Genomic DNA, 57,671 nt, shown 5'->3' with positions numbered 1-57,671 from the left:
CGACGGGATCAGCACCGCGCCCGGGATCTTCTTCTCACCGCATTCGATCAGCGCCGCAGCCACGAACTTCGCGGGGATCGCGAACACGGCGGTGTCGATCACACCCGGTACGTCCTTGACGCTCTTGTAGGCCTTGTAGCCGAGGATCTCGGTGGCCTTGGGATGGATCGGATAGATGTCGCCCTTGTAGCCGCCGTTGATGAGGTTCTTCATCACAGAGTTGCCGATCTTGCCGTCTTCGGCTGAGGCGCCGACCACGGCGACCGCCTTCGGCTGCATGATGCGGCTCATGGCCGCGACGATCTCTTCGGTCGGGCGCGGCTTCGGCTTCGGCTTGTAGGCGAAGTCGACGACGATGCGCACGTCGGCCGCGATCGCGTCCTTCGCCGTCGCAAACACCGGATTGAGGTCGAGCTCGACGATCTCAGGGAAATCGGTGACGAGCTGCGAGACCTTGACGATGACGTCGGCCAGCGCCGTGCGGTTAACGGGCTCGCCGCCGCGCACACCCTTCAGAATCTCATGCGCCTGGATGCCGTCGAGCATCGAAAGCGCGTCTTCCTTGGTCGCGGGCGCGAGGCGGAAGGTGATGTCCTTCAAGACTTCGACCAGCACGCCGCCGAGGCCGAAGGCGACCAGCTTGCCGAACGAACCGTCGGTGATCGAGCCGACGATCACTTCGGTGCCACCGGCCAGCATCTGCTGGACCTGGATGCCCTCGATCTTGGCATCGGCCTTGTACTTCCTGGCGTTCCCGAGAATGGTCTCGTAGGCCTTCTCGGCATCCAGCGCCGTCTTGACGCCGACGATGACGCCGCCGGCCTCGGTCTTGTGGAGAATGTCCGGCGAGACGATCTTCATCACCACCGGGAAGCCCATCGAAGACGCCATCTTGCCGGCCTCGCCCGCCGACTTCGCCACGCCCTCCTTCGGCACCGGAATGCCGTAGGCGTCGCAGACCAGCTTGCCTTCCGGGGCGGTCAGGCTGGCGCGGTTGTCGGCCTTGACCCGGTCAAGGACCTTGCGGACGACGTCTTTCGAATTGGACATTATGGCTTCTCCCTTGACCTTCAGTTCTTGCTTTGCAAGGCGCGCGTGATGCGGCTGCCCGTGATACTCGCCATCGCCGCCCTCTGTTCCGTGCGGCGGAATGCAGCGGCAGAAATGCCTGGACTACACCGCCGGTTTGGATCAAAAATGGCTAGCGATGGCATTTGGTATGCCAGAAGCCAACTTGTCAAGTCAGAGAGCACCTTAGAACGCCGCAAAAAATAGGCAGCTTGACATTCTGGCATATGGTATGCCAAAAACTTTCCGGTAATATTCCTGTAAAAGACGACTCCCACTGGAGGAGAATCGTCGTGTCACTGCGGAAACCAACCAAGGCGTTGCCGAACATGGCCGAGGCAGACATCGCAATCGTTCGTATTGCCCCGGAGAGCAGCTTCAAGAACAAGGCGTATGATGCCTTGAAGGAAGCCATCCTCAAGATGGACATCTACTCGACACCCGAGCCGGTGATGCTGGACGAGCGCGCATTGTCCGAACGCCTCGGTGTCAGCCGTACGCCGATCCGCGAAGCCATCGCGATGCTCGAGCAGGACGGTTTCGTGAAGACCGTTCCGCGCCGCGGCATCATGGTGGTGCGCCGGACCAAGAGCGAGATCGTCGACATGATCCGCGCCTGGGCGGCGCTGGAGAGCATGGCCGCGCGCCTCATCACGACGACCGCGCGCAAGAAGGACATCACTGCGCTGCGCGACTACTTCAAGGACTTTGGCAAAGACCGCCTGCCCCAGGATCACGTCGAGGAATATTCGCGCGCCAACATCGCGTTCCATCAGGCGCTGATCTCGTTGTCGGAATCCCCGGTGCTGGTCGATCTCACCAACGATCTTCTGCTGCACGTGCGCGGCTACCGGCAGCTCACGATCGGACGCAAGGACCGCACCGCGACGTCGCTGCCCGAGCATCTCGGCATGATCGAAGCGCTCGAGGCACGTGACACCGAGCTCGCCGAGAAGCGCGCCCGCGATCACACCCTTGGTCTAGCCGCTTACGTCGAAGCGCACGGCCAGGAACTATTCACGTAGCTCTTCACCTGACAACATTCACCAGAAGGGCGAAAAATTCGCCCCGTTATCTTGAGACCAGGGAGACAAGGCCCATGCTGAACACCGCGACCAAGTCCGAAGCACCGGGCACCGAGCAGGAACTGACGGATGGCTTCCATCTCGTCATCGACGCGCTCAAGCTGAACGGCATCAACACCATCTATAATGTGCCGGGCATCCCGATCACGGATTTGGGCCGCATGGCGCAGGCCGCCGGCCTTCGCGTGATCTCCTTCCGCCACGAGCAGAACGCCGGCTACGCCGCCGGCATCGCCGGCTACCTCACCAAGAAGCCCGGCGTCTGCCTGACGGTGTCCGCGCCCGGCTTCCTCAACGGCCTCACCGCGCTCGCGCACGCCACCACCAACTGCTACCCGATGATCCTGGTCTCGGGCTCCTCCGAGCGCGAGATCGTCGACCTCCAGCAGGGCGACTACGAAGAGATGGACCAGCTCGCGATCGCAAAACCGCTGTGCAAGGCGGCCTATCGCGTGCTGCACGCTCAGGATATCGGCATCGGTTTTGCCCGCGCCATCCGCGCGGCGGTCTCGGGCCGTCCGGGCGGCGTCTATCTCGACCTGCCGGCAAAGCTGTTCGGCCAGGTGATGAACGCCGAGGCCGGTCAGAAGTCGCTGGTCAAGGTGATCGACGCTGCGCCCGCGCAGATCCCCTCGCCTGCTTCGGTCAAGCGCGCGCTCGACGTGCTGAAGGCCGCAAAGCGTCCCCTCATCATCCTCGGCAAGGGCGCGGCCTACGCGCAGGCCGATGAGGAGATCAAGAACTTCGTCGAGAAGAGCGGCGTGCCGTTCCTGCCGATGAGCATGGCCAAGGGCCTGCTCCCCGACACGCATCCGCAATGCGCCGGTGCCGCGCGTTCGACGGTGCTGAAGGACTCCGACGTCGTCATGCTGATCGGCGCGCGGCTGAACTGGCTGCTGTCGCACGGCAAGGGCAAGAGCTGGGGCGAATCCCCGAAGAAGTTCATCCAGGTCGACATCGAGCCGAGGGAAATGGACTCCAACGTCGAGATCGTCGCGCCCGTCGTCGGCGACATCGGCTCGGTCGTGTCCGCCTTCAACCAGGCGCTTGCGTCGGGCTGGACCGCCCCGCCGGCGGAATGGACCAAGGCCATCGCATCCAAGCGCGACGAGAACGTCGCCAAGATGGCGCCGAAGCTGATGAACAACAAGTCGCCGATGGACTATCACGGCGCGCTCGGCGTGCTGAAGAACGTCATCAAGGATCACCCCGAGGCGATCCTGGTCAACGAAGGCGCCAACACGCTCGACCTCGCCCGCGGCGTCATCGACATGTACCGCCCACGCAAGCGTCTCGACGTCGGCACCTGGGGCGTGATGGGCATCGGCATGGGCCAGGCGATCGCCGCCGCGCTCGAGACCGGCCACCCCGTGCTGGCGGTTGAAGGCGACTCGGCCTTCGGCTTCTCCGGCATGGAGGTCGAGACCATCTGCCGCTACGACCTTCCGATCTGCGTCGTCATCTTCAACAATGACGGCATCTATCGCGGCACCGACGTCAACAGCGTCAACGCCGATCCGGCGACAACCGTGTTCGTCAAGGGCGCGCGCTACGACAAGATGATGGAAGCCTTCGGCGGCGTCGGCGTGAACGCGACCTCGCCCGACGAGCTCAAGCGCGCCGTCAACGAGGCGATGGCTTCACGCAAGCCGACACTCATCAACGCGGTGATCGATCCGGCCGCGGGCTCGGAGAGCGGCCGCATCGGCAACCTCAATCCGCAGAGCGTTCTGCAGAAGAAGAAGTAATGGACCGCCGGGTCATTCCCCGCGCAGGCGGGGAATCCAGTAATCGCCGAACCATCCTTGAGGCGAGCACTGAGGCCCAATTGAACCTTCAGCGAATACTGGATGCCCGCTTTCGCGGGCATGACGGAAACAGAATAGTAACAGGAGCAACACGATGACCAAAGCGCTCGAGGGCGTTCGCATTCTCGACTTCACCCACGTCCAGTCCGGACCGACCTGCACGCAGCTGCTCGCATGGTTCGGCGCCGACGTGATCAAGGTGGAGCGCCCGGGCGTGGGTGACATCACCCGCGGCCAGCTGCAGGACATCCCGAACGTGGACAGTCTGTATTTCACCATGCTCAACCACAACAAGCGCTCGATCACGCTCGACACCAAGAACCCCAAGGGCAAGGAAGTCCTCACCGAGCTGATCAAGAAGTGCGACGTGCTGGTCGAGAACTTCGGCCCCGGCGTGCTCGACCGCATGGGCTTCCCCTGGGAGAAGATCCAGGCGATCAACCCGAAGATGATCGTCGCCTCGATCAAGGGTTTTGGTCCCGGACCGTACGAGGACTGCAAGGTCTATGAGAACGTCGCGCAGTGCACCGGCGGCGCCGCCTCCACCACCGGCTTCCGCGACGGCCTGCCGCTCGTCACCGGCGCGCAGATCGGCGACAGCGGCACCGGCCTGCATCTGGCGCTCGGCATCGTCACCGCGCTCTATCACCGCACCCATTCCGGCAAGGGCCAGCGCGTCACCGCCGCGATGCAGGATGGTGTCCTGAATCTCGCGCGCGTAAAACTGCGCGACCAGCAGCGCCTCGCCCACGGCCCGCTTAGGGAATACAGCCAGTTCGGCGAAGGCATTCCGTTCGGCGATGCCGTGCCGCGCGCCGGCAACGATTCCGGCGGCGGCCAGCCCGGCCGCATCCTGAAGTGCAAGGGCTTTGAGACCGATCCCAACGCCTACATCTACTTCATCACCCAGGCGCCGGTCTGGGAGAAGATCTGCGACGTGATCGGCGAGCCAACCTGGAAGACCGATCCGAACTACGCCAAGCCGGCGGCCCGCCTGCCGCGCCTGAACGAGATCTTCGGCCGCATCGAGCAGTGGACGATGACCAAGACCAAGTTCGAGGCGATGGAGATCCTCAACAAGGATGACATCCCCTGCGGCCCGATCCTGTCGATGAAGGAGATCGCGGAAGACCAGTCGCTGCGCGCGACCGGCACCGTGGTCGAGGTCGACCACCCGACCCGCGGCAAGTACATCTCGGTCGGCAACCCGATCAAGCTGTCGGACTCCCCGAGCGACGTGCAGCGCTCGCCGCTGCTCGGCGAGCACACCGACGAGATCCTGCGCAGCGTGCTCGGCTTCAGCGACCACCAGGTCGCCGATATCCACAAGTCCGGCGCGCTCGACCCGCCGCAGAAGCAGGCCGCCGAGTAAGCGGCACCACAACGCTTCAGACGAAAGGGCCGCCCTTCGAGGCGGCCTTTTTGCGTCAGACGCGCCGTACGGCCGCAAGCCCAAAGTAAAAACAAAAAACAACCCCATGCACAGTAGCGAACCCCTTGGCGGGTATAGGGAACTTCGTATTTTACGAATTTCCTTTGACGCGTCGGGCAAAACAGGGGTAGGATGTCATCATGCGAAAAGTGAGGCTCGGCCCATCGAAGGGCGTCTCGACGCAGAGGCTCGCCACTGCCGCGCGCCGATTTTTCGAGGAACCAACGCGGTGGCCGTCAGTTGCTTATCCAGACCCGACTTCTCCGCTCCAAGGACAACGCACCGTTCACCAGCCCGCGAACGCGGACAGGACGTCGGCGCGTTCGCGGATCATACACGTCCAGACAAAATCGAGATCGACATGCTGAAAGATCAAACCTCCGATCGCGCCAAGCGTGAGGCCAACAAGGCGTTCAAGCCTGCCACAACGCAGAAGCCGATGAATGACTACGCGAAGGACCAGCACTCCCTGCACGAGAACCGTGAGCGGCTGAAAGCGGAACGATTGGCCCGTGAGGCTCAGCCGAAAACACGCGAAGACTAGGACGTGGACAGGAGTTTTCCGGCAAATCGGATGTCCTGTGCCTCACCGGGGCTTAGCACCAACTGTGCCGGCAGTCTTTTCCATCGACATTGGACCTGAACGGATATCAACCTGCGCCGCACCCTCCCGGTGAGTCCCAGCGGACCTTGCGGCACTTAGGCCAGAACGGCTTCTACGACGCTGACCGGTGATTGTGTTGCCACGACGCGACTGAGGCGGAAACCAGCCTTGTCCAGTAGACTGGCGTACTCGGTTTCCGTGCGCTCCTGCCCACCGATCAACGCCAGCATCACCATATCCAGTATCTTCCCCGGATGTGGAGCGTCACCGGGAGGCAGGACCATCTCGACAATGAGCAGTCGTCCATCCGGCTTCACGGCTCTGCGACAATGACCCAAAATTGTCAGGCACTGGTCATCGGTCCAATCGTGCAAGATATGCGACAAGATGTAAGCGTCGCCGCCCGAAGGCACGGACAGGAAAAAATCTCCAGCCTCGACGGTCACACGACCCGTAACGCCGTTCGCTTTGAGCGTTTTTTCAGCATCGATCACAACGTGCGGCTGATCGAACAACAAGCCCCGGGGCTCTGGGTATCGTCCAAGTATAGCACCGAGCATATTGCCAGATGCCCCTCCAACATCGACGACGGTCTGGAACATAGAAAAATCGTAGGCCGCCGCGACCGCCGGAGGTTCTCCTCCATGAAGCCCAACCATTGCTTCACTAAACACTGAAGCGTCTTCGGGATGTTGAGCAAGATAGTCGAAGAACGGCACCCCGTGTGCTTTTTCGAAGCCTGTACGGCCTGTTTCCAAGGAATGAAGTAGATTGGCGAAGCCACTTCCGACCCAACTACTTCCCGTCATGAGCAACGTCGATCTTGCCGAGCCCGGAGCATCCGACTTTAATGCCTCGCCGAGCTTCGTTAACGAAAATCGCAGTCGTTCGCCTTCCGTGAGAAGCCCCAGACTGGCCATCGTTCTCATCAATCTGTGCAAGGAGGGGGCATGCAGAGCTGATGGGCCGGCCAGCTCCACAGCACTCTTCGGTCCATCAGCAAGTTTATCAGCCAACCCAAGCTTCGCCGCGATGTGCACGACATTAGCGACCGCCCCGCCTGTCCCCATCTGTATCAGCTGAGCATGCGGCGGGAGGCACGGAGTAGCCGCCTGAATCGATTCCGACATAACCTGCTCCAAGTTCGAGCGTCTCTTCCGGGGGTATTTTCACTCAGACGAGAGTGCCAAGGCATGCGCGGGTACGCCTGACCTACGGCTTACTTTTTCCTTACCGGCGGCTTATTCTTGCGGGTGCGATCGGTGCTGGCGTCTCGACGATCGGCGGCCACCTGGGGGAACGGCAAGTTGCGCTATTTGTTCGAGAATTGCGTATTCGACACGGACCGCCGCGAGTTGCATCGCGACGCGGGAATCGTCGCCATCGCGCCCAAGGTTTTCGACCTGCTCGATTATCTGATCCGCAACCGGGAGCGCGTCGTCAGCAAGGACGACCTCATCAATGCCGTTTGGAACGGGCGCAGCGTGTCCGACGAAGCGCTGACAACTCGCCTTAATGCCGCGCGAAATGCGATCGGCGATTCCGGCCAGGAACAGCGCCTGATCAAGACACTGCCGCGAAAGGGCTTCCGTTTCGTCGGACCCATTCTGCAAGCGCAAGGACCAGCCGGCGCGCCGATCGCCAACGACCGTCCGATGGAACACCCGAGACCCGTCCTTGCGCTTCCCGACAAACCTTCCATCGCGGTGCTTCCCTTCCAGAATCTAAGCGACGATCCGGAGCAGGAATATTTTGCCGACGGCATGGTCGAGGATATCATCACGGGGCTGTCGCGATCGAAATTGCTGTTCGTCATCTCGCGAAATTCGAGTTTCACCTACAAGGGCGAAGCCGTCGACATCAAGCGGATCAGTCGTGAGCTTGGTGTTCGCTACGTACTGGAAGGCAGCGTACGCAAGGCCGGACGACGGGTTCGGGTGACCGGGCAATTGATCGATGCGTCCACGGACACGCACATCTGGGCGGACAGGTTCGATGGCGAGCTCGAAGACATCTTCGATTTGCAGGACCGCCTGACGAGCGGCGTGATAGGCGCGATGTCTCCGCAGCTTGAGCGGGCCGAGATAGAGCGCGCACGGCGCAAACCGACCGAAAGCCTCCAGGCCTATGACTATTATCTGCGCTCTAAATTCAGCATCTACCAGTGGACGCGGGAGGGCAGCGTTGAAGCTCTCAGAATGACTAAGCTTGCCATTTCGCTCGATCCTGCATTTGCCGTCGCCTACGCCTCTGGAGCAAACATTTTCGGTCAGAAGAAAGGGTTCGGATGGATCGAGGACGCGGCAAAGGAGCGGGCCGAAAGCCGACAACTGGTCGAACGAGCGGTGCAGCTCGACCAGGACGATCCTCTGGTGCTTGCGCACGCAGCACATGTCTATTCCTACATGCTCGGAGAGCCGGAGACCGGCTCGGCTCTTGCCGCAAGGGCCATTGCACTCGATCCCAATCTGGCCATGGCGCGCCTTTGGGCAGGCTGGGCACAGGTTTTTCTCGGCAACCACGATGCAGCGATCGAGCAATTCTCGGCAGCAATTCGCTTGAGTCCGGTCGATCCCCACCTGTTCATTCCGCAAACCGGGATGGCCTTCGCTCATTTCTTTGCCGAGCGGTATGAGGAAGCTCTGTCCTGCGCCACGAGCGCCATCCAGCGCCAGCCGAATTTTCTGGGCGCGCAGCGAATACTGATGTCGAGCCTTGCGATGGCCGGGCGCACCGCCGAAGCCCGTCGCGCCTGCGACGCAATCCTGCAAAGCGATCCTGCTTTGCGGATTTCCGGCATCAAAAGCTCGCCGTTTCGCCGGCTCGAAGATGTCGAGAAATTGGGACAAGCCTGGCGAATAGCTGGCGTGCCGGATGACTGCTTTTGACGCATACTGCGCTGCGCACGAATTTGGTCGCGATAGCGGCAAAGCCGGCGCAGGCATCTTCGCATCACGCCGTCGGGTTTATGGGTAAACGGCCTAGGGTAGAGTCACCTAGAGCATCGACAGCACAACGACGCCGTCTTCGAGCTCTCCCGAATCCAGCCGCGTCCGTGCGATGCGCTCGAACTCCGTGCGGTATTTTTGAAGGTAGCTGAAAGCCTGCTTCTGGGTCGCAAAGGTGGTCGCAAGCCGGCAGAGCTGCCGCCCGGCGCCGTGCGCGAGAAAGAAGGTGATGGTGCCACCGCCGTCCGGCTTGATCCTAGGCACGATCCGCACTCCCTGGCATGTGACCGGCCCTGTCGCATCGTTCGGCAGCGATATTGACGTCGGCTATTGCGGCGGCTTTCTCTTGCGCTTCGTCGGGGTCGGGGCCGGCAACGATGCCTGAAGGGTGGCATCGGCTGCTTCCCTGGCCTCACGCAACTGGCGAAGCCGCGCCATGTTCTTGCGCAGGTCGACAGCCTGCTTTTCGGCGTCCAGCATCGCTTGCGCGCCTTCTTGAGCAGCCAAGCGTTGGCGGTTGGAGCGCGCGATGCTTTCGGGTGACGGTTCGGCCGATTTCCTGGCGCTCATCTTTCACCCTTTCGGCAACAGACAAAACCCGCTCAATCCAGGGATCGAGCGGGTCGCATGGCCGTTTCAGTACATCCGTGAAACGGCACTGATGGACTTAAGCCAGCGAGAGATTCTCAGCGCTGACCTTGCCCCGCATCTTGTCGGTCTTGGCCTCGAAGTTGACCTTTTGGCCCTCGGCGAGACCACCAAGACCAGCCCGCTCGACCGCGCTGATGTGAACGAACACATCGTTGCCGCCGTCGTCGGGCTGAATGAATCCAAAACCCTTCTGGCCGTTAAACCACTTCACAGTACCTGTTGCCATTTTTCTTCTCCAAAGAGCACAAATGTGCGTTCCGCGTGATACTCACGCAGAACCGTTTCAATTCGTCGATGTCGATGGAAAAGGAGCCCGCGGGCGCATTCAACAAGGCACAGCGGCTGAACGAACACCCCTAAGGTATACCTTGCCGTCGAAATTAGCAAGGCTTTGGCCGGATTTAATCGCGCCCCCCGGTATGGGGGCGCGTAATATCGCCAACGCTCCCAACCGAGTAACGCGGAACTGCACCAGACAGCGTTGGGATATGGTGACGCCAAGACTCTAACCGGGCGCCAGCGCCTGCCCAACCGCATAGAGCGAGCATTCCTTCCAGGCGGCCGCGCATTGGTGCATCGCCTCGCTCTTCGCATCTTCGATCGTCCGCTGCGTGGAGGTCACTGATGAACAATGGCCTTCGCGATTCCAGGCATAGGCTTTGAGGTCGGTCCACGCCTTTACATAAGAATCGAAATAGCCCGCGCACGCCGCGTTGAGCGGCATCGGCGCCGGGATAGCCGCAGGCGGCGGCAATTCGACCAGTACTGACGTCGGCAGGCGCAGTTGATTCAGGAAACTCTCGACAGCCGGCCACCAAAAGTCGGCGGGCCCCATCGGCACCATGGCATGCCCGTCGACACCGAAGGGCGGCAGCACTCGCAATTGCGCAGGCGCGCCGGAAGCGACGTAAGCATCGAACATGCGACGGCCCAATGCCGGCGGCGCACTGCGATCGTTCTCCGAATAAGCCCACAGCGCTGGAATTCGCGCCGTACGGCCAAAGATGCCGGCGTCCGCCACAAGATGATCCGGACTGCACGTGCGCCCCGGGACAGAACCGTGAGCCCCCTCGAAGTTGAGAACACCGATGACGCCCGCAGGATTGTCCGCCGCCGCGGCGATCACCGCAATGCCTCCGGTCGAATGCCCCATCAGCACGACCTGACCGGGCTCGACCCAGGGCTCGCTGCGGAGCGCGGCAAGTGCGCCGGTCACATCCTCGGCTGCGATCCGCGCAACGGCGAGATAGTCCCTGTTATCGCATGGTCCGGACAGCGTCTCGGCGAATGGTCCGTCTGAATGGCCAAAGCCCCGCCGCATGATCGATGCGACGGCATAACCGCGCTGAGCAAACGCGACAGCCGGATTGAGCAGACTGGCCGGCGTTTCTCGCGCCAGTGCGGCGCGAAGGGCTTCCCCGGTCCCTGGAATTGTCCCGTGAACCAGCAGAACCAGCGGAAAGCGTCCGGGACGATCCGGCCGGAGGATCATGGTCTCGAGCCTGACCTGGCTGCCATCGGCAAGCGTGATCGGCAGCATCGGATCCTGCCGAACGAGGCCCGGCAGCGCGGGATCGGCCGCGGCCGGCGACAGCAGAAGCACAAGCAAGCCGATCACGCAGCCCAGTCGCCTCATCCTCGCCTCCTCTCGAACGCGATGCTCACTGATCGCCGCCAGCGAGCTGCTCGCGAAAAAACTTCACCACCGCCGCGTCGAACTCGCGGTGAAAGCCGCGCAAGGATACCAGATCGCGCCCGACAGTGCCGGATCGGATTGGAGAAGTTGAATGCCTACGGCCTCGGCAAATGAGCCAAGGCAGCAGAGTGCGACACGTGCCGCTCGCAGAAGAATGGACGAAGCGGCGAACGAAAAAATCTGACGCCGTCATGTCGGATCGGCGCAACTGCGTTCGTCCTCAGGCCATGATTGGGCAATAGACCTCACCGTCGAGCCCAGCATCTCAAAGGGAGTAACGACCATGCCCAGCACCGTACGCCTGCACCGCGTTCTCACGACCAGCCCGGACAAAATCTATCGCGCCTTCCTGGAGGCCGATGCGCTGGCAAAATGGCTTCCGCCCAACGGATTTGCCTGCACCGTGCATCATCTGGAGCCGAAGGTCGGAGGCACCTTCAGAATGTCGTTCCGGAATTTCACGACGGGCAACGGCCACGCCTTCGGCGGCGAATTCCTGGAGCTCGTCCCCGGCGAACGTCTGCGCTACACCGACAAGTTCGAGGATCCGAACCTGCCCGGCGAGATCGAGGTGACGGTGACGCTGAAGAAAGTCCTTGTCGGCACCGAGCTCGACATCACGCAGGCCGGCATTCCCGACGCGATCCCGCCGGAGGCCTGCTATCTCGGCTGGCAGGAATCGCTGCGCAACCTCGCGCGCCTCGTCGAGCCCGAGATCAAGCAGTAGCTTAAAGCCGGATCGCACCCTCGAGAGGCGATCCGGATGAAAGCGGTTATCCGCGGGTCAATCCGTTCGATCGGATGCGCGGATCCACCCACGTCATTGCGAGCGTAGCGAAGCAATCCAGAGTCCCTCCGCAGAACGATTCTGGATTGCTTCGCTGCGCTCGCAATGACGGAGAATGAGGGACTTTCCGAGTGAACAACTCACATCGAGTCTGTGGAATTCTGCAGAGCCCATTGAACTGCTGCCAGCGAAGCAGGTCCGGCTGATTGCGAAGGATTGTTACGTGCCCTTCGACTTGAGCCCGCCGTCCGCGGTCCAGCGATCCGGCTCGGGGCTGTGTCCGATCAGCGCGAGGCCGTAGGCGATCGACTCGAACTGATCGCCCGACATCAGCCGCTCGTTGCCGAACCGGTCTGCGAACAGTTTTCGCACAGCCGGCACGAACGAGGTGCCGCCGGTCAAGAACACCTTCTCGACCTCGCGCGCGGTGATGCCGGCTTCGCCCAGCACCTTGTCGACCGTGGCACCCAGCCGGGCGATGTCGTCGGCCATCCAGGCATCGAAGTTTTTCCGCGTGATGGTCGAGCCGATCTCGACACCGCCGCCCCTGAAGCGAAAGTCGACCTCGTCCTTGGCCGAGAGCGCGATCTTGGCGTCCGACACCGCCCGGTACAGCGAGAAGCCGAGATCGAGATCGACGATGGTGATGAAATCCTCGAGCAGCGCCGGCTTCAGCGCGGTGCGCGACAATTCCCTGAGCTCGCGCAGATCGCCGTTGCTCTTCATCAGCGCGAGCTGATGCCAGCGCGCGAGGTTGGTGTAGTGGCCGCTCGGGATCGGCAGCACCTTGTCGAACGAGCGAAAGCTCGAGCCTTTGCCGAGCCGCGGCGAGACGACGTGATCGACGATGCGATAATCGAACGTGTCGCCCGCAATGCCGATACCGGCATGGCCAAGCGGCTCGGCGCGCAAGACGCCGCCCGCGCGCGAGAAACGCATCACCGAAAAATCGCTGGTGCCGCCGCCGAAATCCGCAACCAGCACGGTGGCATCGCGCTCCAGCCGGCGGGCGAAGGAGAACGCCGCGCCCACGGGCTCATAGACATAGCGCGCGTGGCCGGCGCCGAGGCGTTCGAACGCGGCACGATAGCGCTGCATGGCCAGATCGTCGTCGGGATTGCCGCCGGCAAAGCGCACGGGCCGGCCGACCGTGATGTTGGCCACCTCGAAGCCGAACCTGTCGCCGCCATGGCGCGCCAGCGTCCGCAGGAACGCCGCCAAAATATCCTCGAACTTGAAGCGCTGCCGGAACACCTGCGTGGTGTTGAAGCTGGAGCTCGCCGCAAAGGTCTTGAACGACTGCAGGAAGCGGTGGACGTGGCGGCCTTCGAGAAACTGCTCGATCGCCCACGGACCGCCTTCGGCCTGGGCACCGGCGCCCGGCCGGTCCTCCCAGAAGCACAGCGCCGAGACGTAGGTGCTGTGCCGTTGTCCGCCGTGATCGAAGCGGATGGCCTCGACCCGGCGATCGTCCACCGCGAGCGCTACGACCGTATTGCTGGTTCCAAAATCGATGCCGATCGAGACGGCGGGCGAGGCGCTCGACATGAACCACCCTGCGGGATGATTGGAAAAGGGGGCGAACCACTAACCGTTTTGCACTGCGGTGCCAAGAGTCGAGCAAGGGCCGGGTTCAAGGACCGATCCGCAGTGACCCGGAGCCGCTTTCCTAGCCGTTTGAGCCCCAAACCGCGCGTTTTGAGCCCAGACCGGCCCGCTTGACGAAACATTATGTTGCAATGCGGCAATCGGCATGCTGCTATGCAATGGCATGCATAGACATTGGCATCTGGTATACATAGATTACCTCTCGAAATGAGACAGTGATGCTGACCGTCTCGAGAAAGGAAATTCAGATGTCCAAGACCGCTTCCGTCGCCCTCGCCCCGACCTCCTCGCTGTTCGCTCGCTTCATGGCCGCCGTCGACCGCTTCCTGATGGCGAGCGCCGAGATCTCCAACCACAACGGCGATCTGCCCCGCTTCGGCCTGTAAGGCCAAGACGAGGCCCGGCGCGTCGAATTGTCGCGGCGGTTGTAAAACCGGCAAACTCCTACTTTTGAAGAATGGCCCTGCTCTGCGGGGCCATTTCTATTTGGGAATCGGCACATTGCGCAGCCTCGCAAACGGGGTTGCGTCATAAGCGCACAATGGGCCGTGGCGCGCTTGAAGGCTTGGCATAATGAATACAAGAATGGCGCCAACGCTCGTTCAGAAAAACAGAAGCGCTATTGGAGGATTCATGACGGACATGGTGCAGACAACAACGGCTCCTACCGCCGCACGCGTCAGTGACACATATCGCTGGGCGCAATTGGCGATCGGCGTAGCGGCCATGGTGATGATCGCCAATTACCAATATGGCTGGACCTTCTTCGTCCCCGACATCCAGAAGAAATTCGGCTGGGATCGCGCCTCGATCCAGTGGGCCTTTACTTTGTTTGTTTTGTTCGAGACCTGGCTGGTGCCGGTCGAAGGATGGTTTGTCGATAAATACGGTCCGCGCCTCGTCGTGCTCATCGGCGGCGTCCTCTGCGCGATCGGCTGGGCGATCAACGCGGAGGCCACCACACTCAACGGCTACTATCTCGGCATGATCATCGCGGGCATCGGCGCCGGCGGCGTCTACGGCACCTGCGTCGGCAATGCGCTGAAATGGTTTCCCGACAAGCGCGGTCTCGCCGCAGGCATCACGGCTGCCGGCTTCGGTGCAGGCTCCGCGCTCACCGTCGCGCCGATCCAGGCCATGATCAAGGATTCCGGCTTCCAGACCACGTTCCTCTATTTCGGCCTCGGACAAGGCATCATCATCTGCATTCTCGCCTTTTTCCTGCTGGCGCCGAAGCCGGGCCAGGTGCCAAACGTGGTGGCGAATGCCGCGCTGGTTCAAACGCGTCGCAACTACCAGCCGACCGAAGTTTTGCGTCAGCCGATCTTCTGGCTGATGTACTTCATGTTCGTGATCGTCGGCGCCGGCGGCCTGATGGTGACGGCAAACTTGAAGCCGATCGCGGTCGACTGGAAGGTCGACGCCGTGCCGGTCACGCTGATCGGCATGACCATGACCGCGGTGACGTTCGCAGCGACCATCGACCGCGTGCTCAACGGCCTGACGCGCCCATTCTTCGGCTGGATCTCCGACATGATCGGCCGCGAGAACACGATGTTCATCGCCTTCGGCATGGAAGGCGTCGGGATCTGGATGCTCTATCTCTGGGGTCAGGATCCGATCTGGTTCGTGATCCTGTCGGGCTTCGTGTTCTTCGCCTGGGGCGAGATCTACTCGCTGTTCCCCTCGACCTGCACCGACACGTTCGGCGCGAAGTTCGCGACCACCAATGCCGGCCTGCTCTACACCGCCAAGGGCACCGCCGCGCTGCTGGTGCCGCTCGCAAACTATGTGCAGCAGACCTCCGGCCATTGGGACAACGTGTTCATGCTCGCGGCCGGCGCCAACATCCTGGCCTCGCTGCTGGCGATCCTGGTGCTCAAACCCTGGCGCAAGGTCGTGGTCGCGCAATCGACCGTCTGAGCTCGTTCGCACAACAGCGTCTCGCGGACCACGCCCGGCCTCACGGCCGGGCGTTTTCGCTTTGACCGAATATATCCAAATACCGGAAACCCGAAGGGAACCCGGCGCTTTCTTGAGCGCAATCGCACAATAGGACTTGCATTCTGGAATATGGTATACCAAGCTGCCGCCCGCGCTTGCGACGATAAGCCACAATATTTGCGACACTCCGTCATATAGGCGGCAGTGTCGCGACCAGACAGGCGCTTGGGAGGTTGTTGATGATGTCCAGCATGGACGGCGCCGTGACCGCTGCGCCCCTACGAACCGGTTTCCGTTGGCTCCAGCTCGCCATGGGCATCGTCTGCATGGCGATGATCGCGAACCTGCAATACGGCTGGACGCTGTTCGTCGATCCGATCGATCACGAACACCATTGGGGTCGCGCCGCGATCCAGCTCGCCTTCACCATCTTCGTCGTCACCGAAACATGGCTGGTGCCGATCGAGGCGTGGTTCGTCGACAAATACGGCCCGCGTATCGTCATCATGTTCGGCGGCGTGATGATCGCGCTGTCCTGGGTGCTCAACTCCTACGCCGATAGCCTTCCCCTGCTCTATACCGCAGCCGTCATCGGCGGCATGGGCGCGGGCGCGGTGTACGGCACCTGCGTCGGCAATGCGCTGAAATGGTTTCCCGATCGCCGCGGCCTCGCCGCCGGCGCGACGGCGGCCGGCTTCGGCGCGGGCGCAGCGCTCACCGTGGTGCCGATCGCGAGCATGATCGTCACGAGCGGCTATCAGCACGCGTTCCTCACCTTCGGCATCGGCCAGGGCGTGATCGTGTTCGTGCTCGCCTTCTTCATCCAGCCGCCGCGGATCTCGATCCCGCCGAAGAAGAAGCAGCTCAATCTGCCGCAGACCAAGATCGACTTCACCCCGCCGCAGGTGCTGCGTGCCCCTATTTTCTGGGTGATGTATCTCGTCTTCGTCATGGTCGCTTCCGGCGGCCTGATGACCGCGGCGCAGATCGCGCCGATCGCGCACGACTTCAAGATCGCCGACACGCCGGTCTCGCTCGCCGGCTTCCAGATGGCGGCGTTGACCTTCGCGATCTCGCTCGACCGCATCTTCGACGGCTTCGGCCGCCCGTTCTTCGGCTTTGTGTCCGACACGATCGGCCGCGAGCACACCATGTTCATCGCCTTCGGCACGGCGGCGCTCATGCTGTTGACTCTGTCGGCCTACGGTCACGTTCCGATCGTGTTCGTGCTCGCCACTGCAGTTTATTTCGGCGTGTTCGGCGAGATCTACTCGCTGTTCCCCGCGACCTGCGGCGACACCTTCGGCTCGAAATATGCGACCACCAACAACGGCATGCTCTACACCGCGAAGGGCACCGCCTCCCTGCTGGTCCCGCTCGCAAGCGTGATCTCGACCGCCTATGGCTGGAAGGCCGTGTTCGTGGTGGCGGTGGCGCTGAACGCGACGGCCGCGCTAATGGCGCTGTTCGTGATCAAGCCGCTGCGTCGCTCCTTCATCCTGGGCAAGGAAGCCGAGAGCGCCAACACCGCAACGGCGAGCGCAAAGACCGAGACGGCGTAGCCGACCACACGCCTGTCAGATCGGCAGAAGGGGCGCAGCGATGCGCCCCTTTTTCTTTGGCCTCCCCTATCTTCTTTGGCGACGACAAACGTCAACAATGCTGCCGCAAGAATTTTCGGATGAGCCAAATCCAGTGCTTGACGATTGGCATTATGTATACCACACTTCGCTCATCATTTCACCCGAGGAGGTCGCAATGCTGGTCGGAGACATTCTGCGCAAGAAGACACCGCGCGTTGTCACGGTGCGAATGAACGAAACGGTGGGTATCGCTGCCAAGCTGATGCGAGCCAACAACATCAGCGCGCTGGTGGTGAAGGACGTGGTCCGCTCGGAAGGAAACACCGCGGTCGGCATGTTCACCGAGCGCGACGTGGTGCGCGCGGTCGCCGAGCACGGCGCCAATGCCGTCAACGTCAAGGTCTCGCAGCTGGTCTCGGTGCAGCAGCTGGTCTCCTGCACCTCCTCGGACACAATCGAGCACGTCAGGCATCTGATGAACCGGAATCACATCCGGCACCTGCCCGTGATCGACGACTACAGCCTCGTCTCCGTCATCAGCATGCGCGACATCGCGGCTGCCGTTGACGAGGCGACCAACAGCACATCGCAAGCAGCCTAAAGCGCGACCACTCTCCCCCGCGACGACCGGCCCCGGCTCGGACAACTCCGAGCCGGACCGGATCTTTCGTCCCTAAATTCCGCTACCCCCGCGAGGATTTCATGAAGATCTGCATCTACGGCGCCGGCGCGATCGGCGGATATCTCGGCGTGCAGCTGGCGCGCGCAGGCGCCGATGTCAGCCTGGTCGCGCGCGGCGCGCACCTCGCAGCGATGCGCGAGCATGGCCTGACGCTGCTCGCCGGCGAGGAGAAGCACACCGTCCATCCCCGCTGCACCGACAACGCGGCCGAGCTCGGCGTGCAGGACTACGTCATCGTCACGCTGAAGGCGCATTCGATCACCGGCGTGATCGAGAAGATGCAGCCGCTGCTCGGGCCGCACACCCGCATCGTCACCGCGGTCAACGGCATCCCCTATTGGTACTTCCACAAGCACGGCGGCGAGCACGAGAATGCGACGCTGGAGAGCATCGATCCCGGCGGGCGGCAATGGCGCGAGCTAGGGGCCGAACGCGCGATCGGCTGCATCGTCTATCCCGCCACCGAGATCGAGGCGCCCGGCGTGATCCGCCACGTCTACGGCAACAATTTTCCGCTCGGCGAGCCCTCCGGCGAGGTCACGTCAGACGTGCAGCGCCTCGCCGACCTCTTCGTTGCCGCCGGCCTGAAGGCGCCGGTGCTCGACCGCATCCGCGACGAGATCTGGCTCAAGCTCTGGGGCAATGTCTGCTTCAACCCGATCAGCGCGCTGACCCATGCCACGCTCGACGTGATCTGCACCGATCCGTCGACGCGGGCGCTGTCGCGCGCGATCATGGTGGAGACGCAAGCGATCGCCGAAACCTTCGGCGTCAAATTCCGCGTCGATGTCGAGCGCCGCATCGAGGGCGCCCGCAAGGTCGGCGCGCACAAGACCTCGATGCTGCAGGATCTCGAGCGCGGCCGCCCGATGGAGATCGACCCGCTCGTCACCGTGGTGCAGGAGATGGGCCGCCTGACCAGGATCCCGACGCCGGCACTCGACTCGGTGCTGGCGATGGTTACCCAGCGCGCCCGCGTCGCCGGCCTCTATGACGGCGTCTCCGCGCCATCGGATCCTCGCGCACTGGCGGTGGCGTGATGGCTGGCGAGATGAAGCAGTGGCTGCGCTTCCGCCACGCCGGCACCACCGGCTTCGGCACGCTGACCGCATCTGATATCAACGTGCATGACGGCGAGATATTCGGCCGCAACACGGCTACCGGCAAGATGCTGGCGCTGTCGGAGGTCGAGTTGCTCGCACCTTGCGCGCCCAGCAAGATCGTCGCGCTCTGGAACAATTTTCACGCGCTCGCGGCCAAGCTCAATCAGCCCGAGCCGCCGGAGCCGCTCTATCTGCTCAAGGCCACCACCACGATCACGACGCCGGGCGCCGTGATCCGCCGCCCCTCTTATTACGACGGCAAGACCACCTATGAAGGCGAACTCGGCATCGTCATCGGCAAGACCTGCGCCCGAGTCTCGCCCAATGAGGCGGATGATTTCATCTTCGGCTACACCTGCGTCAACGACATCACCGCCAATGACATCCTGACCAGCGATCCCACATTTCCCCAGTGGGCCCGCGCCAAGGGCATCGACGATTACGGCCCGTTCGGCCCTGTGATCGCGACCGGCCTCGATCCGGCAAAGCTCACGGTGCGCACCATCCTCAACGGCGCGGAGCGGCAGAACTATCCGATCGCGGACATGATCTTCAGTGCGCAAGCCCTCGTCAGCAAGATCTCCCACGACATGACCCTGCTCCCCGGCGACCTCATCGCCGTCGGCACCTCGGTCGGCGTCGGCGTCATGAAGGAGCAGGTCAATACGGTGACGGTGGCGATCGACGGCATCGGCGAGCTGACCAACGAGTTTCGGCTGTAGCCCCGCTTCCCCCAAGCGGCAGACGCAACCAGCCGTGGATTGCGCCCCCTCGAAAAGGTCCGGCAGCCCGCCCGGCCCTTGATCTCGGTTCCGCTCTCCAATAGCAATCATGGCGAGATTGTGCCGGCGTGGGGACGTCGCGATGTGGCTGTTTTTTCTGGTTGCCTGGTCTGTCCTGCTCGCCGCAATCGCGTTCCTCGCTCCGCAGGCGTTCGGCTACGACGTCACCCATCTGCCCGCCGCGTTTGCGGCCCTGCCGATGCCGCAGCGGATCGCAGCCGGTGCGATCCTTGTGGTTGGGCTGGCGCTGATTGGCGCCTCGGCCTGGCGGCTCTCGCGCCAGGACCGGCGCCTCGACAAGCTCCGCGACCGCCTCAAGAACACCCGGGAAGACGTCGTCGTCGCCCACGCCCTGCAAAATCATCTCGATACCACCGTCCAGCACCTGATCGAGAGCGATCCCAGGGAAGCCGTCTCCGCCCTTCACGACAAGCTCGGCGAGACCGAGCAGCGCGCGCTGCTCCAGCAGGGCCGCAACCAGTCCACCGACATGCACGATCAGCTCGCCGAGATCCGCCGCCGCCAGCAGGGGCTGCGCGAGATGGTCGGCAGGGTCGCCGACCAGCGCCGCGCGGTCGAGCCTGTCTTCACCGAGATTCGCGACCGCCAGAACCAGCTCGAACGCTCGCTGCTCGATCTCGAGACCGACGACCGCAAGAACAATCTTGCCGACCGGCTGAAGGACATCGCCCGCGACGTATCGACGCTGCTCGGCCGGGTCAACGCGGTGCAGGACACGTTTGCGACGCTCAACCAGTACAAGGAAGATCTGGCGAAATCCCATGCCGAGCTGGTGCCGCTGCGCTCGTCCGACGCCGGCATCAACGCCCTGATCGGCGAGCTCAGCCTCAGCCATGACCGCCTCGCCAAGAGCGTCGACGAGATCGAGACCGGCGGCGAGGCGCCGCTCAGCGCACGCGTCGAGACGCTGTCGAACAACAAGATCGAGATCGAGCACCGCCTGGCCCGCATCGACGACAGCGCCAACATCCTGAAAGCGATCCGGCTCGATTTCGAGGAGCTCGGCCAGCGCCGGGCCCAGCTCGAACGCTCGCTCGCCGAGGTCGAGACCGATCCCGACGGCAAGACGCTCGTTGACCGCCAGAACGCGCTGAACGATTTTGTCCTCCAGTCGCGCCAGCGCCTCGGCGCCTTGCAGGAGACGCTGGCCACGCTCAACGCCTTCAAGGCGGAGCTGTCGAAGTCGCAGGCCGATCTCGTTCCGCTGAAAGCGCCGGTGTTCGGCATCGAGGCCATGATCGCCGATGTCGGCACCACCCGCGATCTCCTCGCCAAAACCGTCAGCGAGATCGAGGCCAGCGGCAATGTCAGCCTCACCTCGCGCGTCGATGCGCTGACGAAGAGCAAGCGCGAGGTCGAAGACCGTCTCGCCCGCATCTTCGAGAATTTCAACGCGCTCGATGCGCTGCGCAAGGACATCGGCGGCATCTTCTCGACCATCCGTAACAGCCTGAACCGGATCGGGTGAAGGCCGAACGACGGACCGGTTCGAACCGCGATTGATCTTCGCGCGACCAATCGCACATGCGCTTCATCCTCGGTCTCCTGTCTGCCCTGCTCGGCGCCCTCGCCGGCTGGTCCGGCCTTGCCGCGCTGGTCGTCATGCTGGCAGGGCCGGACCGCGATGGCGGCATCGCCATGGGCGCCTTCTTCGACATCGGCCCGATCGGCGGCGTGGTCGGCCTGATCGCCGGCATCTGGCTGTTCGTGCGTTTCGGCCTGGTCCGGGACGCAACGCCACAGCCGTCTGCAGACACCTCCGATGCCACGCCTCCCCGCACAACGCGGCTCTCCTTCCCCTTTGCCGTCACCGTTCTGCTCATCGCAGCCATCCTTGGCTATTGGGGATGGTACGAATTCATTCGCTCGCCCAATCTCAGCCACGGCTTCATGACGCTGCAGGTCGAGTTTCGGCTTCCCTCCGGCATGACCTTGCCGGACGAGGAGGAGGACGTGCACATCGAGGTCGAGGAAGCGACGGGCTATGCCAATGCCATGTTGCCGGCGAACTGGCGCGCGCATGACGGTGACCGCAAGGCGATCATTTCCTCCGCATCCCTGATGTACAAGACACGCCACCGCGCCGTCAGCCTGACGCTTCCGGGCGTGCCTGCGCAGCACTGGCCGATCGATCTTCCCTCGGACCCGGATCCCACGCCCGGCTTTTCGCCCTGGCGCGTTGCAAGCGAACCATCGCCAGCAAAGATCGAGATGCATTTCCGTCTCACCGCCGATCGCTGAAAAGCGCGCGCCGCGCCGAAACATTCCGACACACATCACATCTCGGCGCGCCCGATAGATGCCGCCAACAAGTCGCGGGGGTGCCGCACTGTGGACGCATTCCGCCGCCCTTCTGTAAGGCGTGTCTGGGGGCACGGCTCAGCCGTGTTTGGACCAAACCTGCTAGGGGTATCACTGTGAAGAAGATTGTTTTTGTTCTGGGCGCGACGCTTGCTCTGGTGACGGCTGCGAACGCTGCGGATCTGCCGCGCCGCCAGCCCGTACCGGTCTATCCGGCCGAGCAGGCCCCGATCGGCAAGATGCCGATTGGCAAGAGCCCGATTGGCAAGGCCCCGATCGGCAAGGCCCCCGGCCCGGTCGCCGCCCGCTACTGAGGCGCAGAAATCTGCGTAGGCGGCCGACAGTCGAGGGGCACAGCGTGACGAACAAACCTGATCGATCGGGATTCTGCATCATTGCAGGTCTCGCGCTTGCGGCCATGGTCGCATGCATGGTGCCATCGGCCTTGGCCCACGAAGCGAACAAGCGCGTTGCCGATGCAGATGCGCTTGCGACGACCGACTCCACATCGCGACAGGCGCCGCAATCGACGCGGCGCCCCGTCGCGCGTGCGGAGAAAGGTCCGTACTACGTCGACTTCCGCGCCCGGACGGCGGCGAGCTGGGGCCATGCCTTCGTCTGGTACGGCAAGACCAGTGAGCGCGCCGTCGAGGTCGCGGGCCTGACGCCTTCGGGCGATACCTGGGCTTACGTGCTCGGCCACCTCACCTGGGTGCCATCCGAGACCGGGGCGAGCTACGGCGATCTCGATCCCGAATATCTGACCGCGAGCTATCGCGTCTATCTGAACGAGGCCGACGCCAAGCGCGTGTTCGCCTACATCAAGAAGCTGCAGGCGAGCTCGCCGGTCTGGAATGCCGAGACCACCAACTGCACCGGCTTCATCGGCGACATCGCCGAGTACATGGGACTGAAGGTCCCCTATCGCTGGCAGCGCCCGGAAAACTTCGTCAACAACCTGAAAGACATCAACGGCGGCCGCCAGATGGTGCGGCTGTCGGCGGAGTAGCGCTCAGCCGTCATTGCGAGCGCAGCGAAGCAATCCAGACTGTTCCCGCGGAGGGATTCTGGATTGCTTCGCTGCGCTCGCAATGACGAGTTTGGTGAAGCAGCGGGGGCCAAACCCATGACATCGCCCTGATGTGCCGGAGCGAGATGCGAATTATCCGTCCCGCGGAATCCCCCTCGCGTCCCGCATGAGGCTCCGCCCTTACCGCAGGCCGGCGCAATAGACTTTTGCCGACCCCGGCGGCATCCTCCCGCCATCAACTGATAACAGAGCCTGCCACGCGGGCGGGGGAAACAGGTCATGCTGCAGACACGGTTCACCAGGCTCGTCGGCGTCGAGCACCCGATCGTGCAGGGCGGCATGCAATGGGTCGGGCGGGCCGAGCTGGTCGCAGCGGTCGCCAACGCCGGGGCGCTCGGCTTCATCACGGCGCTGACGCAGCCGACGCCGGAGGACCTGACCCGGGAGATCGCGCGCTGCCGCGACCTCACCGACAAGCCGTTTGGCGTCAACCTCACCATCCTGCCCGCGATCAAGCCGCCGCCCTACGCCGAATACCGCGCCGCCATCATCGAAGCCGGCATCACCGTGGTCGAGACCGCCGGCAACAAGCCGCAGGAGCATGTCGACGAGTTCAGGAAGCACGGCGTCAAGATCGTGCACAAATGCACCAGCGTCCGCCACGCGCTGTCGGCCGAACGCATGGGCGTCGACGCCATCTCGATCGACGGGTTCGAATGCGCCGGCCACCCCGGCGAGGACGACACCCCCGGCCTGATCCTGATCCCGGCCGCCGCCAACAAGGTCAAGATCCCGATGATCGCCTCCGGCGGCTTTGCCGACGCCCGCGGCCTCGTCGCCGCGCTGGCGCTGGGCGCCGAGGGCATCAACATGGGCACCCGCTTCATGGCGACCAAGGAGAGCCCGATCCATCAGCTCATCAAGGAGAAGATCGTCGCCAATGACGAGCGCGAGACCGAGCTGATCTTCCGCACCATGCGCAACACCTCGCGCGTCGCCAGGAACGAGATCTCGACCAAGGTCGTCGCCATGGAAAAGGAAGGCGCCAGGTTCGAGGACATCCGCGAGCTCGTCGCCGGCGCCCGCGGCAAGATGGTGTATGCGACAGGCAATTCGGACGAAGGCATCTGGTCGGCGGGCCAGGTGCAGGGCCTGATCCAGGACATCCCAAGCTGCGGCGAGCTGATCTCGCGCATCGTGCGCGAGGCCGAGGCGATCATTCGCAGCCGGCTGGAAGGCATGATCGCTCGTCCTAGCGCGCAAGCCGCTGAATAATCACTGCAACAAGCGAGAGTCATTCATGAAGGCTTATGTCTATGGTCCTGATGGCGCTCGGATTTCCGACGTCGCTCAACCAAAGCCTGAAGGCACGCAGGTGCTGGTGCGCGTGCGCGCCTGTGGCCTCAATCGTGCCGACACCGGCATGCGCAGGGGTCACGTCCATGGCGCGGCCGGCGGCGCCGGTACCGTGCTCGGGATGGAATGGGCAGGTGAAGTCGCGGAGCTCGGACCGGATGCGAAGGGCGTGAAGGTCGGCGATCGCGTCATGGGCTCGGGCGGCGCGGCCTTCGCCGAGTACACGCTCGCCGACCACGGCCGGCTGTTCCGCGTGCCCTCGAACATGAACTTCGAGGAGGCCGCCACCCTCCCCGTCGCGCTCGCGACCATGCACAACGCCGTCGTCACCGTCGGCGGCGTGCAGCCGGGGCAGGCCGTCCTGATCCAGGGCGCGAGCTCCGGCGTCGGCCTGATGGCGATGCAGATCGCCAGGCTCAAGGGCGCCAGGGTTGTGATCGGCTCCTCGACCGATGCCTATCGCCGCGGCCGGCTGACCGAATACGGCGCCGACCTCGCGGTCGATTCCTCCGATCCCAAATGGGTCGACGAGGTGCTGAAGGCGACGAACGGCGAAGGCGTCGACCTCATCGTCGACCAGGTCTCCGGCAAGGTCGCCAACCAGAACCTTGCCGCGACGAAGATCCTGGGCCGCATCGTCAATGTCGGCCGGCTCAGCGGCACCCATGCCGATTTCAACTTCGACCTGCATGCCGCCCGTCGCATCAGCTATATCGGCGTCACCTTCCGCACCCGCACCATCGAGGAGGTCCGCGCGATCTTCGACGAGGTCCGGAAGGACATCTGGGGCGCGGTGGAGTCGCGCAAGCTGCAATTGCCGATCGATAAGGTCTATGGGTTCGACGACATCGACAAGGCGTTCGAGCACATGGAGGCGAACAAGCACCTCGGGAAGATCGTGGTGACGGTGTGAGCGGCTGCGGCGGCGGAAGAAGGGTGACACGCCCTCTCCACTCGTCATGGCCGGGCTTGACCCGGCCATCCACGTCTTTGCCGCTCGGCACGAAGAACGTGGATGCCCGGGACAAGCCCGGGCATGACGGAGCTAGTGATAAAACCGCTCCTGCAACTCACTAGCGACTACAGTTGTGGATCGTCGCTTGATGTTCGCGGCCGCCCTGCTAAATCCCGGCGATGAGCGGACAACACGACAAGACATCGGTCGCGGCAATCTCGATCCTGGCCAGCGGCGGCATGGCGGCGGCCAAATTCGTGGTCGGGATCGCGATCGGCTCGCTGGCGCTGGTGTCCGAAGCGCTGCACTCCTCGATCGACCTGGTTGCGACCATCATCACCTGGGCGGTGGTGCGGGTCTCGGACAAGCCGGCCGACGACGAGCACCATTACGGCCACGGCAAGCTCGAGAGCATCTCCGCGCTCGGCGTCACCGCGCTGCTCTACGTGCTCGCCGGCGGCATCCTGGTCCAATCCTATAGCCACCTTCGCGAGGGAACCCCGCCACCGACGATTTCGGCTGTGCCGTTCGTCGTGCTGGTGATCGATATCGCCGTCAATCTCTGGCGCGCCCGCGCGCTGCACCGCGCCGCCCGGGAAACCCGGAGCGAGGCGCTCGCCGCCGACGCGCTGCACTTTGCATCGGATGTCATGGGCTCGTGCGCCGTGATCGCGGGCCTTGGTCTCGCGGCCTTCGGCTTCTGGTGGGGTGACGCTGCGGCCGCCGCGACCGTGGCCGTGATGATCGCCCTGCTCGGCCTGCGGATGGCGAGCTCCACGGTGCAGACGCTGGTCGACCGCGCCCCGGAAGGCGCTCAGGAGAAGGCCACCACGGCGATCCGCAGCGTGCCCGGCGTGATCGACGTCGAGCGCCTGCGGGTGCGCATGGTCGGGGCGACCACGTTCATCGACAGCATCGTCAAGGTGCCCAGGACCTACCCGATCGACCGCGTCGAGGAGATCAAGCGCAACGCGCAAGCCGCCGTCACCAAGGCGTTCGGCGATGCCGACCTCACCTTCACCGCCGTGCCGGTCGCCCGCGACAACGAGACCGTGCGCGACCGCATCATGGTGATCGCGCGCAATTCGGGCCTCGCCATCCACCACGTCACGGTATACGACCTCGGCGCCAAGCTGATCGTCGGCATCGATCTCGAGGTCGACGCCGAGATGCCGCTCGAGGCCGCCCACGACGTCGCCAACACGCTGGAGCGCAACATCCAGGAGGAGTTCGGCGCGGACGTCGAGGTTGACGTCCATATCGAGCCGCTGGAACCGGAGCTGCCGTTTGGCATGGACGCCGCGCCGGAGAGGGTGCAGACCATCGCGGCCGCGCTCACCGAATATGCCGCCGGCGGCGAGATCCACGACATCCATAATGTGCGTGTCCGCAACACCGATGCCGGCGAGATCGTCAACTTCCATTGCCGCGCCACGCCGTCGATGAGCGTGATCAAGGTGCACGAGCAAGTCGACGCGATCGAGCGCCGCTTGCGTCGCGCGTTCCCGAGCGTGAAGCGCGTCATCAGCCACGCCGAACCGCCGCGCGCGTGATGAGCAACGTGCGACGAGTCACACGTTCTCGTTTCGGACTCATCACGCACGTGAGTTTGCTGACTCGAAACGCGTAAACTCTCCATTGGATAAGAATTATTTCGCGTTAACGTTTCGTTGACTCTCGACAGCCTGCGCAAACTGGATTCAAATCGCTGTGATTCGAAAGCGACGTGGGGCTGCTTTCGAAATTCGTCGTAAGCAGGTTTTCAGGGGGCCGAAGGCATGGCGCGTGCAGACGCCGCGAACGCGTGCGTCCAATCCGATTCGATCAAAGGATTGGCGCAATCGATCGCGAAACCTGCCTATCATCGGCTGTTGATCGCCGAGCCGGCGCTGCGACGCGCCGTGCCGACGCTGATCATCGCCTTTCTTGTCACGATCTGCCTCGGCGCATTCGTTCAGGTCGTCGACCAGACGCGCCAGAAGCGCATGGTGATCCGCCGCGACATCTCGGCGCTTGCCGACCTGCTCGCCGAGCGCATCGACCGCGTCACCTCCATGCGCGCCGAGCGACTGAAGAATATCGAGAACCTGCCGACGCTGCTGCCCGACATGATCCCGTCCTGGGGCACGGCTTCGGGCCGCCACGTCATCGTCACCTCGGCCGGAATCGACCGCCGCATCCTCGCCCGCATTCCCATCGACAGCGACCCCTCAGGCAACGACCGCCTGCTCGATGCCATCACCACCGCGCAGCTGCTCGCAGCACCACCGCGCGACAATGACGTCTCCAGCATGACGCTGCCGAACGGCAACGCCGCGATGACGACCTCGCGGCCGATCAAGTCGCTGCCGGGACTCGTCACCGTGATCCAGGAACGCAACGAGCCGATCTGGGGCTCGGATGCGGCCCTTTCGGTGACGCTGTCGGCCACCACCGGCTTCGTCGTGCTGATCCTCGGCTTCGCCTTCCACTGGCAGTCGACCCGCGCCCGCGAAGGCGACCTCATCAACGACGCCGTGCGCGGCCGGATCGACACCGCGCTCAACCGCGGCCGCTGCGGCCTGTGGGACTGGGACCTGTCGCGCGGCCGGATCTTCTGGTCGCAGTCGATGTTTTCGATGCTGGGTCTCGACGGCCGCAACGAGCTCCTCACCTTCGGCGAGGTCAACGCGCTGGTGAAGTCGGACGACATCGACCTGTTCGCGATCGCAGACCAGCTCATCTCCGAGAAGATCGACCATATCGATCAGACCTTCCGCATGCAGCATGTCGACGGCCACTGGATCTGGCTCCGCGTCCGCTGCGAGCGGACCCGAGGGTCCGGCGATTCCGGCATGCACCTGATCGGGATCGCGGTCGACATCACCGAGCAGAAGAGCCTCGCCGAGCGCTCCGTGGAAGCCGACCTTCGCCTGCGCGACGCGATCGAGACCATCCCGGAAGCCTTCGTGCTGTGGGACGCCAGCGACCGCCTGGTGCTCTGCAATTCGCACTTCCAGCGGCTGCACAAGCTGCCCGACACGGCCGTGATCCCCGGTACGTCCTACGAGACCGTGCTGGAGGTCGGCCGCATGCCGGAAGTTCGCACCCGCCACAACGAGACCGTCAGCCAGGGCCCGGGGGCGCGCACCTTCGAAGCCCAGCTCGACGACGGCAGCTGGCTGCACATCAGCGAGCGCCGCACCAAGGACGGCGGCTACGTCTCGGTCGGCACCGACATCACGCGCATCAAGGAGCACGAGCAGAAGCTCGTCGACAACGATCTGCGCCTGCGCGCCACCGTCATCGACCTCAAGCGCTCGCAAGCGGCGCTGGAGCGCCAGACCATCGAGCTCGCCGATCTCGCCGAGAAATATCAACGCGAGAAGACCCGGGCCGAGGAAGCCAACCAGACCAAGTCGAAATTCCTCGCCAACATGAGCCACGAGCTGCGCACGCCGCTGAACGCGATCATCGGCTTCTCCGAGATCATGGGCTCGGGCATGTTCGGTGAGCTGGGCAGCGAGAAATACCAGGAGTACTGCCACGACATCCTGACCAGCGGCCATTATCTGCTCGAGGTCATCAACGACATCCTCGACATGTCCAAGATCGAGGCCGGCCGGATGAAGCTCGACATGGAAGAGCTCGATTTGGCGCAGACGCTCGCGGAATCGCTGCGCGTCGTCTCCGGCCGGGCCCAGGACAAGCATCTGACGCTCGATGCCGACATCGAGACATCGATTTCCGTCGTCGCCGACCGCCGCGCGACCAAGCAGATCATCGTCAATCTCTTGTCCAACGCGGTGAAGTTCACGCCCGACGGCGGCCGGATCGTGGTGCGCAGCCGGCAGCTCGAGGACAGGATCGTGCTGATGATCGCCGACACCGGCATCGGCATCGCGCAGCACTCGCTGGCGCGGCTGGGACGGCCGTTCGAGCAGGTCGAAAGCCAGCTCACCAAGACCTATCACGGCTCCGGCCTTGGCCTTGCGATTGCCCGCTCGCTGGCGCAGCTCCATGGCGGCTCGATGCGGCTGCGCTCCAGGCTCGAAGTCGGCACTGTCGTCCGCGTGACGCTGCCGCGCGACGCCATCAAGGCGGCAGCCGGAATTTCCGCCGCGGCCTAGCGCATGGCGGGAAGCTCGCCTGCGGCTATCCTTCGAGACGCCCGCCTTTGGCGGGCCCTCAGGATGAGGGCAGAGTACGCGGCAGCAGCTTGAACGAATACCGATACAACGGAGCCTCATCCTGAGGAGACCGCGAAGCGGTCGTCTCGAAGAACGAGGCGCTTGCTCAGCCCCGTCCGCTTTTGTCCCTACAATTGCAGCGTCGGCGCCACCTCGCGCGCGACATTGACCAGCGCCGCGATCAGCGGCGTCATCGGATCGCGCTGCGGGATCACGAGACCGATGCTGTAATTGACCTCGGGATCGGTGATCGGGATCGAGCGGACCTTGTCGGAGAGGCCGAGCGTCTCGGCGAGCTTGGCCGGCATCACGCTCGCCCAGCGCCCGGTCTTGACGTGCGTGTACAGCACCAGCAGCGAGTTCGATGTCAGTGTCGGCGTCGCCTCCGCGCCGACCGAGCGCAGCGCGCGGTCGATGATACGGCGGTTCTGCATGTCGGGCGTCAGCAGGCACAGCGGCACCTGGCCGACCTCGGTCCAGGTCACCGACTCCCGGTCGCCGAACATCGCATCCGGCGCGGTCAGGAGCCGATAGCTCTCGTTGAACAGCGGAATGGTGCGCACCTTTCCGATCGGCTCGTTCTCGATATAGGTCAGCCCCGCATCGACCTCGAGATTTTCGAGCAATCCCAGCACCTCGGACGAGGTGGTGGACTGAATGCGGAAGCGCACCTCGGGATGCTTGGCGCGGAACGGCGTGGTCAGCGCGGCGACCATGCCAAGCACGGTCGGGATCGCCGCGATGCGGATCTCACCGGAGAGCTTGTCCTTCAGCGAGTTGATCTCCTGGCGCATCGCACGGGCATCGCCCACGATTCGCCGCGCCCAGTCCAGTGCCCGCTCGCCTTCGGGAGTGAAGCCCTGAAACCGGGAGCCGCGCTGGACCAGCATCACGCCGAGAATCTCCTCGAGCTGCTTCAGACCGGTCGACATGGTCGGCTGGGTCACGCCGCAGGCCTCCGCAGCGCGTCCGAAATGCCGCTCCTTCGCCAGCGCCAGCAGCAGTTCAAGCTTGTCGAGCAACCGGTCGCCCCCTCGGATTCTGTCGTGGCATACAAGCTAGCACGCCCCACCCTTGCCAACACGTAAAAACCGGCCGGCGGAGCAGCCGCAATCGCATTTTCATATCGGTCGATTGGGCTCGTCAATCGATCTGAATTCGCAATCGCAGCATGAGACAGCTTTATTGATCTTCGAACGATTCCAAATAGTTTGCGACCCAGGGACGCTCTGGTTGAGAACGAAAAATGACAGCGGTTTTTGAGCCTTCTTACGAGCCTTCTTACGAGCCTTGGAACGAGACGCGCGGCGCCGAAATCATCGCCGAACACGCCGGGCAGGAAGGCGCGACGCTCGTGATTCTGCACGCGCTTCAGGGGGCGTTTGGCTATGTGCCGGAGGCGGCGATTCCCATGGTGGCGCAGGCGCTGAACCTCTCGCGCGCCGAAGTGCATGGCGTCTTCACCTTCTACCATGACTTCCGCCACAAGCCGGCCGGCCGCCGTGTGCTGAAGCTGTGCCGCGCCGAGGCCTGCCAGGCCGCCGGTGGCGATGCGCTGGCTGCGCGCGCCGAAGCAAAGCTTGGCGTCTCGCTCGGCAGCACGACTGCGGATGATCGCGTCACGCTGGAGCCGATCTATTGCCTCGGATTGTGCGCGACCGCGCCGTCCGCGATGCTCGATGGCCGCCTCGTCGGCCGGCTCGACGAGAAACGCATCGACGCGCTGGTCGCGGAGGCGCAGCGATGAACATGCGGATCTTCATTCCTCGTGATGCCGCCGCGGTTGCCGTCGGCGCCGATGAAATTGCGGTCGCCTTCGAGCAGGTCGCGGCCAAGCACGGCCTGCCGATCGAGATCACCAGGACCGGCTCCCGCGGGCTCTGCTGGCTGGAACCGATGGTCGAGGTGGCAACCGCCAAAGGCAGGGTCGCATATGGCCCGGTCAGCGCGGAGGACGTCGCCTCCGTGCTCGAGTCGATGGCGAGCAACGGACCGCACGCGCTGCGGCTCGGCGTCGCAGACGAGATTCCCTGGCTGAAGCGCCAGACCCGCCTCACCTTCGCCCGCTGCGGCGTGATCGATCCGCGCTCGCTCGAGGACTATCGCGCCCATGGCGGTTACAAGGGGCTGGAGCGCGCGCTCTCGCTCGGCTCGGATGCGATCCTCACCGAGGTCACCGCATCCGGCCTACGCGGCCGCGGCGGCGCCGGCTTCCCGACCGGCATCAAGTGGAAGACGGTCGCGCAAGCCAGCGCGAACCGCAAATTCATCGTCTGCAACGCCGACGAAGGCGACAGCGGCACCTTCGCCGACCGCATGATCATGGAAGGCGATCCCTTCCTCGTCATCGAGGGCATGACGACGGCCGGCATCACCGTCGGCGCCACCAAAGGCTACATCTACGTTCGCAGCGAATATCCGCACGCGGTCGAGGCAATGAATGCTGCCATCGTCGCGGCGAGGCGCGGCGGCTATCTCGGCGACAGGATTGGCGGCTCGACCCACAGCTTCGATATGGAGGTGCGCGTCGGCGCCGGCGCCTACGTTTGCGGCGAGGAAACCTCGCTGCTTGAGAGCCTCGAAGGCCGCCGCGGCCTGGTGCGCGCAAAACCGCCGCTGCCGGCGCATCACGGCCTGTTCGGCAAGCCGACCGTCATCAACAACGTGCTGTCGTTCGCGGCCATCCCCTTCATCCTCGCCGAGGGCGCCAAAGCTTACGCCGATTTCGGCATGGGGCGCTCGCGCGGCACGATGCCGATACAGCTTGCCGGCAACATCCGCCAGGGCGGGCTGTTCGAGACGGCGTTCGGCGTGACGCTTGGCGAGCTCGTCGACGACATCGGCGGCGGCACGTTCACCGGCCGCCCAGTTCGCGCCGTGCAGGTCGGCGGTCCGCTCGGCGCCTATTTCCCCCGCGCCCTGTTCGACACCCCGTTTGACTACGAAGCCTTCGCCGCGCGCGACGGCCTGATCGGCCATGGCGGCATCGTCGTGTTCGACGACAGCGTCGACATGCGCAAGCAGGCCCGTTTCGCCATGGAGTTCTGCGCCATTGAATCCTGTGGCAAGTGCACACCGTGCCGGATCGGCTCGACACGCGGCGTCGAGACGATCGAGAAGATCATCAACGGCGAGCGGGTCACCGAAAACCTCGCTCTCGTCGAAGACCTCTGCAACACCATGAAATTCGGCTCGCTCTGCGCACTCGGCGGCTTCACGCCCTACCCCGTGCTCAGTGCATTGAAGCATTTCCGGGAGGATTTCATCCCGGCCCCGACCACGCTTCAGGCCGCGGAATAGGAGAACGACGATGTCTCTGATCGAAGAAATCGACTACGGCACACCGCGCTCCAAATCGGAAACGATGGTCACGCTGACCATCGACGGCAACCAGGTCACGGTGCCCGAGGGCACCTCGATCATGCGGGCCGCGATGGATGCCGGCCACCAGATCCCAAAACTTTGCGCGACCGACATGGTCGACGCCTTCGGCTCCTGCCGTCTCTGCGTCGTCGAGATCGAGGGCCGCGCCGGCACGCCGGCGTCCTGCACCACGCCTGTCATGAACGGCCTGGTCGTCCACACCCAGAGCGAGCGGCTGAAGAAGCTACGCAAGGGCGTGATGGAGCTCTATATCTCCGATCACCCGCTCGACTGCCTCACATGCGGCGCCAACGGCGACTGCGAGTTGCAGGACATGGCCGGCGCGGTCGGCTTGCGCGACGTCCGCTACGGCTATGAGGGCGAGAACCACGTCTTCGCCAAATCCCATGGTGAGATCAACGCCGCCTGGATGCCGAAGGACGAGTCCAACCCCTACTTCACCTACGATCCCTCCAAGTGCATCGTCTGCTCGCGCTGCGTCCGCGCCTGCGAGGAAGTGCAAGGCACCTTCGCTCTGACGATCTCCGGCCGCGGCTTCGACAGCCGCGTCTCGCCCGGCATGAGCGAGAGTTTTCTCGGCTCCGAATGCGTCTCCTGCGGCGCCTGCGTGCAGGCTTGCCCGACCGCGACGCTGACCGAAAAGTCCGTGATCGAGATCGGCCAGCCCGAGCACTCCGTCGTCACCACCTGCGCCTATTGCGGCGTCGGCTGCACCTTCAAGGCCGAGATGCGCGGCGAGGAAGTCGTGCGCATGGTGCCGTACAAGGACGGCAAGGCCAATCGCGGCCATTCCTGCGTCAAGGGCCGCTTCGCCTGGGGCTATGCCAATCACAAGGAGCGCATCCTCAATCCGATGATCCGCGAGCGGATCGAGGATCCCTGGCGCGAAGTGTCCTGGGATGAAGCGTTCTCGTTCGCCGCAGCCAGGATGCGCGGCATCCAGACGAAATACGGCCGTGACGCCATCGGCGGCATCACCTCGTCCCGCTGCACCAACGAAGAAACCTATCTGGTGCAGAAGCTGATCCGCGCCGGCTTCGGCAACAACAATGTCGACACCTGCGCGCGGGTCTGCCACTCCCCGACCGGCTATGGTCTGTCGGTCACGTTCGGCACCTCCGCCGGCACGCAGGATTTCGACTCGGTCGAGAATACCGACGTCGCCATGATCATCGGCGCCAACCCGGCCTCGGCTCACCCCGTCTTCGCCTCCCGCCTGAAGAAGCGGCTGCGCCAGGGCGCGAAGCTGATCGTGATCGATCCGCGCCGCACCGAGATGGTGGACTCGCCGCATGTGAAGGCGCTGCATCTGCCGCTGATGCCCGGCACCAACGTCGCCGTCGTGACGGCGCTGGCGCATGTCATCGTCACCGAGGGCCTCGCCAACGAAGCCTTCGTGCGCGAGCGCTGCGACTGGGCCGAGTTCGAGGAATGGGCCGCCTTCGTCGCCCAGCCCAAGCACAGCCCGGAAGCGACCGCCATCCTCACCGGCGTCGATCCGAAGACCTTGCGCGAAGCAGCTCGCATCTACGCCACCGGCGGCAATGGCGCGATCTATTACGGGCTCGGCGTCACCGAGCACAGCCAGGGTTCGACCACCGTGATCGCGATCGCCAATTTGGCGATGGCGACAGGCAATATCGGCCGTCCCGGTGTCGGGGTGAACCCGTTGCGCGGCCAGAACAACGTGCAGGGCTCCTGCGACATGGGCTCGTTCCCACACGAGCTGCCGGGCTACCGTCACATCTCCGGTGATGCCGTGCGCGACCAGTTCGAGGCGCTCTGGAACGTCAAGCTCAATCCGGAGCCGGGCCTGCGCATCCCGAACATGTTCGACGCCGCCATCGAAGGCACGTTCATGGGGCTCTACGTGCAGGGCGAAGACATCCTGCAATCCGATCCCAACACCAAGCATGTGGTGGCGGCGCTGTCCGCGATGGAATGCGTCATCGTCCACGACCTCTTCCTCAACGAGACCGCGAACTACGCCCACGTCTTCCTCCCCGGCTCGAGCTTCCTCGAGAAGGACGGCACCTTCACCAATGCCGAACGCCGCATCCAGCGCGTTCGCAAGGTGATGTCGCCGAAGAACGGCATGGCCGACTGGGAGGTCACCATCGCGCTCGCCAAGGCGATGGGATTCGAGATGAACTATAGCCATCCCTCGGAGATCATGGATGAGATCGCCGCGCTGACGCCGACCTTTGCCGGCGTCTCCTACGCCAAGCTGGACGAGCTCGGCTCGGTGCAGTGGCCCTGCAACGAGAAGGCGCCGGAGGGTACGCCGGTGATGCATATCGGCGGCTTCGTCCGTGGCAAGGGCAAGTTCGTCGTCACCGAGTATGTCGCGACCGACGAGCGCACCGGTCCGCGCTTCCCGCTGCTGCTCACGACGGGCCGCATCCTCAGCCAGTACAATGTCGGCGCGCAGACAAGGCGCACCGAGAACGTGGTCTGGCATGCCGAAGACCGGCTGGAGATCCATCCGCACGACGCCGAGCAGCGCGGCGTGCGCGACGGCGACTGGGTGCGGTTGCAGAGCCGCGCCGGCGAGACCACGCTGCGCGCGGAGCTCACCGACCGCGTCGCGCCCGGCGTCGTCTACACCACGTTCCACCACCCGGACACGCAGGCCAACGTGATCACGACCGAGTATTCGGACTGGGCCACCAACTGCCCCGAATACAAGGTCACGGCGGTGCAGATCTCGCCGTCGAACGGCCCGTCCGACTGGCAGAAGTCCTACGACGAGCAGGCGCGGCATTCCCGCCGCATCGCGCCGGCCGAGGCCGCGGAGTAACCGCATGCACGTGCCGGTCCAGGCCATCGACCGCGAGATCTGGCGCGATGGCACCGCGTCCGAAGGGGCGCGGCTGATCCCCGAGGAGACGCCGCTGGCGCTGAGCTATAATGGCGGCACCTATGCCGTCATGATGGGCACGCCGCAGAACCTCGAGGATTTTGCCGTCGGCTTCAGCCTGGACGAAGGCATCATCAAATCGGTCGACGACATCAAGTCGCTCGATGTAGTCCGCCTCGACGACGGCATCGAGCTGCGCATGTGGCTCGAGCAGGACAACGCCGCGCGCATCAGCGAGCGCCGGCGACACATCGCAGGTCCGACCGGCTGCGGCATCTGCGGCATCGATTCGATCGCCGAGGCCGTGCGCCCGGCCGCTGTGGTGCCGCAGGGACAGACCTTTACGCCGCAGCAGATCATGACGGCGATGCAGGCGATCGCCCCCCTGCAATCGATCAACATGCAGACCCGGGCGGTCCACGCCGCGGCCTTCTGGTCACCATCGAATGGCATCGTGGCGCTGCGCGAAGACGTCGGCCGGCACAACGCCCTCGACAAGCTCGCCGGTTCGCTGGCGCGCAGCCGCACGGGCGCAAGCGCCGGCATGGTGCTGCTGACGAGCCGCGTATCGGTCGAGATGGTGCAGAAGACAGCCGCCATCGGCGCGCCGGTGATGGTCGCGGTCTCCGCACCGACCGCGCTTGCGGTGCGCACCGCCGCGGCCGCCGGCATCACGCTGATTGCAATTGCCCGCAACGACGGGTTTGAAGTGTTTACGCACCAGGGCCGCGTCACGGCTCATCGTGCTCCGGAGATTATCGATGTCGTCGCCTGATCGTCTCGTCTACATGGCCAACCAGATCGGCACGTTCTTCCGCAGCCAGGGCCACGACAAGGCCGTGCCGGGAATCGCCGACCACATCAAGAAGTTCTGGGATCCCCGGATGAAGCGCGCGATCTTCGCGCATCTCGACGCCGGCGGCACAGGCCTCGAGCCGAACGTGCTCGAGGCCCTGACCTCGCTGAAGCAGGCCAGGCCGACCGAGATCGGGTGAACAGCGGCCGGCCCGGTTTGCGATCGGAAGGGACGGGTCGCTCGGCGCCATAGCAATCATGTAGCGGACGCCTGGTCGATCCCGGCATCAACCCAGGCACGTGTCTGCTCCAGCACCTCATCCGAAAGCGCGGGATCGTCGATCGCCCGGGCGAGGATCACCGCGCCCACCATCGCCGCCCAGCTTCCGATCGCCACGCGGCGTCTGTCTGCCGTATCCACCTTCGGGAGCGCCTCGCCGATACGGTCGACCTGCGACCGAAGGGCTTGCGTCATGGCCGCGCGTGCAGCCGGACTCTGATGGCGAATGGCGGCAGCAAGGCCCGCGGTCGGGCAACCACCGGCGGCGTTGTCGCGATGACGGGGCGCAAGATAATCGTCCACATAAGCGCGAAAATCGCCCCCTCCGTCCGCGTCGAGAGCGAGGACATGGGCAAGAGTCTGCGCGATCAGGTCGTCCTTTGAGGCGAAATGGCCGTAGAAGCCGCCGTGGGTGAGCCCGGCGGCCTTCATCACCTCCGCCACGCTGACCGCGTCGAAGCCCTTATCGCGAAATAGTCGGCTGGCAACCTCCAGAATCCGGCGACGATTCTCCGACATCTGTTCTCGACTGACCTTCATTTCAAAATTCTCCGACGCCCCGTTGACATTTACATGATGATTATCATATTTAGCTGTAATCATGACGGTCGTCATGAATATATTCCATTCGAGAAAAGAGCAATGCCATGACCGTCGTTCCGTCCGTTCTCGTCACCGGCGCCTCCACCGGCATCGGAGCTGCCTATGCCGAACGCTTCGCGCGCCGCGGGCACGACCTCGTGCTGGTTGCCCGTGACAGGGCACGAATGGAGGCTCTGGCGGCCCGTCTGCGTCAGGAAAATGGCGTGGCGATCGACATCATCCAGGCCGATCTTACACAGCCTGCCGAGCTCGCCACGGTCGAGGCGAGGCTGCGCAATGACGCCCGCATCGGGATCCTCATCAACAATGCCGGAACGGCGATCGGCGGAAGCTTTATCGAGCAGAGCACGGATGACGTGGCGCGGCTCGTTGCGCTCAACACGACCGCACTTCTGCGGCTTGCCAGCGCCATGGCCCCGCGTCTTGCGAAGGCCGGCGAAGGAGCGATCGTCAACATCGGCTCTGTGGTCGGCCTGGCACCGGAGTTCGGCATGACGGTCTACGGCGCAACCAAAGCCTTCGTGCTGTTTCTCTCGCAGGGGCTGAGCCTCGAGCTCGCGCCGAAGGGTGTGTACGTCCAAGCCGTGCTTCCCGCCACGACGCGGACCGAGATCTGGGGCCACGTCGGCGCCGACGTCAACACGCTTTCCAACGTAATGGAGGTGAACGATCTGGTTGATGCGGCGCTGGTCGGGTTCGACCGCCGCGAACCGGTGACGATCCCGCCGCTTCCGGATGCCGGGCAGTGGGACGCGCTTCAGGCCGCACGCCAGGCAATGCTCCCGAACTATCGGAACGAACGTCCCGCCGAGCGGTACCGCGCGCTCGCCTGAGCACAGCGAAACATTTCGATAACAACCCCGCCGCGGCGGCGACAAACGAAAGTGATCGATGACAAGCAAAACGCTATTTGAGCCTTATCTTCTCGGCTCGCTGACCCTTTCCAATCGGATCGTCATGGCGCCGCTGACGCGCAATCGTGCTGGGTCGGGCTTCGTTCCGGGCACTCTCGCCGCGGAGTATTACGGCCAGCGCGCGTCGGCGGGCCTGCTGATTTCCGAGGCCACGCAGGTCTCGCAACAGGGACAGGGTTACCAGGACACGCCCGGCATCTACTCCCAGGCTCAGATCGACGGCTGGCGCAAGGTCACGACCGCCGTTCACGCCAAGGGAGGGCGGATTTTCCTTCAGCTCTGGCATGTCGGCCGCGTATCGCACGTCGACCTGCAAGACAACGGTGCCGCGCCCGTGGCCCCCTCGCCGATCCGCGCGCGCACCAAGACGTTCGTCCACAACGCCTTCGTTGACGTCTCAGAGCCTCGTGCGCTGACGCTCGAGGAGCTTCCGGGGATCGTGAGCGATTTCCGGCAAGCGGCAGCGAACGCTATTGCGGCCGGCTTCGACGGCGTGGAAATTCACGGCGCCAATGGCTATTTGCTCGACCAGTTCGCCAAGGACGGTGCCAATGTCCGCACCGATGCCTATGGCGGATCGGTCGAGAATCGCGCCCGGCTGATGCTGGAGGTTACGGCTGCGGTCGTCGAGGAGATCGGCGCCGGACGCACCGGAATCCGGATCTCGCCCGTATCGCCCGCCAATGGCGTTTCGAGCAGTGATCCTCAGGTCCAGTTCGACTACATCGTCGATCAACTCAACGCCTTGGGCATCGTCTACATCCATGTCGTCGAGGGCGCCACAGGCGGATCGCGCGATGTCGCACCGTTCGACTTCGGATCGCTGCGTCGGCGGTTCAAGAATACATATGTTGCAAACAACGGTTACAACCTCGAACTCGCAGCTTCGCGCCTCTCCGAGAGCAAGGCGGACCTGTTCGCCTTCGGCCGACCCTTCATAGCCAATCCCGACCTCGTGGACAGACTGAAGACCAGCGCGACGCTGGCGGAGTTCAATCCGGCGACGCTCTATGGCGGTGGCTCGGCCGGCTATACCGACTATCCCACCATCGCAGCCGCAAGCCGCCCCTGACCCCTGAGGGGCCGCGCGCGGCAGCGGCCCGATCCTGTTATGTGCGACAATGGTTCTCCCGCCAACGCATGGCGGTCGTGAGAGCTCGGAGAACGGACCATCATGAAGGCCTTCATCCTCGATAAATACAAGAAGCGCGGTGCCCTGCGCTTCGGCGACATGCCAGAGCCGACGTTGCAGGACGACGACGTTCTGATCGAGATCCACGCGGCCGGGCTCAACGTTCTGGACTCCAAGATCCGGGATGGGGAATTCAAGCTCATCCTGCCCTATCGCCCGCCCTTCGCCCTGGGACACGACGTGGCCGGAACCGTGGTTCGGGTCGGATCGAAAGTTCGGCGCTTCAAGCCAGGCGACGAGGTCTACGCCCGGCCGCGTGATGGCCGGATCGGGACGTTCGCGGAGTACATCGCCGTCAATGAAATCGATGCGGCTCTGAAACCGAAAAACCTCAGCATGGAGGAAGCGGCTTCCATCCCCCTTGTAGGTCTGACCGCCTGGCAGGCGCTGGTCGAGCGGGCCGCACTGAAGAAGGGGCACAAGGTTCTGATCCATGCCGGCTCGGGCGGCGTGGGCACCCTCGCCATCCAGCTGGCGAAGCATCTCGGCGCAACCGTCGCGACGACGACGAGCACGGCGAACCTCGAACTGGTCAGGAGCCTCGGCGCCGACGTCGCCATCGATTACACGAAGCAGGAGTTCGAGAAGGTCCTGTCCGGCTACGACGTGGCACTGAACAGCCTGGGCGGCGACACGCTGCAAAAGTCGCTGAGCGTGTTGGGGCCGGGCGGCAAATTGATTTCCATCTCCGGCCCCCCGGACCCCGATTTCGCCAGGGAACAAGGACTGAACTGGTTCCTGCAACAGGTCACGCGCCTTCTGAGCTTCGGCATCCGAAGCAAGGCCAAGCGCCGTGGCGTCAGCTATTCGTTCCTGTTCATGCGCGCGAACGGCGATCAGCTGGGCCATATCGCTTCGCTGTTCGAAGCCGGGATCCTTCGCCCGGTCGTTGACCGGATCTTCCCGTTCGAAGCTACCAGCGAGGCCTTGGCTTACGTCGAGACGGGACGCTCCCGAGGCAAGGTCGTCGTCAAGATCCGGTAGGCGAGGAGCGTGACCATGGCCCTACGAGTCTACGGCCTGGTTGCTTCCAACAGCGCGCTGAACACCCGCCGCACCTCGCCCTGCGTCTCCTTGACGCGCGCCTCCAGCGACGAGAAATCCGGCGCATCGCCGGCGCGCGCCATCACGCGCTGCAGGTCGGTGCCCGCCGTTTCCGGCCTGAAGCGGTCGCTGACGCAGAGCCGCAGAATCTGCGTCAGATCGTGATAGAGGCGCGCCGCGGCGCGCAGGATCTCAGCTTCCGATTGCGGCAGCACGCCGAGCCTGGCGGCGTTCTCCAGCACCTGTACCGTGCTGACGTCGAGAATGTCCGGCTTGTCGTGGGCATGAACGAGCTGGAGATATTGCGCGATGAAGTCGATATCGACCATGCCGCCGGCGGCATATTTCAGGTCCCAATAATCGGTCTCGCCCTTTTCCTGCGCGATCGCGCGGCGCATGTCGGCGACGTCGTTGGCGATGATTGCGGAATCGCGGCGGCGGGTCAGGACGTCGCGAATGATGCTCTCGATCCGCACGGTGAATTCGGGCGATGCCGAGACCACGCGCGCACGCGTCAACGCCATGTGCTCCCAGGTCCAGGCCTCGTTGGCCTGATAGTCCGCGAAGGAGACGAGACTTGATGCGACCGGGCCGGCGCGTCCCGACGGCCGCAGCCGCATGTCGATCTCGTAGAGCACGCCGTAATTGGTGCGGGTGGTGAAGGCGCTGATCAGGCGCTGGGTGAAGCGGGCGAAGTAATGCGCACCCTGCAGCGACTTCCGGCCGTCGGAGTCCGGATTGTCGCTGTCGAAATCGTAGAGCAGGATCAGGTCGAGATCCGAAGACGCCGTCATCTCGCGGCTGCCGAGCCGGCCCATGGCGATGATCGCTGTCTCCTGCCCTTCGATGCGCCCATGCTGGTCGGCGAAGCGCTCGGCGACAAGGCCATGCACAGTGTCGACGATGCCCTCGGCAACGTCGGCGAAGGCAGTGCTCGCCTGCTGTGCCGAGACGGTCCCGGAGAGGATGCGCGTGCCGATCAGGAACAGGCTCTCCTGCCCGAACAGGCGCAGGCGGTCCAGAAACTCCTCGTAGGAGCCCGCGTCCTGCACCGTGGTCGCAAGCCGCGCCGACAATTCCTGCTTGTCCGGCATCGCGCCGAAGAAACGCGGATCGATCAGGCCGTCCATCAGCTGCGGCTGCCGCGCCAGCATCTCGCCAAGCCGGGGCGCCGCGCCAAGCACGAGTGCCACGAGCGCAACGAGATCGCGGTTCTGGCCGAGCAGCGTGATCAGACGGCCGCCGCGCTGGAGCGCCTGGAGGAACTGGTCGAACGCGACGACGGCGCGATCCGGCCCCTCGGCATGCGCGAGGCCGTCGATCAGAGCCGGCACGAACTCGACGAAGGCGTTTCGCGTCTGCTCGTTACGGAAGACGCGGTAGTCGCCGGTGAGCCAGTCGCAGACGGTCTGCGCCACGGCAGCGGGCTTCTTGAATCCGAGCGTCGTCAGGTGCTGAAGCAGGCGCGGATCGTCGGGACCGGCGCGATAATCGATCGCGGGCAGGCTTGCCGTGCCGGTCGGGTCGTCGCCCTCGAACAGTTTTTCGTAGTGTCCCTGGACGATCTCGAGCTGGCGCAGCAGGTCGCGCGCGAAGGTCTCGCGGCTGTCATAGCCGAAGAACCAGGCGAAGCGTTGCACCGCCTCCTTGTCCTCGGGCAGTGCATGGGTCTGCTCGTCCGCGATCATCTGGAGACGATGCTCGACCCGGCGCAGGAATTCGTAGGCCGTGGTCAGCTCGTCGCGTGCATCGAAGGTGATCCAATTTCTATCAGCGAGCACATTGAGCGCGGCGAGCGTCGGCCGCACCCGCAATTCCGGATGGCGGCCGCCTGCGATCAGCTGCTGGGTCTGCGCGAAGAATTCGATCTCGCGGATGCCGCCACGGCCCACCTTGACGTTGTGCCCCTCGACCGCGATCTCGCTCTGGCCGCGATAGGTCTGCATCTGCCGCTTCATGTCGTGCACGTCGGCAAGTGCTGCGAAATCGAGATGCTTGCGCCACACAAAGGGGGATATCTCGGCGAGCAGCGCTTCGCCCGCCCTCGCGTCGCCGGCGCAGGCATGAGCCTTGATCATTGCGGCGCGCTCCCAGGTGCGCCCTTCCCGCTCATAGTAATGCAACGCGGCGTCGCGTGAGATCGCAACTTGCGTCGAGGAGGGATCGGGTCGCAGCCGCAGATCGACACGGAAGACGTAGCCGTCATAGGTGCGCTGCTGGAGAATGCGCGCCATGCCCTGCGTCACCCGGACGAAGAACGGCTGTGGCTCGATATCCGGCGCAAGTGTCGTCGCATCCGGATCGAAGAACACGATGAGATCGATGTCGCTGGAATAGTTCAGCTCGCCCGCGCCCATCTTGCCCATCGCGAGCACGATCAGGCCGCAGCCGACCTCCGGCGCCTCGGGATCGGACGGCACGAGCTTGCCGCGTGCGGCTTCCTGTCGCAGCAAATACTGCAGCGCCGCCTGCACCGAGGACACCGCTAGATCGGTCAGCGCGGCCGTCACCCGCATCACCGGCCAGACTCCGCCGATGTCGCACAACGCGATCAGGAGCGCTGCCTCCGCCTTCATGCGACGAAGCAGCCGCATCACCTCGGCTTCGTCCGGGGCGGCGAGCACCGCGCCTCTCGCCTCGGCGATCAGCGCAGCGAAATGCGCATCCGGTTCGCATTCGAGCAGCCGGATCAGGCGGAGCGGATCGGCGCGGACCAGATCGAACAGATAAGGCGAGAATTCCGCGACACCGGCGAGAATAGTCCGGGCAAAGGGATGGACCAGCAGCGCTTCAACACGGGTCGATTGCGCCGGCTCGAGCGCGGCCAGCCAATCTTCAAAGCGACGTTCGTCGGTTGTGGAAGCGGCAATATGGGGAGCCTCCGCGAACCGCGCGGCTAGGCTCTCACCATGCTTGTCCGCGTTTCCCGGCGCGGAGTGGTTCATGCCACCTTCTGTGGCACATCCGGTATTGGAGGGGCAACCCTGTCGCTGGCGCCCGCACGCGCCGGAAGCACCAGCGTGGCAATGAGGCCAGGCTGGGCATCGCCCAGCCGCAATTCGCCGCCATGCAATGTGGCAACGGCGGACGCGAGGCTGAGGCCGAGGCCGGAGCCCGGCATGGTGCGGCTCGCCTCCAGCCGCACGAATCGCTCGACGACGTGCTTGCGGTCGGCCTCGGGAATTCCCGGGCCGCGGTCGGTGACGCTGAGCAGCACCTGGTCGCCCTCGCGCTTCGCCTCGATCGTGATCTGACGGGCGTCCATGCTGACCACGGGTCCGGCCGCCTGCGCCGCCGGCTTGCCGTATTTGATCGCGTTCTCGACGAGATTGGCGAGCGCCTGGCTGATCAACTCGCGATTGCCGTGAATGGTCGCGGCCTGCGCCTTGACCTTCAAGGTCATGCCGTCGTCCTCGGCCAGCGGCTCGTACAGCTCGTGGATGCCGTTAGCGACATCGGCGGCGTCGAAATCATCCATATTGCCGCGTGCCTGACCGGACTCGGCGCGCGCGATCATCAGCAGCGCGTTGAAGGTGCGGATCAAGCCGTCGGATTCCTCGATGGTCCGCTCCAGCGCGGCCCGATAGTCGGCCTCGCTCCCCGATTTCGCCAGCGCCTCCTCGGCGCGGTTGCGCAGCCGCGTCAGCGGCGTCTTGAGGTCGTGGGCGATGTTGTCGGAGACTTCCTTCAGTCCCGCCATCAGCGCTTCGATCCGCTCCAGCATGGCGTTGAGGTTTTCGGCGAGGCGGTCGAGCTCATCGCCACTGCGCCCGACGGGCAGGCGCTCGCTGAGATCGCCGATCATGATGCGATGGGCCGTGCCGGACATCGCGTCGATGCGCGTCAGCACCCTGCGCGCGACGAAGACGCCGCCGCCGAGGCCAAGCACCACCACGATCAGCACCGACCATTGCGCCGCCTTGGCGACGATGCCGAACAGCCGCCGTCGCTCGTCGAGATCCCGGCCGATCAGGAGGCGGAAGCCGTTCTCCAACTCGGTAACGCGCACCAGCGCGCGATGATCGTGTTCGTTGGCGTCCTCGATCCGCCTGTAGGCCGTCTCCGACCAGCCGCGCGTTGCCATCACGCCCGGCGCCAGCGAGCCGACATTGCCGGCAACCGCCTGCCCGGTCGGCGTGGTCACGAGGTAGAGATTGGCGCCCGGCCGCAGCGCGCGATATTCGATCGCGCGCACGAGACCGAACAGGCCGCGGCGCCCGTAGATCTCGTTGATTTCCGAGGTCTCGGCATTCACCGTCTGCGTGATCTCTTCGGTGATCAAACGCCGCGTGTTCCAGGCAAAATAGCCGAGCAGCGAGGCCGCAAAGATCGCAAACAGGAACAGGTAGACCAGCGTCAGCCGGAATGCCGTGGTGCGGATAAGTTTACCGAATGCCGTCACGGATCAAGTACCGATTTCGAGGTGAGTGTGGGATGTCACGGCCTATCGTCCGCTATCGAGACCATCGAAAACACCCAATGCCTTCTCTCCATTCTGCATCGTCCTTTATCACCGGCTATCGTCGCGGCGCGAGCTCACATTCTGGACAATTGCCCGGGCTTGGCAGCTGGGTACGCTGACATGAAAGCCTAAGGCTTTGTTAAATCCCGCAAAACTTAAATCTTGGCCATGTGGCGACCACAATGGACCGTGGCTTCTTGCTGCCGGTTTGTCGAGCAGGGCGGCACCGTCCAGCGGGCGGCCGCGCCACAACCTCGCGGTCGAGCGGCTGCGCACCACAGCTGCGGCGCCGATCCTAGTGAGCTACGGGATCCGGACGCAGCTGAAACTGGACGACCAACGGACTGGATCGCGTGGCCTCCGTCGCGCCTGGCGCGCCGGGATGGGGTGCGTCAGTCCCCTCAATATGAACTGGGGTGCGGTTGCCGGACGTCACCCACAACCCGCGGCCTTTCCAGCCCGCGGTAGGATCATCGATCCGCCCGTCGATCTGCTTGGCGAAGAACCCCATCGGATAGGGAACGCGCAGCTCGACGAAGCGGCCATTCACCAGCGCATGCAGTGAATCGGACTGGTTGCCGGTTGCGATCGGGGTATTGGCACCTAGCCCGAGGATGTCATGCTGATCGACCCAAAGATAATACGGGTTCTCTGCCGCAGCCGTATCGCCCTGTAGCGGCGGTCCCGGTAACGGATAGAAGCTCCAGCCTTCGGGGCATCTGTCGCCCTGCTCCGCTCCGGGACCGTTCAGCGGGCCTTTGCATTTGCGGCGATCGAAGCTGCCGATATGGCCGCTGTCGAGCGGGACCCACACGACGCCGTCACGATCAACATCCATGCCGCGGATGCCATAGCCGGGTAGTGGCACTCTGTAGACCTCGGATAATGCGGTGTCGGGCGGATTTGACCCAGGATCGACGCGAATGATGTAGCCAGGATGCGGGAGGCTCGAGCCCCAGATCGAACCGTCCAGCGGGCTTGCCGAGATGCCGTACAGACCGAGCGGAATGCGCGTATCCTTGCTTGCATCGACCGGCTGGCCGGGCTCGTTGTAGCCTTCGTCGCGCCTGCCATTGCCGTTGGTGTCGACCACGAGCGCCGTCCAGCCCTGCGCGGCCGCCGCGTCGCCATCCGACCAAAACCTCTTGGTATTCACCCATCCGACGACTGCGTTCCTTCCTTGCGTATTGTTGCTGAACCAAAGCGTATTCGCTTCATCCTCGGCAAAATTCAGATGCTGGGTGCCGAAACAGGTATCGATGAATGTGAACTTCCCGGTGCGAGGATCGTAGACCGTCACTTGCCGCGAGTTCTGGCTGAATCCCTCCGGCCTCGCCGTGAGCGGATAGAGCTGGGCTGAACGAAGCGGCGAGTCTTTGCCGCAATAGACGGGCACTTCCGCCGGCGATCGCGTTTGGGCCGTGAAATAGATCCGGCCATCCCGGTCCATCGCTGGCGAATGGGCATTGACCTGGCTGTCCCATACTTGCTCGCGCCCGAAGTAGGGCGAAGATGCAAATACCGGGTTGGCCAATGCCGAGCTCGGAGTGCTCTCGGGCTCGCGGACCGGCACGTCGACGACGCTCTTGACGTCGTGCACGGGATCGAGCACCGGCATCGTATTGCTGCTGAGCTCGGTCGCACCATAAAGCGGGCCGTTCGCATTCACGGTCGGCTGCCGCTTGTCGGTTGCCGCGAGGTCATGCAGGTAGTGCTTCGGATCGAGCCAGTCGCGTATCGTGACGACGAGATTGCGCTCGATGCCCATCGGCCGCGACGGTGCAGTCCTTGGAAGCTCGCCGGCCTTGATGCGATCGGTCCAGTCCGCAAGCGCGGCGAGGTGACCGCCATCCGGCGTCAACAGGCGGCCCATCGTGCGCACCATGGTTGTCCCGCCGGGCCCCGATTGCAGTCGCCGCGCCCACGCCGCAACACTCGACTGAAGGTGATCGAACGCGGGCGGGACGGTGCGTGTGGCATAATTCCCGATCTGATGACAATTGCCGCAACCGTTGGTCTTGATGACGTCGAGCCATTGATCGCGAGTCTTGAATTCACTGGGAATGCCGTTGCCATTGGCGCCGGTGCCGGGAAATTTGTCCGGGCCGGGCGGCTTGAGCAGCGAGAACCAATAGATCGCGGGATAGTATTGTGCCGCCGCTGCACGATCCGGCGCAATCACCGCATCCAGCATCAACCGTTGGCCTCGCTCGCCGCCGACTTTCGGCGAGTCGACAAGACCATAGCCGCGGCTCCAGACCTGGTAGTGCGCGGCCGGAAGATCGGGAATGACGAAGCGTCCCGCATCATCTGTCACAACGACCTTCGCGAAACGCGTGCCGAGATCCTGGGTCTCGGCGATCACCCAGACCCCGCCTTCCGGTCCGTCCGCGCTTCGGACAGTGCCGCCGATGTCGTGAGCACCGATATCGACCGACAACGTCTGCTGTGCAGATGCAATTGGCAGGCGCGCAAACGCAAATACCAGCGCCAATGCCGCGATTGGGCCAATCCGTGGTGCCATGGACGCCTCTATTTCTGACTCGCCACGTAGGCAATGAGATCGTCCAGTTGCGAGTCCGCGATCCCCTGAAACACCGACATCCTGTTGCCGGGAATCATGAGGTTCGGCGCAACGACGAAGGAGGCAATCTCATCGGCCCCCCAGGTCCAGCTCGCCGCAGCGAGAAATTCCGGCGAATATTTGTATCCTGGTGCGGTCCCGGCCTTGCGCCCCGCGATCCCAAACAGATTCGGCCCAAAACGATTTGGCTCGCCTTTGCCGATGGTGTGACACAGCGCGCATTCGCGACTGAAGATCACGGCGCCTTTCACCGGGTCGCCGGCCGCGCAAGCAGGGTCGATAGCAATGCCGACCGCCGCCGCTGCCAGCACAAGACGGCGCGCAACCGCGAACAACTGCACGGAGCGGCTCCCTGTTCGAATTCCGGCGACAACACGCCTCGATAGCCTCGGTTCCTACTGACCACACCAGCCTCGAAATCAGCACCGGAAACTTCAACATCCGGTGATGCGAGACGTGGTGGATGAAACCGGCCGGCTCGGCCAGCCGTTTCTGGGCAGCGGCGAGGTCGGCCAGGGACCAGCAGCGGCTTCGATCGCGAATGCGATTGCAAATGCCACCGGCAAGCGCCTGCGGGATCTGCCGCTAAGGCGAGAACGGGTCAGAAGAGCAATCCAGGCCTAGCTGGAGTCCGGTCCTGCTCTGTCTGGAGCCGGCACACATGAATTCCTTACGGAGACTTCAGCGTATCCCGTCGCGGATCATGTACCCGGCGCCGCGGATCGTGTGCAGCAGCGGCCGGTCGAAGCCCTTATCGATCTTGGAGCGCAGCCGCGAAATGTGCACGTCGATCACGTTGGTCTGCGGATCGAAATGATAATCCCAGACGTTCTCCAGCAGCATGGTGCGCGTCACCACCTGGCCGGCATGCTTCATCAAATACTCGAGCAGGCGGAATTCGCGCGGCTGCAGCGTCAGCTCGTCCTTGCCGCGGGCGACGCGGTGAGAGAGCCGGTCGAGCTCGAGGTCGCCGACACGGTAGAGCGTGTCCTCGGCGGGACCGCCGCGGCGGCGCGACAGCACCTCGACGCGGGCCAGCAGCTCGGCAAAGGAATACGGCTTTGGCAGATAGTCGTCGCCGCCGGCGCGCAGGCCCTTGATGCGATCGTCGACCTGCCCGAGCGCAGAGAGAATCAGCACCGGCGTCGTATCGCCCTTGTCGCGCAGCGAGCCGATCAGCGACAGCCCGTCGCGCTTGGGCAGCATGCGGTCGATCACCAGCACGTCGTAATCGCCGTTCTCGGCCATGACGAGGCCCTCCTCGCCGTCACCGGCGTGGTCGGCAATGTGTCCGACCTCGCGGAACGCCTTCACGAGATAGTCGGCGGATTCGCGGTCGTCTTCGATGATGAGGAGGCGCATTGTGCGTTCGGCGGCGGTCAAGGAGATCAACCTTCTCTGAACATGGCGCGAGCGGCAATCGCATGCAAGCCAAGCGAACGGGACTTCTTAGGCAAACAGGACTTGGGTAGGCAAAAAGGCGGGCGGTGAAGCTGGGGGGACCTCACCGCCCTATGCCTTCCGACGGAGGGGGGCGTAATTCCACCGGAAGGTAGGCATGGGGAGCAGGCGTTGCGCTGCTCCCCGGAAGAGTGCCGGCGGCGGGGGCGACTGATGCCGGCGACACTCTTCATCTCGCAAGCCTCCTGAGGCTCAGCCCTTGTCAGCCCTTGGCAATGGGCACCGCGACGAAGCGCGACTGCCCGCCGCTCTTCACGCGCATCAGGACGCTGTTCTTGTTGTCGGTCCGCGCCGTGTTGATGGCGTCGCGGACCTCGCCGGCGGTGCTCACGCTCTTGCCGCCGACTTCGAGAATCACGTCGCCTTCCTTGAAGCCGCGCTCGGCGGCCGCACTCTTCGGATCGACTTCGGTAACCACGACGCCGTCCTTGCCGGCGCCAGCCACGGAGTTGGCGGGCGCAACCGTCATGCCGAGCTTCGGCACGTCGGTGCCCTTGCTGGCGCCCTTGCCGCTGTCGTTATCGATGTCGGCCTTGGCCTCGACCGTGTTCGGCAGCTGGCCGAGGGTGAGGTTCACGACCTTGTCCTGGCCCTTGTGCAGCACGTTGAGCTTCACGGACGCGCCGGGCGCCATGCCGCCGATGGTGCGGGCGAGCTCGCGGGCGTCCTTGACGGATTCGCCGTTGACCGTCGTGATCACGTCGCCGGACTCGATGCCGGCCTTGGCCGCCGGGCCATCCTTCTGCGGCTCCGCCACCAGCGCGCCTTCGGCCTTCTTCATGCCGAGGCTGTCGGCGATGTCCGAGGTGACAGGCTGGATCTGCACGCCGATCCAGCCGCGGCTGACAGAGCCCTTATCCTTGAGCTGGGCGACCACGCTCTTCACGGTGTTGGCGGGGATCGAGAACGCGATACCGACGCTGCCGCCGGAGGGCGAATAGATCGCGGTATTGACGCCCATCACTTCACCCTCAGTGTTGAAGGCCGGACCGCCGGAATTGCCCTTGTTCACGGGCGCATCGATCTGGATGAAATCGTCATACGGGCCGTTGCCGATGTCGCGGCCGCTGGCCGAGACGATGCCCGCGGTCACGGTGCCGCCGAGACCGAAGGGGTTGCCGACCGCCAGCACCCAGTCGCCGATCCGCGGCTTGCCGTCGGCAAGCTTGGCGAAGGGGAAGTTAGAGCTACCCTCGACCTTGATCAGGGCGATGTCGGTGCGCTGGTCGGTGCCGATCACCTTGGCGCTGAAGGTCTTGCCGTCGTCGGTGGTGACCTCGACCTTGTCGGCGCCGTCGACCACGTGGTTGTTGGTCACGGCGTAGCCGTCAGCCGAGATGAAGAAGCCGGAGCCCTGGCCCTGCACGACGCGGCCACGGCCACCCTTCTGGCCCGGGAAACCATCGGGACCGCCGAAGCGGCGGAAGAAGCGCTCCATCGGCGAGCCCGGCTGGAACGGCGAGGCGGAATCATCGCCGTCGTCGTTGCTCGCGGTCTTCTCCTTGATGTTGACCTTCACCGAGATCACCGAGGGCTTCACGCGCTCGACGATGTCAGCGAAGCCGATCGGACGCTCGACCTTCTTGACCTCGTTGTTGACCTGCGCGTGCGCCGGGCTGGAGAACAGGTCGGCGGGCGACGTCGTCGGGCTGAAGCCGTGGACGGCGACACCGAGACCGGCGACGACCGAAGCCATCAGCGCGATTCTGCGGGCGGAAAACACGGAACGGCGAGGCTGCCGGTAGGACGGAAGGTTGGTGAGGTCGGGACGATCGGTCATGCAGGTCTCCAGGGCCTTGAAATCCATCTGGTGCCCGGTAGCGGCACCTTACGGACCTGAAGATGGGGATTTGCGCCTTACCGCGCGCTGGCTGCGGGGTTAAACTTTTGTAATGAAGACCGCGCTGGCGTGCGGCAGTTTAGCGCAGACCAAAAGTCGCGATCTTGCAGGAACTTAACGGGTTCCGGCGACGGCGCCGCGCGACCCTAGCGCGATGTCGCATCGTCCGACATCAGGGCGGCAAGCCGCGCCTCTTCCTCGGGCGTCAGCGGCGCCATGACGTCTGTGCCGTTCCGCGAGCGACGCCTAATTTGCCGCCACAATGCAAAACCACCGCCGGCCAGCAGCAGCGGTGCGAGCAGCCACAACAGCAGGGTCTGCCGTTCGAAGCGCGGCTTGAGCAGCACGAACTCGCCGTAGCGGGCGACCAGGAAGTCGAGCACCTGAGGGTTACTGTCGCCGGCCGCGATGCGCTCGCGCACGAGTAGACGCAGATCGCGCGCGAGCGGCGCATCGGAATCGTCGATCGACTGGTTCTGGCAGACCATGCAGCGCAGCTCGCGCGACAAGTCGCGCGCCCGGGCCTCCTTGACGGGATCAGACATGATCTCGTCGGGCTGCACCGCATGCACCGCCGGCGTAGCCAGCAGCATGAGCGCGACGATCGCGGACATCATCCGGCGCATCGCGTCACTCCGCGGGCTGCAGGCGCTGCTTGGCCCGCGCCGGCTTCGGCGCGCCAACCCGCAGGCGTCGGTCGGATAGCGACAGCACGCCGCCGAACGCCATCAGCACCGGCCCCCACCAGATCATGAGCACCAGCGGCTTGTGATAGATGCGCACGGCGATTGCGCCCTCGGCGGTGACGTCGCCGAGCGAGATGTAGAGCTGGCTCGCGCCACGGGTCAAAAGCGCAGCTTCCGTGGTGGAGGAGCCGCGCGTGGTGAAGCTGCGCTTCGACGGCGTCATGACGCTGAGCGCTTCGCCATCCCGACTGACGTTGAACTTGGCAATCATCTCGCGGTAGTTCGGCCCCTGGCGCTCGAGCAGACCGTCGAGCTTCAGGTCATATCCGGCGACCTGCGCGACGTCGTTCGGCTTCATGGTCGCGATATATTCCGTGTTCCAGGTGGTCTCGCAGACGATCCCGATCAGCGCGACGCCGAGACCGGCATGCGCGAACACAGTTCCCCAGGCCGAGCGCGGCAGGCCGCGAGCGCGAAGCAGCGACGTTGCGAACGGCAGACGAAACAGGCCGGTTCGTTCAGCCAGATCCGTCGCGGCCCCGGCGATGACGAAGACCCCAAGCCCGATGGCCAATGGCGCCAGTGCGCTGCCGCCACGCGTCCAGGCCCAGACGATCGCGATCACCACAAGACCCGCCACGCCGGCCGCAAGCAGCCGCTGGGTGACGCCGAGCAGATCGCCGCGCTTCCACGCCAGCATGGGCCCGAACGGCACGGCCAGCAGCAACAGAACGAACAGCGGCACGAAGCTGAGATTGTAGAACGGTGCGCCCACGGACATCTTGAAGTCGGCGAGCACTTCCATCGCCAAGGGATAGAGCGTGCCGAACAGCACGACCGCGCAGGCCACCGTCAGCAGTAGATTGTTCAGCACCAGCGCGCCCTCGCGCGAGATCGGCGCGAACAAGCCGCCCTGCTTCAACGAGGTCGCGCGTCCCGCGAACAGCGACAGGCTGCCGCCGATGAACAGGCAGAGGATCAGCAGGATGAAGACGCCGCGGGTCGGATCATTGGCGAAGGCGTGGACGGAGGTGATGACGCCCGAGCGCACCAGGAAGGTGCCGAGCAGCGACAGCGAGAAGGTCAGGATCGAAAGCAGGATGGTCCAGACCTTCAGCGCGTTGCGCTTCTCCATCACCAGCGCCGAGTGCAGCAGCGCCGTGCCGGCGAGCCATGGCATCAGCGAGGCGTTCTCGACCGGGTCCCAGAACCACCAGCCGCCCCAGCCGAGCTCGTAATAGGCCCAGTAGGAGCCCATCGCGATGCCGAGCGTCAGGAATATCCAGGCGACCAGTGTCCACGGCCGCACCCAGCGCGCCCAGGCCGCATCGATCCGCCCCTCGATCAGCGCCGCGATCGCGAACGAGAACGAGATCGAGAAGCCGACATAGCCGAGATAGAGCATCGGCGGATGCACGGCGAGACCGATGTCCTGGAGCACAGGATTGAGGTCGCGCCCCTCGATCGGCGGATTGACGATGCGCAGGAACGGATTCGAGGTGATCAGGATAAAGAGATAGAAGGCGCTCGCGATCCAGGCCTGGACCGCCAGCACATGCGCGCGCAGCGACAGTGGCAGATTGTTGCCGAACGCCGCGACCAGCCCCCCGAACAGCGCCAGGATCGACACCCACAACAGCATCGAGCCTTCATGGTTTCCCCACACGCCGGTGATCTTGTAGATCAGCGGCTTCATGGAGTGGGAATTCTCGTAAACGTTGGCGACGGAGAAATCCGAATTCACGTGCAACGTCACGAGCGCGATGAACGAGGCGCCGACGAACACGAGCTGCGCCAGCGCGGTGGAACGCGCCACGTTCATCAGCGCGGAATCGCGCAAGCGGGCGCCGATCATCGGCACGAAGGACTGGATCAGCGCCAGCGCGAGCGCCAGCACCAGCGCGTAATGCCCGGCTTCCGCGATCACCGCACCGCTCCCTGCGAATTGCCCTGCGCCGTCGTGGCGGCAGGCCTGGCGCCACCAGAAGCCTGGGTGCCGTAATCGTCCTTCCAGTGCCCTTGCTTCTTCAGGGCATCGGCCACGTCCTTGGGCATGTAGGTCTCGTCGTGCTTGGCCAGCACGGTGTCGGCCTTGAACACGCCGTTGGCATCAAGCGCGCCTTCGGCAACGACGCCCTGCCCTTCGCGGAACAGATCGGGCAGGATGCCCTTGTAGGCGACGGGCAGCTTGGCACCGCCGTCGGCCACTTCAAACGTCACCGCGAGATTGTCGCCACGCTGCAGCGAGCCCGGCTGCACCAGGCCGCCGAGGCGAAAACGCTTGCCGGGCTGGACGTGGTTTTCGGCCACCATGGTCGGGGTCGAGAAGAACACAATGGAGTCGCGAAGTGCGTTGAGCACCAGCGCGGCTGCGAGCGCGAGCACGGCGAGGGAGCCGCCGATGATGGTCATACGTCGCTGCTTGCGCGTCATGGCTTATCCGTTCTCCGCTCGTCTCGTGCCGCGCCTGTCATCCGTCGAGCCCGAGAGTCTTGAGGCCTTCGTTGAGCTGGCGCAACCGCTCGGAATCCTTGGCGACGGCCTGGCGGGCATCGGTCGAGGCGGCCTGCGCCTTGTCGCGATCGCCCATCACCAGATAGGCGCGCACCAGACGTAGCCAGCCCTCGACATCGTCGCCGTTCTGCTTGAGGCGCGTGGCGAGACGGTCGACCATGCCGCGGACCATCGCGTTGCGATCGCCGTCGTTCATCTCCTTGGACGCTGCGATCGTCTCGTCGGACAGCGCCGGCATCGTCACGCCGCCACCGCCGACCCGCGCGAGCGAGGTCTGCACCAGCGGCCGCCACGGCGCATCCGCGGGCGCTTTCGCCAGCAGCGCGCGCCAGATATTGGCCGCGTCATCCTTGCGGCCGTCCTGCTCGGCTGCGAGCCCGAGGAAGTAATTCGCCTTGGGATCGTCGGCGTTGAGCGCATGCGCACGCTCGAACTCGGTCTTGGCCTCCGCCGTCACCACGCCGCTGGCAGCGGCCGTAATCGCCTCGCCGAGATCGGAGCGGCGCTCCGCGCTCTCGCCGTTATAGGTGATCGAGCTGCGATAGGCGCGCACGGCGTCGTCGAAGCGGCCAAGCCGCTCCAGCACCGGCGCGAGCACGTTCCAGCCGCGGCCATCGGTCGGATTTTTTTCCAGATGTTGCTGGACCTGCACGACGAGGTTCTCGAGCGACTGCGCCATGCCGGACCCCGCCCCACGCTCCCGCTGCGCTAGCGGGAAGTCGCGAAGCGCGGGCGATCCGAGCGGAACGTAAACTGCGGCCGCCACCAGAGGCAGGCCGACCAGCGCCAGCACGGCGGCCGCGCGGCGCCATTTCAGACTGGATGTCAGCACGAGCCCAGACTCGCTGCCGGCGGCGGCGAGCAGCCTGCGGCTGATCTCGACGCGCGCTGCCTCGGCTTCAGGTAGCGCGATCAGTCCTGCCGCGAGATCACGCTCGATCTCGGCCAGCTGATCCTTGTAGACCGCGACCTCGCTGCCTTGATTGTCAGGACGCGCGCCGCGGCCGAGCGGCCAGAGCACGGCGAATATCGCCGCGACCGTCATCAGCGCGAACACGAACCATAGCGTCATCTGGCAAGCTTCCGGCAGCGCGCGAGCCGCGCCTGTAGGTGGCTTTACACCACGGCCGGACGATGCGGCAATTGACAATTGTCAATTTGGTGCGAGCGCACATAGTCCCGAAATGGTGAAAATCCAACGGCTTAGCTGATCTCGAAGTCCACGCTTCGAGCGGCGTCCTCGCCATGCCCGTTGAAGGCCCTCAGGAAATATGTTCCCGGCTCGATTGCCTCAGGCAATCTGATGCGCAACGCCCCGACCGGAACGGGCGATGCAACCCTGGTGACGGTTTCGGACAGTTGCCGACCGCTTGTCTTCTCGACCAGCACCACCTTCGCGCCGACCATCAGCCTTTGATATTTGGCAACAATGACGCGGTTTTCGATTTCGATGGAGCTGATAACGGGTTTCATGCGCCCACAGATAGAAATTCCAGAAGCTTGCACGGGGACCGTAGGGCCCGCGACCGGCAGCGTCAACTACAAATTGTGATTACGGAAAAATGCGCTTGGATCAGCTTGCGCGGGTCGATTTGCGCTCGCCCGTCGCCGCGTTCTCTGCCGCGCGGCTCATCAGCGAGGCGTAATCGTTGCCAAACAGCACCTGGCAGAAGCGGATCGCGGCCTGCACCTGCTGCTGCCGGTAGGTACGGACCTTGTGATCGGCAGCGCGCAACGACTGCACCAGCTGCTCGGTCGACCGTTCCACATATTGCTGCAGGTCGGAATAGGTGCGCAGCGTCACCTCGTTGATCGCGAGCTCACTGGCATAATTGCGGCAGGTTGCGACGAAATCGATCAGCGCCACGGTTTCCTCGACCTCGGTGCTGTCGATCCGCGCGCCCGGCGGAATGTCCTTCTCGGGGCGCTGGCGCAGGATGCGGCGGACGCGGCCGGGAACGTTGTCGATCTCCGACTGCAGCGCGTTGGAGATGTCGGCCCGAATCGAGGTCAGCTGCTTGCCCCAGGCGGAATCGTTGCGCAGGTCGAGCTCGGTGCGCAGGCCGCGGACGCCGTCGTGCAGCGCTTTCAGATTGTCGGCCACCGTCTCGAAATGGCCGCGCTTGATGTCCATGCGCAAATTGGCGGCGACCCGGGCCAAATCGTGCAGGGCTATCGTGACGGCCACGCCGTACGGCGTCGCCGCGACGCGGATCTCGTCGTCGGACGCGGCGATCTTGATGGCGAGGCGAATGATCTGCCACGGCGCGGTCATGCGCTGGACCACCACCGACAGCGCAAATGGCAGCATCTGCGGGGTCTGGAGCACGGGAACGTTGAGCGCAGCGGTCACCGAGGCGATCTGTGGATCGCCGAATGTCCGCAGGAAGCGCGGCAGCTTTTCATTGAGCGTGCCAATGGCCTCGCGAACGGCGAGCACGGCGCCGATCGAATAGAGGTCCTCGATCACGCTGGGCGGACCGACACGGGCGAGCGCGCGCGACTTGTCGCCGCCGCCGGGCCCCGTCAGCTCGAAGATGGCGTGCGCAGCCACGGCCTGGAGCTTGAGCGCCAGCGCCTCGACCTGCCCCGCACTGTCCGACGCCGGCATGCGCGCCAGCGCCGCCTCGAATTCGTTGATCTTGTCCGGGGCGCCGTCGCGGCCGAGCCATTGCCAGATCGGATGGAGTGCGGAGCGGCGGATCTGTCCGACCCGGGTCGGGGCGCCAGCCTCGACCAGGAACGGTTCCAGGATCTGGAACAGCAGCCGCGACAGATCGTCGGCGCGCGGCGGCGCAACTTCGTCGGCCTCGGTCTTGCGCACGATCTTGCGCAGCTGCTCGAGCACGAGGGTTGCGACCGCGGTGTCCTGGCCGCGCTCAAGCGCGCGCTCGAACTCCCGCATCAGCAGCGCCTGCGCTTGCGGCGGGAGCTGCGCGAGATATTCCCTCAGCCGCTCGATCGATGTCTGGCTCATGCGCCCGGGTAATGCACGGTAAGTGGCGGACGAGGATGCGTCCTCTCCGATCATAGCCGGGTGCGCCTTAAGAAGCCGTTGAGGAAGTCGCTCCGAATACCTCCGGTTTCGTTCGGAAGCCAAAATAATCGTTTGAGATCAGAGGATTATACTCCCGGCAGCACCAGCTCGGCCCGTAGACCCCCGATCGGGGCGCTGCCGAGCGACAGGCTGCCGCCATAGAGCGCGGCAAGATCGGTCACGATCGACAGCCCCAGCCCGGAGCCCGGCTTGGACTCGTCGAGCCGCTGGCCGCGCCGGGAGACCTGGGCACGCTCGGCCTCCGAGAGGCCGCGCCCGTCGTCATCGACAATGAGCCGGAGCCTGGGGCCTGCGCCGGCCTGCTGCGAGGCCTCCACCAGCACCTCGATGAAGACGCGCGAGGCCGCCCATTTGCAGGCATTGTCGACGAGATTGCCGACC

At 64.3% G+C, this 57,671-nt stretch carries 51 protein-coding genes (2 of these 51 cut by a window edge); 29 read left to right on the top strand and 22 right to left on the bottom strand.

Annotation, left to right across the window (positions count from 1 at the left end; translation table 11 throughout):
• Positions 1 to 1,050 carry the 5' end (the start) of an acetate--CoA ligase family protein gene (locus tag ABID59_RS20425; protein ID WP_354084538.1) on the bottom strand. Its footprint begins 1,080 nt before the window's first position, so only the first 1,050 of its 2,130 coding nucleotides appear in the window; its start codon is at positions 1,048 to 1,050; the stop codon falls past the left edge of the window.
• A 347-nt stretch (positions 1,051 to 1,397) separates the two neighbouring features.
• Here ABID59_RS20425 and ABID59_RS20420 point away from each other — a divergent pair, with 347 nt between their 5' ends.
• The 4 genes from ABID59_RS20420 to ABID59_RS20405 all read left to right on the top strand — a co-directional run bounded on the left by ABID59_RS20420 (position 1,398) and on the right by ABID59_RS20405 (position 5,937).
• A complete protein-coding gene (locus ABID59_RS20420; RefSeq protein ID WP_354032183.1) occupies positions 1,398 to 2,093 on the top strand; it encodes a GntR family transcriptional regulator in 696 nt (231 codons plus the stop codon).
• Between the two features lie 74 nt (positions 2,094 to 2,167).
• Positions 2,168 to 3,901, top strand: coding sequence for an oxalyl-CoA decarboxylase (gene oxc / locus ABID59_RS20415; protein ID WP_354031948.1), 1,734 nt, complete (start codon positions 2,168 to 2,170; stop codon positions 3,899 to 3,901).
• Positions 3,902 to 4,055: 154 nt separating this feature from the next.
• Entirely contained in the window at positions 4,056 to 5,333 is a 1,278-nt protein-coding gene (gene frc / locus ABID59_RS20410) for a formyl-CoA transferase (RefSeq protein ID WP_354084537.1), read from the top strand.
• 421 nt (positions 5,334 to 5,754) lie between these two features.
• The gene (locus ABID59_RS20405) at positions 5,755 to 5,937 is read left to right on the top strand and encodes a hypothetical protein (protein WP_148754664.1); all 183 of its coding nucleotides are present in this window, start codon (positions 5,755 to 5,757) and stop codon (positions 5,935 to 5,937) included.
• A gap of 155 nt (positions 5,938 to 6,092) precedes the next feature.
• On the opposite strand, the gene ABID59_RS20400 is transcribed toward ABID59_RS20405, so the two are convergent.
• Positions 6,093 to 7,127 (bottom strand): methyltransferase, encoded by a 1,035-nt coding sequence (locus ABID59_RS20400; protein ID WP_354084536.1) that lies wholly within the window; start codon positions 7,125 to 7,127, stop codon positions 6,093 to 6,095.
• A gap of 177 nt (positions 7,128 to 7,304) precedes the next feature.
• On the opposite strand from ABID59_RS20400, the gene ABID59_RS20395 reads away from it, so the two are divergent.
• Positions 7,305 to 8,885, top strand: coding sequence for a winged helix-turn-helix domain-containing tetratricopeptide repeat protein (locus ABID59_RS20395; protein ID WP_354084535.1), 1,581 nt, complete (start codon positions 7,305 to 7,307; stop codon positions 8,883 to 8,885).
• A gap of 108 nt (positions 8,886 to 8,993) precedes the next feature.
• Here the strand turns inward: ABID59_RS20395 and ABID59_RS20390 are convergent, their stop codons facing one another.
• From ABID59_RS20390 to ABID59_RS20375, 4 genes are all read right to left on the bottom strand, one after another.
• The gene (locus ABID59_RS20390) at positions 8,994 to 9,218 is read right to left on the bottom strand and encodes a hypothetical protein (protein WP_148754661.1); all 225 of its coding nucleotides are present in this window, start codon (positions 9,216 to 9,218) and stop codon (positions 8,994 to 8,996) included.
• Between the two features lie 54 nt (positions 9,219 to 9,272).
• Entirely contained in the window at positions 9,273 to 9,515 is a 243-nt protein-coding gene (locus ABID59_RS20385) for a transcriptional regulator (RefSeq protein ID WP_148754660.1), read from the bottom strand.
• A 97-nt stretch (positions 9,516 to 9,612) separates the two neighbouring features.
• Positions 9,613 to 9,822 (bottom strand): cold-shock protein, encoded by a 210-nt coding sequence (locus ABID59_RS20380; protein ID WP_148754659.1) that lies wholly within the window; start codon positions 9,820 to 9,822, stop codon positions 9,613 to 9,615.
• Positions 9,823 to 10,101: 279 nt separating this feature from the next.
• Entirely contained in the window at positions 10,102 to 11,232 is a 1,131-nt protein-coding gene (locus tag ABID59_RS20375) for an alpha/beta hydrolase family protein (RefSeq protein WP_354084534.1), read from the bottom strand.
• Positions 11,233 to 11,575: 343 nt separating this feature from the next.
• Between ABID59_RS20375 and ABID59_RS20370 the strand changes: the two genes are divergently transcribed.
• Positions 11,576 to 12,019, top strand: coding sequence for an SRPBCC family protein (locus ABID59_RS20370; protein WP_354084533.1), 444 nt, complete (start codon positions 11,576 to 11,578; stop codon positions 12,017 to 12,019).
• A 279-nt stretch (positions 12,020 to 12,298) separates the two neighbouring features.
• Here ABID59_RS20370 and ABID59_RS20365 read toward each other — a convergent pair whose 3' ends face one another.
• Complete coding sequence (locus tag ABID59_RS20365) at positions 12,299 to 13,627, bottom strand: Hsp70 family protein (protein WP_354084532.1); 1,329 nt, start codon at positions 13,625 to 13,627, stop codon at positions 12,299 to 12,301.
• A 308-nt stretch (positions 13,628 to 13,935) separates the two neighbouring features.
• Between ABID59_RS20365 and ABID59_RS20360 the strand changes: the two genes are divergently transcribed.
• The 14 genes from ABID59_RS20360 (at position 13,936) to ABID59_RS20295 (ending at position 29,553) form a co-directional block, all read left to right on the top strand.
• Positions 13,936 to 14,073: a hypothetical protein gene (locus tag ABID59_RS20360; RefSeq protein ID WP_187435250.1), complete on the top strand. Its 138-nt coding sequence runs from the start codon at positions 13,936 to 13,938 to the stop codon at positions 14,071 to 14,073.
• Between the two features lie 247 nt (positions 14,074 to 14,320).
• Positions 14,321 to 15,610 (top strand): oxalate/formate MFS antiporter, encoded by a 1,290-nt coding sequence (oxlT, locus tag ABID59_RS20355; RefSeq protein WP_354084531.1) that lies wholly within the window; start codon positions 14,321 to 14,323, stop codon positions 15,608 to 15,610.
• Between the two features lie 260 nt (positions 15,611 to 15,870).
• Entirely contained in the window at positions 15,871 to 17,193 is a 1,323-nt protein-coding gene (oxlT, locus tag ABID59_RS20350) for an oxalate/formate MFS antiporter (protein ID WP_354084530.1), read from the top strand.
• Between the two features lie 196 nt (positions 17,194 to 17,389).
• Positions 17,390 to 17,815 carry a CBS domain-containing protein gene (locus ABID59_RS20345; RefSeq protein WP_354084529.1) on the top strand — a complete coding sequence of 142 codons (426 nt, stop codon included), beginning with the start codon at positions 17,390 to 17,392 and terminating at the stop codon, positions 17,813 to 17,815.
• A 101-nt stretch (positions 17,816 to 17,916) separates the two neighbouring features.
• Positions 17,917 to 18,936 carry a 2-dehydropantoate 2-reductase gene (locus ABID59_RS20340; RefSeq protein ID WP_354084528.1) on the top strand — a complete coding sequence of 340 codons (1,020 nt, stop codon included), beginning with the start codon at positions 17,917 to 17,919 and terminating at the stop codon, positions 18,934 to 18,936.
• Positions 18,936 to 19,721 (top strand): fumarylacetoacetate hydrolase family protein, encoded by a 786-nt coding sequence (locus ABID59_RS20335; protein WP_354084527.1) that lies wholly within the window; start codon positions 18,936 to 18,938, stop codon positions 19,719 to 19,721. The genes ABID59_RS20340 and ABID59_RS20335 overlap by 1 nt, the downstream gene beginning before the upstream one ends.
• A gap of 142 nt (positions 19,722 to 19,863) precedes the next feature.
• Positions 19,864 to 21,270: a coiled-coil domain-containing protein gene (locus tag ABID59_RS20330; protein ID WP_354084526.1), complete on the top strand. Its 1,407-nt coding sequence runs from the start codon at positions 19,864 to 19,866 to the stop codon at positions 21,268 to 21,270.
• A gap of 56 nt (positions 21,271 to 21,326) precedes the next feature.
• Entirely contained in the window at positions 21,327 to 22,043 is a 717-nt protein-coding gene (locus ABID59_RS20325; RefSeq protein ID WP_354084525.1) for a hypothetical protein, read from the top strand.
• A gap of 170 nt (positions 22,044 to 22,213) precedes the next feature.
• Entirely contained in the window at positions 22,214 to 22,417 is a 204-nt protein-coding gene (locus ABID59_RS20320; protein WP_148754708.1) for a hypothetical protein, read from the top strand.
• 44 nt (positions 22,418 to 22,461) lie between these two features.
• Positions 22,462 to 23,112: a hypothetical protein gene (locus ABID59_RS20315; RefSeq protein WP_354031935.1), complete on the top strand. Its 651-nt coding sequence runs from the start codon at positions 22,462 to 22,464 to the stop codon at positions 23,110 to 23,112.
• A gap of 300 nt (positions 23,113 to 23,412) precedes the next feature.
• Positions 23,413 to 24,408 carry an NAD(P)H-dependent flavin oxidoreductase gene (locus ABID59_RS20310; protein ID WP_148754647.1) on the top strand — a complete coding sequence of 332 codons (996 nt, stop codon included), beginning with the start codon at positions 23,413 to 23,415 and terminating at the stop codon, positions 24,406 to 24,408.
• A 25-nt stretch (positions 24,409 to 24,433) separates the two neighbouring features.
• Complete coding sequence (locus tag ABID59_RS20305) at positions 24,434 to 25,402, top strand: zinc-binding dehydrogenase (RefSeq protein WP_354084524.1); 969 nt, start codon at positions 24,434 to 24,436, stop codon at positions 25,400 to 25,402.
• Positions 25,403 to 25,623: 221 nt separating this feature from the next.
• Entirely contained in the window at positions 25,624 to 26,997 is a 1,374-nt protein-coding gene (locus ABID59_RS20300; RefSeq protein WP_354084523.1) for a cation-efflux pump, read from the top strand.
• A 225-nt stretch (positions 26,998 to 27,222) separates the two neighbouring features.
• Positions 27,223 to 29,553: a PAS domain-containing sensor histidine kinase gene (locus ABID59_RS20295; protein ID WP_148754644.1), complete on the top strand. Its 2,331-nt coding sequence runs from the start codon at positions 27,223 to 27,225 to the stop codon at positions 29,551 to 29,553.
• 188 nt (positions 29,554 to 29,741) lie between these two features.
• Here the strand turns inward: ABID59_RS20295 and ABID59_RS20290 are convergent, their stop codons facing one another.
• The gene (locus tag ABID59_RS20290) at positions 29,742 to 30,635 is read right to left on the bottom strand and encodes a LysR family transcriptional regulator (RefSeq protein ID WP_354084522.1); all 894 of its coding nucleotides are present in this window, start codon (positions 30,633 to 30,635) and stop codon (positions 29,742 to 29,744) included.
• A 224-nt stretch (positions 30,636 to 30,859) separates the two neighbouring features.
• On the opposite strand from ABID59_RS20290, the gene ABID59_RS20285 reads away from it, so the two are divergent.
• The 5 genes from ABID59_RS20285 to ABID59_RS20265 are packed head-to-tail and all read left to right on the top strand — an operon-like array spanning position 30,860 to position 36,852.
• A complete protein-coding gene (locus tag ABID59_RS20285; protein WP_354084521.1) occupies positions 30,860 to 31,360 on the top strand; it encodes a formate dehydrogenase subunit gamma in 501 nt (166 codons plus the stop codon).
• Positions 31,357 to 32,913, top strand: a complete 1,557-nt coding sequence (locus ABID59_RS20280; RefSeq protein WP_354084520.1) for a formate dehydrogenase beta subunit — start codon at positions 31,357 to 31,359, stop codon at positions 32,911 to 32,913. The genes ABID59_RS20285 and ABID59_RS20280 overlap by 4 nt, the downstream gene beginning before the upstream one ends.
• A 10-nt stretch (positions 32,914 to 32,923) precedes the next feature.
• Positions 32,924 to 35,797: a formate dehydrogenase subunit alpha gene (gene fdhF / locus ABID59_RS20275; RefSeq protein ID WP_354084519.1), complete on the top strand. Its 2,874-nt coding sequence runs from the start codon at positions 32,924 to 32,926 to the stop codon at positions 35,795 to 35,797.
• A 4-nt stretch (positions 35,798 to 35,801) separates the two neighbouring features.
• A complete protein-coding gene (fdhD, locus tag ABID59_RS20270) occupies positions 35,802 to 36,632 on the top strand; it encodes a formate dehydrogenase accessory sulfurtransferase FdhD (protein ID WP_148751979.1) in 831 nt (276 codons plus the stop codon).
• Positions 36,619 to 36,852, top strand: coding sequence for a formate dehydrogenase subunit delta (locus tag ABID59_RS20265; protein WP_354084518.1), 234 nt, complete (start codon positions 36,619 to 36,621; stop codon positions 36,850 to 36,852). The genes fdhD and ABID59_RS20265 overlap by 14 nt, the downstream gene beginning before the upstream one ends.
• 56 nt (positions 36,853 to 36,908) lie before the next feature.
• Here the strand turns inward: ABID59_RS20265 and ABID59_RS20260 are convergent, their stop codons facing one another.
• On the bottom strand, positions 36,909 to 37,472 hold the full coding sequence (locus ABID59_RS20260) for a TetR/AcrR family transcriptional regulator (protein ID WP_354084587.1): 564 nt from the start codon (positions 37,470 to 37,472) through the stop codon (positions 36,909 to 36,911).
• 107 nt (positions 37,473 to 37,579) lie between these two features.
• Between ABID59_RS20260 and ABID59_RS20255 the strand changes: the two genes are divergently transcribed.
• The 3 genes from ABID59_RS20255 (at position 37,580) to ABID59_RS20245 (ending at position 40,625) form a co-directional block, all read left to right on the top strand.
• Positions 37,580 to 38,368, top strand: coding sequence for an SDR family NAD(P)-dependent oxidoreductase (locus ABID59_RS20255; protein ID WP_354084517.1), 789 nt, complete (start codon positions 37,580 to 37,582; stop codon positions 38,366 to 38,368).
• 58 nt (positions 38,369 to 38,426) lie between these two features.
• Positions 38,427 to 39,521 (top strand): alkene reductase, encoded by a 1,095-nt coding sequence (locus tag ABID59_RS20250; protein ID WP_354084516.1) that lies wholly within the window; start codon positions 38,427 to 38,429, stop codon positions 39,519 to 39,521.
• 102 nt (positions 39,522 to 39,623) lie between these two features.
• On the top strand, positions 39,624 to 40,625 hold the full coding sequence (locus tag ABID59_RS20245) for an NADP-dependent oxidoreductase (RefSeq protein WP_354084515.1): 1,002 nt from the start codon (positions 39,624 to 39,626) through the stop codon (positions 40,623 to 40,625).
• A 29-nt stretch (positions 40,626 to 40,654) separates the two neighbouring features.
• Here the strand turns inward: ABID59_RS20245 and ABID59_RS20240 are convergent, their stop codons facing one another.
• The 4 genes from ABID59_RS20240 to ABID59_RS20225 form a co-directional block, all read right to left on the bottom strand.
• Entirely contained in the window at positions 40,655 to 43,630 is a 2,976-nt protein-coding gene (locus tag ABID59_RS20240; RefSeq protein WP_354084514.1) for a bifunctional [glutamine synthetase] adenylyltransferase/[glutamine synthetase]-adenylyl-L-tyrosine phosphorylase, read from the bottom strand.
• Positions 43,627 to 45,087: a sensor histidine kinase gene (locus ABID59_RS20235; RefSeq protein WP_354084513.1), complete on the bottom strand. Its 1,461-nt coding sequence runs from the start codon at positions 45,085 to 45,087 to the stop codon at positions 43,627 to 43,629. The genes ABID59_RS20240 and ABID59_RS20235 overlap by 4 nt, the downstream gene beginning before the upstream one ends.
• A 355-nt stretch (positions 45,088 to 45,442) precedes the next feature.
• Complete coding sequence (locus ABID59_RS20230; RefSeq protein WP_354084512.1) at positions 45,443 to 47,671, bottom strand: carboxypeptidase-like regulatory domain-containing protein; 2,229 nt, start codon at positions 47,669 to 47,671, stop codon at positions 45,443 to 45,445.
• A gap of 8 nt (positions 47,672 to 47,679) precedes the next feature.
• Positions 47,680 to 48,072: a c-type cytochrome gene (locus tag ABID59_RS20225; protein WP_354084511.1), complete on the bottom strand. Its 393-nt coding sequence runs from the start codon at positions 48,070 to 48,072 to the stop codon at positions 47,680 to 47,682.
• 115 nt (positions 48,073 to 48,187) lie between these two features.
• Between ABID59_RS20225 and ABID59_RS20220 the strand changes: the two genes are divergently transcribed.
• Positions 48,188 to 48,355 carry a hypothetical protein gene (locus ABID59_RS20220; protein ID WP_502916388.1) on the top strand — a complete coding sequence of 56 codons (168 nt, stop codon included), beginning with the start codon at positions 48,188 to 48,190 and terminating at the stop codon, positions 48,353 to 48,355.
• A gap of 57 nt (positions 48,356 to 48,412) precedes the next feature.
• Here ABID59_RS20220 and ABID59_RS20215 read toward each other — a convergent pair whose 3' ends face one another.
• The 9 genes from ABID59_RS20215 to ABID59_RS20175 all read right to left on the bottom strand — a co-directional run.
• Positions 48,413 to 49,093, bottom strand: coding sequence for a response regulator transcription factor (locus ABID59_RS20215; RefSeq protein ID WP_354031918.1), 681 nt, complete (start codon positions 49,091 to 49,093; stop codon positions 48,413 to 48,415).
• A gap of 301 nt (positions 49,094 to 49,394) precedes the next feature.
• Complete coding sequence (locus ABID59_RS20210) at positions 49,395 to 50,972, bottom strand: Do family serine endopeptidase (protein ID WP_354084510.1); 1,578 nt, start codon at positions 50,970 to 50,972, stop codon at positions 49,395 to 49,397.
• A 206-nt stretch (positions 50,973 to 51,178) separates the two neighbouring features.
• Positions 51,179 to 51,658: a cytochrome c-type biogenesis protein gene (locus ABID59_RS20205; RefSeq protein WP_354084509.1), complete on the bottom strand. Its 480-nt coding sequence runs from the start codon at positions 51,656 to 51,658 to the stop codon at positions 51,179 to 51,181.
• 4 nt (positions 51,659 to 51,662) lie between these two features.
• The gene (locus ABID59_RS20200) at positions 51,663 to 53,645 is read right to left on the bottom strand and encodes a heme lyase CcmF/NrfE family subunit (protein WP_354084508.1); all 1,983 of its coding nucleotides are present in this window, start codon (positions 53,643 to 53,645) and stop codon (positions 51,663 to 51,665) included.
• Entirely contained in the window at positions 53,642 to 54,151 is a 510-nt protein-coding gene (ccmE, locus tag ABID59_RS20195) for a cytochrome c maturation protein CcmE (RefSeq protein WP_354084507.1), read from the bottom strand. The genes ABID59_RS20200 and ccmE overlap by 4 nt, the downstream gene beginning before the upstream one ends.
• Before the next feature lie 37 nt (positions 54,152 to 54,188).
• Positions 54,189 to 55,304: a c-type cytochrome biogenesis protein CcmI gene (gene ccmI / locus ABID59_RS20190; protein ID WP_354084506.1), complete on the bottom strand. Its 1,116-nt coding sequence runs from the start codon at positions 55,302 to 55,304 to the stop codon at positions 54,189 to 54,191.
• 131 nt (positions 55,305 to 55,435) lie between these two features.
• Positions 55,436 to 55,705 (bottom strand): hypothetical protein, encoded by a 270-nt coding sequence (locus tag ABID59_RS20185; protein WP_148751995.1) that lies wholly within the window; start codon positions 55,703 to 55,705, stop codon positions 55,436 to 55,438.
• Between the two features lie 100 nt (positions 55,706 to 55,805).
• The gene (locus ABID59_RS20180; RefSeq protein ID WP_148751996.1) at positions 55,806 to 57,209 is read right to left on the bottom strand and encodes a hypothetical protein; all 1,404 of its coding nucleotides are present in this window, start codon (positions 57,207 to 57,209) and stop codon (positions 55,806 to 55,808) included.
• Positions 57,210 to 57,355: 146 nt separating this feature from the next.
• Positions 57,356 to 57,671 carry the final stretch of an ATP-binding protein gene (locus tag ABID59_RS20175; protein ID WP_148751997.1) on the bottom strand. 1,061 nt of this gene lie beyond the right edge of the window, so 316 of the gene's 1,377 nt are visible here — the last part of the coding sequence; its start codon lies off the right edge, out of view — the gene reads right to left on this strand; the stop codon is at positions 57,356 to 57,358.

Source organism: Bradyrhizobium sp. S3.3.6, from assembly GCF_040546905.1.
In the GTDB taxonomy this organism is placed as follows: Bacteria; Pseudomonadota; Alphaproteobacteria; order Rhizobiales; family Xanthobacteraceae; genus Bradyrhizobium; species Bradyrhizobium cytisi.
The sequence above is the reverse complement of the archived record's forward strand: the minus strand, read 5'-3'. Positions and strand labels throughout refer to the sequence as shown.

Coding starts and splice junctions, on each gene's coding strand:
- ABID59_RS20420 (WP_354032183.1), top strand. CDS start 1,398: ATGGCCGAGGCAGACATCGCAATCGTTCGTATTGCCCCGGAGAGCAGC.
- oxc (WP_354031948.1), top strand. CDS start 2,168: ATGCTGAACACCGCGACCAAGTCCGAAGCACCGGGCACCGAGCAGGAA.
- frc (WP_354084537.1), top strand. CDS start 4,056: ATGACCAAAGCGCTCGAGGGCGTTCGCATTCTCGACTTCACCCACGTC.
- ABID59_RS20405 (WP_148754664.1), top strand. CDS start 5,755: ATGCTGAAAGATCAAACCTCCGATCGCGCCAAGCGTGAGGCCAACAAG.
- ABID59_RS20400 (WP_354084536.1), bottom strand. CDS start 7,127: ATGTCGGAATCGATTCAGGCGGCTACTCCGTGCCTCCCGCCGCATGCT.
- ABID59_RS20385 (WP_148754660.1), bottom strand. CDS start 9,515: ATGAGCGCCAGGAAATCGGCCGAACCGTCACCCGAAAGCATCGCGCGC.
- ABID59_RS20380 (WP_148754659.1), bottom strand. CDS start 9,822: ATGGCAACAGGTACTGTGAAGTGGTTTAACGGCCAGAAGGGTTTTGGA.
- ABID59_RS20375 (WP_354084534.1), bottom strand. CDS start 11,232: ATGAGGCGACTGGGCTGCGTGATCGGCTTGCTTGTGCTTCTGCTGTCG.
- ABID59_RS20370 (WP_354084533.1), top strand. CDS start 11,576: ATGCCCAGCACCGTACGCCTGCACCGCGTTCTCACGACCAGCCCGGAC.
- ABID59_RS20365 (WP_354084532.1), bottom strand. CDS start 13,627: ATGTCGAGCGCCTCGCCCGCCGTCTCGATCGGCATCGATTTTGGAACC.
- ABID59_RS20360 (WP_187435250.1), top strand. CDS start 13,936: ATGTCCAAGACCGCTTCCGTCGCCCTCGCCCCGACCTCCTCGCTGTTC.
- oxlT (WP_354084531.1), top strand. CDS start 14,321: ATGACGGACATGGTGCAGACAACAACGGCTCCTACCGCCGCACGCGTC.
- oxlT (WP_354084530.1), top strand. CDS start 15,871: ATGATGTCCAGCATGGACGGCGCCGTGACCGCTGCGCCCCTACGAACC.
- ABID59_RS20345 (WP_354084529.1), top strand. CDS start 17,390: ATGCTGGTCGGAGACATTCTGCGCAAGAAGACACCGCGCGTTGTCACG.
- ABID59_RS20340 (WP_354084528.1), top strand. CDS start 17,917: ATGAAGATCTGCATCTACGGCGCCGGCGCGATCGGCGGATATCTCGGC.
- ABID59_RS20335 (WP_354084527.1), top strand. CDS start 18,936: ATGGCTGGCGAGATGAAGCAGTGGCTGCGCTTCCGCCACGCCGGCACC.
- ABID59_RS20330 (WP_354084526.1), top strand. CDS start 19,864: ATGTGGCTGTTTTTTCTGGTTGCCTGGTCTGTCCTGCTCGCCGCAATC.
- ABID59_RS20325 (WP_354084525.1), top strand. CDS start 21,327: ATGCGCTTCATCCTCGGTCTCCTGTCTGCCCTGCTCGGCGCCCTCGCC.
- ABID59_RS20310 (WP_148754647.1), top strand. CDS start 23,413: ATGCTGCAGACACGGTTCACCAGGCTCGTCGGCGTCGAGCACCCGATC.
- ABID59_RS20305 (WP_354084524.1), top strand. CDS start 24,434: ATGAAGGCTTATGTCTATGGTCCTGATGGCGCTCGGATTTCCGACGTC.
- ABID59_RS20300 (WP_354084523.1), top strand. CDS start 25,624: ATGAGCGGACAACACGACAAGACATCGGTCGCGGCAATCTCGATCCTG.
- ABID59_RS20295 (WP_148754644.1), top strand. CDS start 27,223: ATGGCGCGTGCAGACGCCGCGAACGCGTGCGTCCAATCCGATTCGATC.
- ABID59_RS20285 (WP_354084521.1), top strand. CDS start 30,860: ATGACAGCGGTTTTTGAGCCTTCTTACGAGCCTTCTTACGAGCCTTGG.
- ABID59_RS20280 (WP_354084520.1), top strand. CDS start 31,357: ATGAACATGCGGATCTTCATTCCTCGTGATGCCGCCGCGGTTGCCGTC.
- fdhF (WP_354084519.1), top strand. CDS start 32,924: ATGTCTCTGATCGAAGAAATCGACTACGGCACACCGCGCTCCAAATCG.
- fdhD (WP_148751979.1), top strand. CDS start 35,802: ATGCACGTGCCGGTCCAGGCCATCGACCGCGAGATCTGGCGCGATGGC.
- ABID59_RS20265 (WP_354084518.1), top strand. CDS start 36,619: ATGTCGTCGCCTGATCGTCTCGTCTACATGGCCAACCAGATCGGCACG.
- ABID59_RS20260 (WP_354084587.1), bottom strand. CDS start 37,472: ATGAAGGTCAGTCGAGAACAGATGTCGGAGAATCGTCGCCGGATTCTG.
- ABID59_RS20255 (WP_354084517.1), top strand. CDS start 37,580: ATGACCGTCGTTCCGTCCGTTCTCGTCACCGGCGCCTCCACCGGCATC.
- ABID59_RS20250 (WP_354084516.1), top strand. CDS start 38,427: ATGACAAGCAAAACGCTATTTGAGCCTTATCTTCTCGGCTCGCTGACC.
- ABID59_RS20245 (WP_354084515.1), top strand. CDS start 39,624: ATGAAGGCCTTCATCCTCGATAAATACAAGAAGCGCGGTGCCCTGCGC.
- ABID59_RS20240 (WP_354084514.1), bottom strand. CDS start 43,630: ATGAACCACTCCGCGCCGGGAAACGCGGACAAGCATGGTGAGAGCCTA.
- ABID59_RS20230 (WP_354084512.1), bottom strand. CDS start 47,671: ATGGCACCACGGATTGGCCCAATCGCGGCATTGGCGCTGGTATTTGCG.
- ABID59_RS20215 (WP_354031918.1), bottom strand. CDS start 49,093: ATGCGCCTCCTCATCATCGAAGACGACCGCGAATCCGCCGACTATCTC.
- ABID59_RS20210 (WP_354084510.1), bottom strand. CDS start 50,972: ATGACCGATCGTCCCGACCTCACCAACCTTCCGTCCTACCGGCAGCCT.
- ABID59_RS20205 (WP_354084509.1), bottom strand. CDS start 51,658: ATGCGCCGGATGATGTCCGCGATCGTCGCGCTCATGCTGCTGGCTACG.
- ccmE (WP_354084507.1), bottom strand. CDS start 54,151: ATGACGCGCAAGCAGCGACGTATGACCATCATCGGCGGCTCCCTCGCC.
- ccmI (WP_354084506.1), bottom strand. CDS start 55,304: ATGACGCTATGGTTCGTGTTCGCGCTGATGACGGTCGCGGCGATATTC.
- ABID59_RS20185 (WP_148751995.1), bottom strand. CDS start 55,705: ATGAAACCCGTTATCAGCTCCATCGAAATCGAAAACCGCGTCATTGTT.
- ABID59_RS20180 (WP_148751996.1), bottom strand. CDS start 57,209: ATGAGCCAGACATCGATCGAGCGGCTGAGGGAATATCTCGCGCAGCTC.